Annotated in this window: 57 protein-coding genes and 1 pseudogene (1 of these 58 only partly in view); 31 read left to right on the top strand and 27 right to left on the bottom strand. The window is 59.8% G+C overall.

Annotation, left to right across the window (positions count from 1 at the left end; genetic code table 11):
* On the top strand, positions 1–322 hold the 3' end of the coding sequence (locus QDY28_RS14855) for a response regulator transcription factor (protein ID WP_331382450.1). The gene continues 326 nt to the left of window position 1, outside the view; only the last 322 of its 648 coding nucleotides appear in the window; its start codon lies off the left edge, out of view; it ends in the stop codon at positions 320–322.
* A gap of 15 nt (positions 323–337) precedes the next feature.
* Here the strand turns inward: QDY28_RS14855 and QDY28_RS14850 are convergent, their stop codons facing one another.
* A complete protein-coding gene (locus tag QDY28_RS14850) occupies positions 338–928 on the bottom strand; it encodes a hypothetical protein (RefSeq protein ID WP_331382449.1) in 591 nt (196 codons plus the stop codon).
* A 536-nt stretch (positions 929–1,464) separates the two neighbouring features.
* Here QDY28_RS14850 and QDY28_RS14845 point away from each other — a divergent pair.
* On the top strand, positions 1,465–1,854 hold the full coding sequence (locus QDY28_RS14845; protein WP_331382448.1) for a hypothetical protein: 390 nt from the start codon (positions 1,465–1,467) through the stop codon (positions 1,852–1,854).
* A 24-nt stretch (positions 1,855–1,878) separates the two neighbouring features.
* Here QDY28_RS14845 and QDY28_RS14840 read toward each other — a convergent pair whose 3' ends face one another.
* From QDY28_RS14840 to QDY28_RS14790, 11 genes are all read right to left on the bottom strand, one after another.
* Positions 1,879–2,334 (bottom strand): thiol-disulfide oxidoreductase DCC family protein, encoded by a 456-nt coding sequence (locus tag QDY28_RS14840; protein WP_331382447.1) that lies wholly within the window; start codon positions 2,332–2,334, stop codon positions 1,879–1,881.
* A gap of 101 nt (positions 2,335–2,435) precedes the next feature.
* The gene (locus QDY28_RS14835) at positions 2,436–2,990 is read right to left on the bottom strand and encodes a DoxX family protein (RefSeq protein WP_331382446.1); all 555 of its coding nucleotides are present in this window, start codon (positions 2,988–2,990) and stop codon (positions 2,436–2,438) included.
* Positions 2,974–3,789, bottom strand: coding sequence for an HvfC/BufC N-terminal domain-containing protein (locus tag QDY28_RS14830; protein ID WP_331382445.1), 816 nt, complete (start codon positions 3,787–3,789; stop codon positions 2,974–2,976). The genes QDY28_RS14835 and QDY28_RS14830 overlap by 17 nt, the downstream gene beginning before the upstream one ends.
* On the bottom strand, positions 3,776–4,702 hold the full coding sequence (gene bufB, locus QDY28_RS14825) for an MNIO family bufferin maturase (RefSeq protein WP_331382444.1): 927 nt from the start codon (positions 4,700–4,702) through the stop codon (positions 3,776–3,778). Before bufB ends, QDY28_RS14830 begins: the two co-directional genes overlap by 14 nt.
* Positions 4,703–4,735: 33 nt before the next feature.
* Positions 4,736–5,050, bottom strand: a complete 315-nt coding sequence (locus tag QDY28_RS14820; protein ID WP_028751990.1) for a BufA1 family periplasmic bufferin-type metallophore — start codon at positions 5,048–5,050, stop codon at positions 4,736–4,738.
* A gap of 349 nt (positions 5,051–5,399) precedes the next feature.
* Positions 5,400–5,924: a DUF992 domain-containing protein gene (locus QDY28_RS14815; protein WP_331382443.1), complete on the bottom strand. Its 525-nt coding sequence runs from the start codon at positions 5,922–5,924 to the stop codon at positions 5,400–5,402.
* Between the two features lie 69 nt (positions 5,925–5,993).
* Positions 5,994–6,842 carry a sugar phosphate isomerase/epimerase family protein gene (locus tag QDY28_RS14810; protein ID WP_331382548.1) on the bottom strand — a complete coding sequence of 283 codons (849 nt, stop codon included), beginning with the start codon at positions 6,840–6,842 and terminating at the stop codon, positions 5,994–5,996.
* A 5-nt stretch (positions 6,843–6,847) separates the two neighbouring features.
* Positions 6,848–7,843, bottom strand: coding sequence for an ABC transporter permease (locus QDY28_RS14805; RefSeq protein WP_331382442.1), 996 nt, complete (start codon positions 7,841–7,843; stop codon positions 6,848–6,850).
* The gene (locus tag QDY28_RS14800; protein ID WP_331382441.1) at positions 7,840–8,841 is read right to left on the bottom strand and encodes an ABC transporter permease; all 1,002 of its coding nucleotides are present in this window, start codon (positions 8,839–8,841) and stop codon (positions 7,840–7,842) included. Before QDY28_RS14800 ends, QDY28_RS14805 begins: the two co-directional genes overlap by 4 nt.
* Complete coding sequence (locus tag QDY28_RS14795; protein ID WP_331382440.1) at positions 8,834–10,348, bottom strand: sugar ABC transporter ATP-binding protein; 1,515 nt, start codon at positions 10,346–10,348, stop codon at positions 8,834–8,836. The genes QDY28_RS14800 and QDY28_RS14795 overlap by 8 nt, the downstream gene beginning before the upstream one ends.
* An 87-nt stretch (positions 10,349–10,435) precedes the next feature.
* The gene (locus QDY28_RS14790) at positions 10,436–11,425 is read right to left on the bottom strand and encodes an autoinducer 2 ABC transporter substrate-binding protein (RefSeq protein WP_331382439.1); all 990 of its coding nucleotides are present in this window, start codon (positions 11,423–11,425) and stop codon (positions 10,436–10,438) included.
* A 242-nt stretch (positions 11,426–11,667) separates the two neighbouring features.
* Here QDY28_RS14790 and QDY28_RS14785 point away from each other — a divergent pair, with 242 nt between their 5' ends.
* From QDY28_RS14785 to QDY28_RS14775, 3 genes are all read left to right on the top strand, one after another.
* Entirely contained in the window at positions 11,668–12,726 is a 1,059-nt protein-coding gene (locus QDY28_RS14785) for a LacI family DNA-binding transcriptional regulator (RefSeq protein WP_331382438.1), read from the top strand.
* Between the two features lie 121 nt (positions 12,727–12,847).
* The gene (locus QDY28_RS14780) at positions 12,848–13,036 is read left to right on the top strand and encodes a hypothetical protein (RefSeq protein WP_331382437.1); all 189 of its coding nucleotides are present in this window, start codon (positions 12,848–12,850) and stop codon (positions 13,034–13,036) included.
* Between the two features lie 136 nt (positions 13,037–13,172).
* Positions 13,173–13,829 (top strand): alpha/beta hydrolase family protein, encoded by a 657-nt coding sequence (locus QDY28_RS14775; RefSeq protein WP_331382547.1) that lies wholly within the window; start codon positions 13,173–13,175, stop codon positions 13,827–13,829.
* Positions 13,830–13,889: 60 nt separating this feature from the next.
* Here the strand turns inward: QDY28_RS14775 and QDY28_RS14770 are convergent, their stop codons facing one another.
* Together QDY28_RS14770 and QDY28_RS14765 are read right to left on the bottom strand one after the other, a co-directional pair.
* Positions 13,890–15,722, bottom strand: a complete 1,833-nt coding sequence (locus QDY28_RS14770; protein ID WP_331382436.1) for a methyl-accepting chemotaxis protein — start codon at positions 15,720–15,722, stop codon at positions 13,890–13,892.
* Positions 15,723–15,914: 192 nt separating this feature from the next.
* Positions 15,915–16,190, bottom strand: a complete 276-nt coding sequence (locus QDY28_RS14765; protein ID WP_331382435.1) for a hypothetical protein — start codon at positions 16,188–16,190, stop codon at positions 15,915–15,917.
* 112 nt (positions 16,191–16,302) lie between these two features.
* Between QDY28_RS14765 and cax the strand changes: the two genes are divergently transcribed.
* Positions 16,303–17,451, top strand: a complete 1,149-nt coding sequence (gene cax / locus QDY28_RS14760) for a calcium/proton exchanger (RefSeq protein WP_331382434.1) — start codon at positions 16,303–16,305, stop codon at positions 17,449–17,451.
* Positions 17,452–17,478: 27 nt separating this feature from the next.
* Here the strand turns inward: cax and QDY28_RS14755 are convergent, their stop codons facing one another.
* Positions 17,479–17,913 carry a potassium channel family protein gene (locus QDY28_RS14755; RefSeq protein WP_331382433.1) on the bottom strand — a complete coding sequence of 145 codons (435 nt, stop codon included), beginning with the start codon at positions 17,911–17,913 and terminating at the stop codon, positions 17,479–17,481.
* A 357-nt stretch (positions 17,914–18,270) separates the two neighbouring features.
* Here QDY28_RS14755 and QDY28_RS14750 point away from each other — a divergent pair, with 357 nt between their 5' ends.
* Complete coding sequence (locus tag QDY28_RS14750; RefSeq protein ID WP_331382432.1) at positions 18,271–19,293, top strand: LLM class flavin-dependent oxidoreductase; 1,023 nt, start codon at positions 18,271–18,273, stop codon at positions 19,291–19,293.
* A gap of 146 nt (positions 19,294–19,439) precedes the next feature.
* A complete protein-coding gene (locus tag QDY28_RS14745) occupies positions 19,440–19,727 on the top strand; it encodes a hypothetical protein (RefSeq protein WP_331382431.1) in 288 nt (95 codons plus the stop codon).
* 86 nt (positions 19,728–19,813) lie between these two features.
* Here QDY28_RS14745 and QDY28_RS14740 read toward each other — a convergent pair whose 3' ends face one another.
* From QDY28_RS14740 to QDY28_RS14730, 3 genes are all read right to left on the bottom strand, one after another.
* A complete protein-coding gene (locus QDY28_RS14740) occupies positions 19,814–20,149 on the bottom strand; it encodes a hypothetical protein (RefSeq protein WP_331382430.1) in 336 nt (111 codons plus the stop codon).
* 246 nt (positions 20,150–20,395) lie between these two features.
* Complete coding sequence (locus tag QDY28_RS14735) at positions 20,396–20,941, bottom strand: DUF4334 domain-containing protein (protein ID WP_331382429.1); 546 nt, start codon at positions 20,939–20,941, stop codon at positions 20,396–20,398.
* Positions 20,942–21,138: 197 nt separating this feature from the next.
* Entirely contained in the window at positions 21,139–22,038 is a 900-nt protein-coding gene (locus QDY28_RS14730; protein ID WP_331382428.1) for a GNAT family N-acetyltransferase, read from the bottom strand.
* A 276-nt stretch (positions 22,039–22,314) separates the two neighbouring features.
* Here QDY28_RS14730 and QDY28_RS14725 point away from each other — a divergent pair, with 276 nt between their 5' ends.
* From QDY28_RS14725 to QDY28_RS14675, 11 genes are all read left to right on the top strand, one after another.
* Positions 22,315–23,643 (top strand): NAD(P)/FAD-dependent oxidoreductase, encoded by a 1,329-nt coding sequence (locus tag QDY28_RS14725; protein ID WP_331382427.1) that lies wholly within the window; start codon positions 22,315–22,317, stop codon positions 23,641–23,643.
* A complete protein-coding gene (gene argE, locus QDY28_RS14720; RefSeq protein ID WP_331382426.1) occupies positions 23,643–24,776 on the top strand; it encodes an acetylornithine deacetylase in 1,134 nt (377 codons plus the stop codon). Before QDY28_RS14725 ends, argE begins: the two co-directional genes overlap by 1 nt.
* 126 nt (positions 24,777–24,902) lie before the next feature.
* Positions 24,903–25,826 (top strand): 2-hydroxyacid dehydrogenase, encoded by a 924-nt coding sequence (locus QDY28_RS14715; protein ID WP_331382425.1) that lies wholly within the window; start codon positions 24,903–24,905, stop codon positions 25,824–25,826.
* A gap of 21 nt (positions 25,827–25,847) precedes the next feature.
* On the top strand, positions 25,848–26,204 hold the full coding sequence (locus QDY28_RS14710) for a cupin domain-containing protein (protein ID WP_331382424.1): 357 nt from the start codon (positions 25,848–25,850) through the stop codon (positions 26,202–26,204).
* Complete coding sequence (locus QDY28_RS14705; protein ID WP_331382423.1) at positions 26,201–26,665, top strand: GNAT family N-acetyltransferase; 465 nt, start codon at positions 26,201–26,203, stop codon at positions 26,663–26,665. Before QDY28_RS14710 ends, QDY28_RS14705 begins: the two co-directional genes overlap by 4 nt.
* A gap of 90 nt (positions 26,666–26,755) precedes the next feature.
* Positions 26,756–28,801 carry a hydantoinase/oxoprolinase family protein gene (locus QDY28_RS14700; RefSeq protein ID WP_331382422.1) on the top strand — a complete coding sequence of 682 codons (2,046 nt, stop codon included), beginning with the start codon at positions 26,756–26,758 and terminating at the stop codon, positions 28,799–28,801.
* 1 nt (position 28,802) lies between these two features.
* On the top strand, positions 28,803–30,770 hold the full coding sequence (locus QDY28_RS14695; RefSeq protein WP_331382421.1) for a hydantoinase B/oxoprolinase family protein: 1,968 nt from the start codon (positions 28,803–28,805) through the stop codon (positions 30,768–30,770).
* Positions 30,771–30,818: 48 nt separating this feature from the next.
* On the top strand, positions 30,819–31,691 hold the full coding sequence (locus QDY28_RS14690) for a LysR family transcriptional regulator (protein ID WP_331382420.1): 873 nt from the start codon (positions 30,819–30,821) through the stop codon (positions 31,689–31,691).
* A gap of 126 nt (positions 31,692–31,817) precedes the next feature.
* Complete coding sequence (locus QDY28_RS14685; RefSeq protein ID WP_331382419.1) at positions 31,818–33,281, top strand: aldehyde dehydrogenase family protein; 1,464 nt, start codon at positions 31,818–31,820, stop codon at positions 33,279–33,281.
* A 9-nt stretch (positions 33,282–33,290) separates the two neighbouring features.
* Positions 33,291–34,334 carry a tartrate dehydrogenase gene (locus tag QDY28_RS14680; protein WP_331382418.1) on the top strand — a complete coding sequence of 348 codons (1,044 nt, stop codon included), beginning with the start codon at positions 33,291–33,293 and terminating at the stop codon, positions 34,332–34,334.
* A 20-nt stretch (positions 34,335–34,354) separates the two neighbouring features.
* Positions 34,355–35,812: an NAD-dependent succinate-semialdehyde dehydrogenase gene (locus tag QDY28_RS14675; RefSeq protein ID WP_331382417.1), complete on the top strand. Its 1,458-nt coding sequence runs from the start codon at positions 34,355–34,357 to the stop codon at positions 35,810–35,812.
* 92 nt (positions 35,813–35,904) lie between these two features.
* Here QDY28_RS14675 and QDY28_RS14670 read toward each other — a convergent pair whose 3' ends face one another.
* The gene (locus tag QDY28_RS14670; RefSeq protein WP_331382416.1) at positions 35,905–36,498 is read right to left on the bottom strand and encodes a TetR/AcrR family transcriptional regulator; all 594 of its coding nucleotides are present in this window, start codon (positions 36,496–36,498) and stop codon (positions 35,905–35,907) included.
* Between the two features lie 159 nt (positions 36,499–36,657).
* Between QDY28_RS14670 and QDY28_RS14665 the strand changes: the two genes are divergently transcribed.
* The gene (locus QDY28_RS14665) at positions 36,658–37,056 is read left to right on the top strand and encodes a RidA family protein (RefSeq protein WP_331382415.1); all 399 of its coding nucleotides are present in this window, start codon (positions 36,658–36,660) and stop codon (positions 37,054–37,056) included.
* A 15-nt stretch (positions 37,057–37,071) separates the two neighbouring features.
* Here QDY28_RS14665 and QDY28_RS14660 read toward each other — a convergent pair whose 3' ends face one another.
* Complete coding sequence (locus tag QDY28_RS14660) at positions 37,072–38,349, bottom strand: NAD(P)/FAD-dependent oxidoreductase (protein ID WP_331382414.1); 1,278 nt, start codon at positions 38,347–38,349, stop codon at positions 37,072–37,074.
* A gap of 12 nt (positions 38,350–38,361) precedes the next feature.
* Positions 38,362–39,030, bottom strand: a complete 669-nt coding sequence (locus QDY28_RS14655) for a haloacid dehalogenase type II (RefSeq protein ID WP_331382413.1) — start codon at positions 39,028–39,030, stop codon at positions 38,362–38,364.
* A 327-nt stretch (positions 39,031–39,357) separates the two neighbouring features.
* Here QDY28_RS14655 and QDY28_RS14650 point away from each other — a divergent pair, with 327 nt between their 5' ends.
* From QDY28_RS14650 to QDY28_RS14620, 7 genes are all read left to right on the top strand, one after another.
* Positions 39,358–40,200: a GNAT family N-acetyltransferase gene (locus QDY28_RS14650; protein ID WP_331382412.1), complete on the top strand. Its 843-nt coding sequence runs from the start codon at positions 39,358–39,360 to the stop codon at positions 40,198–40,200.
* Positions 40,201–40,211: 11 nt separating this feature from the next.
* Positions 40,212–41,585: an aspartate aminotransferase family protein gene (locus QDY28_RS14645; protein WP_331382411.1), complete on the top strand. Its 1,374-nt coding sequence runs from the start codon at positions 40,212–40,214 to the stop codon at positions 41,583–41,585.
* A gap of 272 nt (positions 41,586–41,857) precedes the next feature.
* A complete protein-coding gene (locus QDY28_RS14640; protein ID WP_331382410.1) occupies positions 41,858–42,574 on the top strand; it encodes an HAD-IA family hydrolase in 717 nt (238 codons plus the stop codon).
* Positions 42,575–42,648: 74 nt separating this feature from the next.
* Positions 42,649–44,259, top strand: coding sequence for an ABC transporter substrate-binding protein (locus tag QDY28_RS14635; RefSeq protein ID WP_331382409.1), 1,611 nt, complete (start codon positions 42,649–42,651; stop codon positions 44,257–44,259).
* Between the two features lie 96 nt (positions 44,260–44,355).
* Positions 44,356–45,306 (top strand): ABC transporter permease, encoded by a 951-nt coding sequence (locus QDY28_RS14630; protein WP_331382408.1) that lies wholly within the window; start codon positions 44,356–44,358, stop codon positions 45,304–45,306.
* Positions 45,307–45,308: 2 nt separating this feature from the next.
* Positions 45,309–46,151, top strand: coding sequence for an ABC transporter permease (locus QDY28_RS14625; protein WP_331382407.1), 843 nt, complete (start codon positions 45,309–45,311; stop codon positions 46,149–46,151).
* A complete protein-coding gene (locus QDY28_RS14620; protein ID WP_331382406.1) occupies positions 46,151–47,812 on the top strand; it encodes an ABC transporter ATP-binding protein in 1,662 nt (553 codons plus the stop codon). The genes QDY28_RS14625 and QDY28_RS14620 overlap by 1 nt, the downstream gene beginning before the upstream one ends.
* 36 nt (positions 47,813–47,848) lie before the next feature.
* Here QDY28_RS14620 and QDY28_RS14615 read toward each other — a convergent pair whose 3' ends face one another.
* Positions 47,849–48,325, bottom strand: coding sequence for an Lrp/AsnC family transcriptional regulator (locus QDY28_RS14615; RefSeq protein WP_028752029.1), 477 nt, complete (start codon positions 48,323–48,325; stop codon positions 47,849–47,851).
* Positions 48,326–48,577: 252 nt separating this feature from the next.
* Here QDY28_RS14615 and QDY28_RS14610 point away from each other — a divergent pair, with 252 nt between their 5' ends.
* The 3 genes from QDY28_RS14610 to QDY28_RS14600 all read left to right on the top strand — a co-directional run bounded on the left by QDY28_RS14610 (position 48,578) and on the right by QDY28_RS14600 (position 50,906).
* Positions 48,578–49,903: an NAD(P)/FAD-dependent oxidoreductase gene (locus QDY28_RS14610; RefSeq protein ID WP_331382405.1), complete on the top strand. Its 1,326-nt coding sequence runs from the start codon at positions 48,578–48,580 to the stop codon at positions 49,901–49,903.
* Positions 49,904–50,175: 272 nt separating this feature from the next.
* Positions 50,176–50,418, top strand: coding sequence for a DUF982 domain-containing protein (locus QDY28_RS14605; protein WP_331382404.1), 243 nt, complete (start codon positions 50,176–50,178; stop codon positions 50,416–50,418).
* Between the two features lie 233 nt (positions 50,419–50,651).
* Complete coding sequence (locus QDY28_RS14600) at positions 50,652–50,906, top strand: DUF982 domain-containing protein (RefSeq protein WP_331382403.1); 255 nt, start codon at positions 50,652–50,654, stop codon at positions 50,904–50,906.
* A gap of 321 nt (positions 50,907–51,227) precedes the next feature.
* Here QDY28_RS14600 and QDY28_RS14595 read toward each other — a convergent pair.
* The 4 genes and pseudogenes from QDY28_RS14595 to QDY28_RS14580 form a co-directional block, all read right to left on the bottom strand.
* Positions 51,228–51,356 (bottom strand): annotated as a pseudogene (locus QDY28_RS14595) (invasion associated locus B family protein); the annotation flags it as partial.
* Between the two features lie 241 nt (positions 51,357–51,597).
* Positions 51,598–52,665 (bottom strand): IS110 family transposase, encoded by a 1,068-nt coding sequence (locus tag QDY28_RS14590; RefSeq protein ID WP_331382402.1) that lies wholly within the window; start codon positions 52,663–52,665, stop codon positions 51,598–51,600.
* A gap of 126 nt (positions 52,666–52,791) precedes the next feature.
* Positions 52,792–53,163, bottom strand: a complete 372-nt coding sequence (locus QDY28_RS14585; protein WP_331382401.1) for a hypothetical protein — start codon at positions 53,161–53,163, stop codon at positions 52,792–52,794.
* A 189-nt stretch (positions 53,164–53,352) separates the two neighbouring features.
* Entirely contained in the window at positions 53,353–53,694 is a 342-nt protein-coding gene (locus tag QDY28_RS14580) for a hypothetical protein (RefSeq protein ID WP_331382400.1), read from the bottom strand.
* 296 nt (positions 53,695–53,990) lie between these two features.
* Here QDY28_RS14580 and QDY28_RS14575 point away from each other — a divergent pair, with 296 nt between their 5' ends.
* Positions 53,991–55,421, top strand: a complete 1,431-nt coding sequence (locus QDY28_RS14575; protein ID WP_331382399.1) for a family 16 glycosylhydrolase — start codon at positions 53,991–53,993, stop codon at positions 55,419–55,421.
* Positions 55,422–55,514: 93 nt separating this feature from the next.
* Here QDY28_RS14575 and QDY28_RS14570 read toward each other — a convergent pair.
* A partial coding sequence (locus tag QDY28_RS14570) for a transposase (protein WP_331382398.1) occupies positions 55,515–55,746 on the bottom strand: 232 nt, incomplete at its 5' end.

Raw genomic sequence — 55,746 nt, 5'->3', positions numbered from 1 at the left:
ATCGAGACCGCTGGCAGACATCCTCCGCACGGTAGCCTCCGGGGAAAGCTATGTGGCCCCTACTCTTTCCGCTCGCCTGATCTCCGGCGACGGCAGCGCTTCCTTGCGGAAAGCCGATCTTCTTCGTGACCTGACGGGTCGGGAAAGCGAGGTACTTCAGCTCGTTGCAGCCGGATTAAGCAACAAGCACATCGGTCTGAAGCTCGATCTCCACGAAAAGACGGTCAAGCATCATATGACCCAGATTTTCACGAAGCTAGGCGTTGCGAACCGAACCGAGGCTGCGATGGCTTTTCGCGATGCGCTTGAAAAGCGCGTTTAGAGTATTGTCCTTTATTTAGTGAAGGAAAGACCGCAGCCTTTGCCGATCGGTCACCGTCGCACTGCGATTGATGATGGTGCGACCCTTCGAATCCTTCATGACATAACGTCCGTTCTGTATTTCTTCGCTCATGCCATCATCGTGGTGCACTGCCATCGACGCATCATTTGCATCGGCTGAGTCATCCGAATCACTTTGCGTAGCGCTTTTTCCGCTGGCCGCTTTGCCACTGCTGTTTCCACCGGCATTGCCATTGCTGCCGCTATTGCCGCTGCTGTTTCCACCGGCATTGCCATTGCTGCCGCTATTGCCGCCGGCGTTACCGTTGCTCCCGCCATTGCCGTTGCCGTTGCCTCCGCCATTTCCGTTGCCATTACCTCCACCGTTGCCATTGCCGCCGCCATTACCGTTACCCCCACCGTTGCCATTACCTCCACCATTGCCATTTCCCCCGCCGTTTCCATTACCTCCACTCTTTGCAGCAGCTTTTTCGGCGACAAGGCTGATTGAGGATTTATGAAAATCGACGGTATAAGGCGTTGCGACGAGCGCCAGCGTAAACGAAACACCGAGAAGAGCGGTGATCGACTTTCCGCGTAACGACATGGCTGGCCTCCTGCACGCTCATAAATAGGTCATTGTGCGGAAAGACTGTTCAGACGCCGTACGCGAAACCGTTCAATTACGTATTCGAAACGGCCTCTCCGCAACGACATCAGATCGTTCCTGAGGCGCAGCCGTCAACCTTTGTCCAGGCAAAAACGCCCATCTTGGACTTTTGCAATTGCGGCTAAGACCTTGGTCCGGTTCTTCATTGGACAAAAGTCCGAAGGCCGGCTGGACTGAAGCCTCAATGACAAACAGTGCGATTGAAAGAGCGCCTCCCCTGCGCTTACTACTACCTCGTAGATAGTCGGCACACTGACGAAGGCATGGAGATGAATGCCTTTTGTCACGACCGACTGCAATGGGAATGGGGAATCTTTCGTAGACACGCTCTACACCTCACTTGTTTGACCTAAGTCGCTGAAGCGACGCCGAGTACGCGTGGCGCCAACATTCTGCCCGGATTGGCGCCGGCACAGAAATCCCGCCAGCTCTTGCTGTTCATTTCGAGCTGGTCCGGCGCGAAAGGCATAAAAATGAAAACACAATGGAAAAGGTATCTGGATCAGACGACACCACCCGGCGCCATTGTCGATTTCTCGGCCGCAGCTTTCCTCCTTCAAGTGGCGATCAATCTCCGATTTTCTCTGAACATTGTCGAAGCGACGCCCGAATGTCATTATCTCGCCGAGCGTGTCATGGCATCTGCCGAAATATATGGCGAAGCGAGGGAGGCGGGTTCGGCGCTCGCATTTACCGATGCGGAGAAGGCATTGGCGGCCGCCGTAACGCTTCTCGCCATCGAACTGCAACAATGCTCCTCGCCATCTGGCGTCGTCGACGCATCCTTGACCCCAAGGCATCCGATCGCAGCATCGCGGTCGAAGAGGGTCGAAAGCAACCCTTTCGGACACGCGTCCCTGTAATCTTCCTCGCGAGCAGCAAAATCATTATTCAATAACGCGCGCCCGCAATTCCTTGGATGGCACCAGGCAGGTCTCGTATCTGCCGAAAATGCGGTATCTGTTTTTAGCGATCAGATCATATGCCGCATTGGCAAGCCGCCGCGGCATCAGGTTCACCACCGCAAGCAAGCTCCAAGGAAAGCCGAGGCAACGCATGGCGGTGGCAAACGCATCCATTTTCGTGTGCAGGATGCCGTCAACGATCACCAGGTTGGTCGAAAAATCCGTCGGATCGAGGCCGTAGTGTCGATAAAGCGCCTGCCCAAGCGGAGACTGTGCGGCCGTGAACAGGAAACGGCCGGAAGGGTCGTGAGCGAAGACAAAACGAATGAATGAGGAGCAGAAAATGCACTCGTGGTCGAAAACGATAAGACCCTTGTCATGGTCGTGAGGCGGCACGTTCGGGTCATTTCTGAAACTGTATGAAGCAAGTTCGGTCATCGGCAGCGTATCTCCGAAGCGGAGTGAACGTCGCGATAGGCTTTGCGTCAAGCGAAAGTTGTAGCCGTCCAGCCCACGTCATTTCGGCAAGAGCCCGCACCTCAAGCCCTGGGGCCACTTTCTGCAGACGAGGTCGTCCGAAACGGCGCCTCCAGCCCGAAAACCCGTCGGATGAGATAGTCCAAGGACAGACGTCCCGGCCCCCAAGCCATAATGCCCAGCGCCATTGCCGCCCAGGTGATATGAACGGGCCATCCATCGGGAACCGTCAATTCCACGATGACCGTCATGGCGAGAAGACCGGTCGCGGCAAAGCGCGTGGCAAGGCCAAGCACCAGAAGGGTCGAAAATACGACCTCCCCGGACCCCGACAGGAATGCCATCACCGCCGGCGCCGGATAGGGATATGGCCCACCTGGAAGATGCAGCATGAACTCGTCCGTGAAGAGCTCGATGGCCGTATCGCTCAACTGCAGGAATCCATCCCATTTAAGGATGCCGGAACGCCAAAACGGCACGGCAAGCCCGATCCGCAGAACAAGTTGCACCAGGGATGGCTGAGCGATCATCTGTACCAGCCAGCTTGCTTTTTCGAGCAATGCAACGACAGGTGCGAACGGCTTACTCACTACCGACGTTTCAAGCGTTTTCGACATTGGAATTCCCCAGGTAAATCTCAGTAAAAGCGCCGGCTTCGATCATCTCGGCGACCATGCCTGCGAGATCGAAAGCAGGGTTGACATCCAGCGCTGCAGCCGCAGCCGCCGCGAAAGTACCGCCACCAGCAAGGCAGGTAAGGAATGCGGCCCCGCCAGGCTGCAGCAACCGAACCACGACCTCGAGTTCCGGCCGCGTGATCAAAGCGTCCTCGGGAACGATATGCTCGATGCGCCTCACCGGCTCGGCGCCCCGATTGGCGGCGAAGATCGTCACCGCCGGAAATTGGGATGACAGAATTCTCGTCGCCGGATGGACGTGAAATCGTAGTTCGGGCAGTTCGTCCGGTGCGACGCACGCGAGATCAGCCGCTGAGATAACCGGGCAATCAGCAGCATGATAGGCATCAAGCCAGGCCCGCTCCAATCGCGCGACGTCGCCTAGCCAAGGCATCGACTGCGCGTATTCATAGCCATTGATAAAGGCTGGAAAACCGCGGCCATATTCGAACAAAAGCGGTGAGGTCGGCGGCGTTTCACGAATGTGGAAGCGCGCCATCGCGCGAAAGAAATCCGGCCCCGTTATGCGCTGGGTCGCAGGAAAAATCGCGGCCAGCGTCTCGATCAGGCTCACCGTCACATTGTTGCGGTAGACGTTGTAGCGTTTATCCGCGCCTTTCCCATGCGGGCCGACCAGCGAAGCCGGCGTTTGCTGTTCGGGATTCAGCAGCGACTTGGAGAAGGTCGACGCGAATGACGGATCGCCGCACCCGATCGAGAGGATCTCAGCGGACTGCATGGGATTTGCCTGATATCTGGGATTGGCGATCGAGAATCGCTTGGGCTGCAACGGCCTCGGCGCGCAAGACCGGCCAATCGGGGATTTTGCTGTCCCACTCGACCAGCGAGGGAATTGGCCCGCATCGGTCGATGACGATCTTGTAAAGACGCCAGACTGCGTCCGCCACAGGTCCATCGTGACTGTCGATCAGCAGCAGATCGCCCTCATCGTCCGTCTGCTCCGCATGGCCTGCGAGATGGATTTCGCCGACCTTCGACAAGGGAAAACCGGCAAGATAATCCAGCGCCGAATAGCCGTGGTTGGTGGCCGAAACAAAGACGTTGTTGACGTCGAGCAAAAGCCCACAACCGGTCCGCTTCGCAATCTCGCCGATAAAATCCGTTTCGCTCATCGAAGATTCGGCGAAGAGCACGTAAGTCGAGGGATTTTCAAGCAGAATGGGGTGTCCGATCGCCATCTGCATCTCGTCGATGTGATTGCAGACATGCGTGAGCGTGGCGTTCGTATAAGGCAGCGGCAGCAGGTCGTTCAGATAGGTGTTCTCGTGGGTCGACCATGCCAGGTGCTCGGACACGAGTGCAGGCTCATACCTGATCACCAGCTCGCGAAAGCGCCGGAGGTGATTCTTGTTCAGCGGCTGCGGCCCACCGAGCGACATGCAAACGCCATGCAGCGAGATCGGATGATCCCGGCGCACGAGCTCGAGCGCGTGATGGGGAGGACCGCCGGCGCCCATGTAATTTTCGGCGTGAATTTCGAAGAAACCTTGCGGGCCTGTTTCGGCGAGTATGGCGGGCAGATGTTCCGGCTTGAAACTCGTGCCCGCCAGGCCGTGAACGGGATAGGAGGGAAAGCGGAGCGCTGCACCCGCTTCGACGACAGGAGCCACGGTTCGATTGTGGGCGTTCATCGTGTCTTCTCCGCTTTCCGATAGCTGTTTCGATTAGAGATCGCGCTTGAGCGGCATCAGCGAGCCATGGCGGCCGCCGGGAATGTCGAGCGACGCGCAGGTGCCGCCTTGAACAAACTTCCAGGAGTTGCCCTGGAAATCGACAGTCGATGTCCCTTGGCAAGTCGTTCCCGGGCCGGCGGCGCAATCGTTTTGGCCCTTCAGAGCAACTCCGTAGCACTTCTCCTTGTGAGCGGCGACGGCAGCACTGGCTTCAGCCTTCGTCAGCGGTGCGGCGGCGGCCATGGACGCAAGCGCCGTAGTCACCGCACCGGCGAGCAGGACAGAACTCACAGTAGCTTTCAACATGAACTATCTCCATTTGGGTTCGTTGACGCCCCTTTCTTCGGGGCACGCCAGGTACTCGTGCGAAAAGGGAGATTCGTTACAGCCAAGATTGTCACGAACGCGTGATTGCCGGCGTATGGGGTCCAGCCGGGCGTGGCATGCAATCGAGAAAATGCTGTTCGGAGAGTTTCTGCCTTTATATCGGCAGGCCGCGCGTCACCGCCCGTTCACCCAGAATTGCCGCGCCGCACAAGCTCAAACACAATGGCTATATAGAACCGCCGGGCGCAAACCCGGCGGTTTTTTCGTGTTTAACCATCAAGAAATTACGATATTCGCTCACAGGTCCACGTCTCGTCTGTGAGAGCTTTTATCTAGCGGAACGCAATTGCAGCCTCGACACGCCGGCGGCAACGTTAAGTCCTGTTCCCGTTTCGCCGCTCAGCGGCTGCAGGCCGAAATTTTTTGAATTGCCCCCGATCAGCGCATTTGCCCCGAGGCCAATGCCCACGGCAGCGCCTGCGGACGCGCCGACATAATTGCCGGCCAAAGCGCCTTCTCCGGCGCGGGTCGGATGGAGACTGTAGACGGCCCAGCTCAGATAGGACTTGCCTGTCACGCCGATGTCGACGCCGAGCTTGCCGATGGAGCCGATATAGCGCTCCGACGGACCAGAGCTCCGCTTGAACCTGCAATCGACGGCCTTGTTGGAGCCGATAATCATACCGACGCCTCCGGCGACCTGACAAGACAGGGTGCCAAGACGTTCCTTAGGCCCGGTCGTAACCTCTTCCTTGTGGGTGTGTTTTTGTGATCGATGCACCGTCGCTGCGTCGGCAGCAGGAACGGTGAACACGAGCGAGGCTGCGGTGACTATAAGAGCAAGCTTTTTCATAAGATTTCTCCTTGATCATTCGCATCTCCATCAACGCGCCGGACAGGAGTTCGTTCGAGCCGAGGATTCCTAGATCAGACCATACTGCTTCGCCTTGTTGCGCAGGAACGGCAGACCGTTGCCCATGACCTCTTCCTCATCCTTGGCGACGGGGCGCCAGACCGACAGTCCATAGGCGAGTTCCGGCGGCATGTTGATGAAGCTTTCCATCGCAAGGCCGCCCTTGAAGCCGATAGCGGCGAGCGTCGCGTAGATCTCGTCCCAATCGCAGGTGCCATAGCCGGGCGTGCCCCGGTCGCTTTCCGAGAGATGGATATATTTCAGGTAATCGCGAGCGGCCAAAATGCCGTTGCCGACGCCCTTTTCCTCGATGTTCATATGATAGGTATCGAGATGGACGAAGACGTTGTCGGCGCCGACGCGCTCGATCATCTCCACCGCTTGCCAGCCGGTGTTGATCAGATGGTTCTCATAGCGGTTGACGGCCTCGATGCCGAGTTCGATGCCGCGGCCCTTGGCGTGCTTGGCTGCGGCCGTCAAAACCCGGGCGACATTGTCATACTCTTTTTGCGTCGGGGGAACGCCGGTACGCTCGCCGATACCGCCATAGATCACCCCGGAAAGAGCCTCACCGCCAAGATCGGCGGTCTTATCGATCGCGATGGCGAGATGTTCGATCGCAGCATCCGGGCGCACGGACGCCCAGGCGTGTTCGGGAAGGCCGAGCGAGCACACGGCCCGAAGCCTATGTTTTTCCAGCAATGCCTTGGTATGGGCCGTATCGACGGCGGGCGGATTGAGCATCGGGATTTCGATGAAATCCACCTTGTATTTAACGGCGGCGGCGACCGCCCGCTCGGCCCCTGCCCGGTCCCAATTCATCGTCCACATGCTGGTGTGAACACCGAAGCCTTCCATAGCCTTCATCCTTTTCTCTTGTTGAAAAACTTGTAGTGGGAGGCGACCCAGCGCAGGAACATCACTCCGACCAGAAGCAGACCCCACACCGCGGTCGCCAGATGCTGATTGGCTCCCATCAGGTTCAGCCCCGAAGACAGGAGCTGCAGAACGACGAGCGCCACGAAGACGGGAATGACGCGGCCGAAGCCGCCGAACGGATTGACGCCGCCCAGGAAGCAGGCAAGCACCGTGATCAGCAGATAGGATTCGCCGTGGCCGACGCGGACGGAATTGAACCGCGCCAGCATGATGATGCCGGCCACGGCACACATGGCGCCGGAGAGCGTATAAACGAGGACGACAACCTTGCGCGTGTTGACGCCGGAGTAGCGGGCAGCTTCGATATTGGAGCCGATCATATAGGTGTTGAAACCGAGCTTCATGCGCGTCAGCAGCAGATGCCAGAGGGCAACGCAGACAATGAAGATGATCAAAGGGACGGGAATACCGAGTAGCGATCCGTGCCCCAGGGGCCGGATGAAGTCCGGAAAGCCCGATACATCACCGCCCCGGGTGAGAAACTCGCCAAGGCCGCGCAGGAAGATCATCATCGATAGCGATACGAGAATGGGGTGAGCGCGTGTATAGGCGATGACGAAACCCATGATCACGCCGCTCGCCGCCCCTGCCGCAAGTGCCAGCACGCATCCGAGGGCGAATGCCAAAGGTCCGGCATCCACGCCGCCGTTTGCCTGCAAGACCCAGGCAACCGTCAATCCGGCGATATTCGCCGTGAATGTTATGGCTAGGTTAAGGCCGCCCGTCAGAATGGGCAGCAGCATCGCCATTGTCAAAAGGCCAAGCTCGGGCAGTTGGAAGGCGACCGAACCGAAGGTCGCCTGGCTCAGAAATTGCGGCGAGGCAAGCCCGAAGAAGATCATCACGGCAATAAAGGCAAAGAAGGGCCCCGCCATTTCCGCACCGAAGCGCTTCTGGAATCTTTCGACGAGAGCGGTCATCGTGCCTGCCCCTCCCTGCGCAGAAGCGGCACAAGCTTGTCGATCCGCGTATTCGATAGCGTGATGGCGACCAGAATGATGGCGCCGATGATCATCTTGAACGCGAAGGGCGAGACGCCCATCAGATTGAGCCCGTTTTGCGTAATGGAGATCAGCAGCACGCCGAGGACGCAGCCGAGCACCGATCCCTTGCCGCCGCCGAGACGTGCACCGCCGAGAACGACCGCGGCAAGCACGTCGAGCTCGCGACCGTAAAGCGCATTCGGGACGACCTCTTGCGCATAATGCGCCTGCACCAGCCCACCAATACCGGCCATCAAACCCAACCAGCCGAATGCGATGAATTGCATCGCGGCGATATTGATGCCGAAACGGCGCGCGCCTTCGGGATTGTCGCCAAAGGCATAGAGCTGGCGGCCGATCGTGGTGCGGGTGATGAGCACCCAGGTGGCGACGACGCAGATCACCATGACCAGGACCGGAAGCGTGATCTCGATCCAAGTGCCGTCCGGCATCTCATGCTCGAACAGGACCACCTTGTCCGTCAGCCAGTCCGGCAGGTCGTAGATCGACACGCCCTTGGTGAAGAACATCAGAAGCCCGAAATAGATGTTGAAAGTGGAGATGGTCGCGACGATCGAGATGATCCGGAAGCGATGGATGAGGAAGGCGTTGATCGCTCCGAGCAAAATGCCGATCGATCCCGCGATGAGAAGGCCCGAGAGCCAGCTTCCCCCGCCGATCCAGCCGAGCGCGATCGCCGTCACATACTGAACGACGGACGCACCGACGGCGAAGGAGATATCGATCCCGCCGGCGATCAGAACCACCAGCAGGCCGACCGCGAAGATGATGTTGACGGCGCTGGTGTTCAGAAGATCGAAGCTATTGCCGAGGGAGAAGAAATTGTCCGTCGCGAAAGACAGGAAGGCGCAGATGACGATCATCACCGCCAGCAGGGAGCTTTCCGTCGCGTGGGTGCTGATGAATTTACGCATAGACGGCAGCCTCGATATCGTGAAGGGAACATTGCCGCGGATCGAACGAACCGACGATCCTGCCCAGCGCCATGTGCAGCACGCGGTCCGCGTTGAAATAGACCTCGGGCACCTCGTCGGAGATCAGGATGATCGCCAGGCCGCTTTCGGCCAACTTGGCGACGATGTCGAAGATGCCGGCCCGCGCGCCGACATCGACGCCGACCGTCGGCGCATCCAGGATCAGCAGCTTCGGATCGGTCGCCAGCCATTTGGCGATGGCGACGCGCTGCTGATTGCCGCCAGACAACGTCGAAATCGCATCCTCCTGCCGTCCGATCCTGATACCGAGCTCGCGAATCCAGCGCGAAACGAGGCTTTCCTTTCTTTCGTCGGAAAGGAAGCCGCCGGACAGGATCTTGAGCAAAGACGAGATCACGAGATTGTCGGCGATCGATTGCGGCTGGATGAGCCCAAGCGACAGCCGGTCCTCGGAAAGATAGGCGATGCCTGCCTGGACCGCATCGCGATTGGACGAGAAGCGTACTGGCCTGCCATCCAGCATGATCGTTCCGGAATCCGGTCTCGTCATGCCGAAGAGAGCAAGGGCAAGTTCCGTCCGCCCGGCCCCGAGCAGCCCGGTGATGCCAAGCGTTTCGCCGCGTCGCACCGTCAGCGTAATGTCCTCGAACTGACCGCGCCGGCTGAGCGAATTAACATCGAGCACAACGGGCTGCTGATCCTTCGGCCTCGCCCGAACCTGATTGTCGAAGGTCTTTCCCGTCATCAGCTCGGTGATGCGGGACTGCGTCATGCCTTCCGTCGGATAGACCCCGACAAGGGCACCATCCCTGAGCACGGTCAGCCTGCTCGATATGTCGAGCACTTCCGCTAGCCGATGGCTGACGAAGACGACCGCAACGCCGGAGGCGGAGAGATTACGGACGATATCGAGAAGATGGTTGGTCTCCGATTGCGTGAGCGAGGCCGTCGGCTCATCCATGAAGACGATCTTGGCTTCACCGACCAATGCGCGCGCAATGGCCACGATCTGCCGTTGGGCGATCGCAAATTCTTTGAGAGGCAGATCGACATCGAGTGCAACGCCAAGCCGTTTCAGCGCGTTCATCGCAAGCTGTCGCATCTGCGTGTAGTCAACGAGGCGGGGCCAGCGGCCGAGTACGGTCTGAAATGCGATATTCTCCGCGACGCTCATTTCCGGAAATAGCGCGAGGTCCTGCCAGATGACTTGGATACCTTTCGCCTGCGCGGTGACGGGCGACATATGCGAATAAGTCTGGCCGTCATATTCGATGACGGCGCCGGGCGCTGGGCGATAGACGCCGGTGATGATTTTGATCAACGTGCTCTTGCCCGAGCCGTTTTCGCCGGCAAGGCAGTGGACCTCGCCTGGACGGACTTCAAAGGCCACGTTCTTCAAGGCTTTGACGCCGCCGAACGTTATGTTGATGTCGCGAAGCGATAGCAGCGCTCCGCCGCTCGCATTCGCGCTTTCGATCTCAGACATGCGGATCCGCCCGTCATACCTTGGATGGGTGAGGACATGCCGGGCCAGCCGAAGCCAGCCCAGCCTGCCGGGAGAACCGGTCTTGTTTTAGAGGCCCATCGCCGCGAGATCGGCAACCGTCTTCTTGTTGATCGGCACGAGCTGGTCGACGATGATATTGTGCTTCTCGAAATCCGGATGGATGGTGCCCAAGCCTTCGATCTGCTCGCCGTCCTTGATTTGCTCACCCTTCATCAGTTTTTGCGAAAGCGTCACGAAGACTTCGCCAGCCTGCTTCGGATTCCACATGAAGCCGCCGGAAATCGCGTCCGACTTCAGAAGCTTTTGTCCTTGTCCGGGGGAGAAGGGGCCAAGCACGAAGATCTTGCCGACCTTGCGACGCTCTTCGATCGCGCGGCCCGCACCGATTGGACCCTGACTGCCGAAGGCGAGGAAGCCCTTGAGATCCGGATGCGCGGAGATGAGGTCGAGCGCCGTGCTGCGGCTCTTGTCGACATCTTCCGCCACGCCGTAACGATCGCCGACGAGCTTCATGTCAGGATAATTCTTCTTGAGATAGGCAATCGCGGCATCGGCCCAGGCATTGTGCAGCGGTACCGTCAGCGAACCGACGAAGACTGCATATTCGCCCTTGCCGCCCATTTTCTCGGCGAGAAGCTTGGCATGCGCTTCACCAAAGCCAACCGAGGAAGCAAGCTCGAAATCCCAATCCGCTCCCTTCTGACCCGGCGATTCATGCGTGATGACGATGATGCCCTTTTCCTTCGCCTTGCTGAGAACCGGCTCGAGCACCTTGGCATCGTTGGGAACGACGCCGATGACCTTGACGCCCTGGGCGATCAGATCCTCGATGGCGCGCACCTGAAGCGCCGGATCGGCGCTTGTCGGACCAATCATAAAGGCATCGACGTCGAGTTTCTTTCCCTGCTCCTTGATGCCGGCTTCCATGGCGTTGAACCACGGGATACCGCCGATCTTCACGACGATGCCGACCTTACCGGTGTCCTGTGCAAAGGCCATTGTGGCGGTCGCAAGCGACAGCGAAGCTGCTAACGCAGCCACGATAAATCTCTTCATGATCTTCTCCTCCACAGTTCCCCTCGGGGAACAAACAGGCGCGCCGCAGCGGCGGCCTTCCTCCCGGCTTGGGTGGCGAATCAATGCCCCGCCTCCCTTTGGCAGCCGCTTCCTCAAACGGCACCATTATTGTGCACAATCGATCTTTCTTTTTTTGCACAATCGATGGTGCAATCAATATCAATGAGATCTATCCTTTCGTCAAGAGGACTCGGACGCTAAGACAAACCGAGGAGACATTCATGAAAAAAGACAATCGGAAGAAGGCCACGATCTATGACCTATCGATGCTCTCCGGAATTTCCCCCTCGACCGTCAGCGCAGTCTTGAACGGCACCTGGCGCAAGCGCCGCATCAAGGAAAGTACGGCCGAACTCATTCGCGATCTCGCGGAAAAACATCAATATACCACGAACCGGCAGGCACAGGGGCTGCGCAGATCTCGCTCGGGTTTGGTAGGTCTGATGCTTCCGGTCTACGACAATCGCTATTTCTCCTCCATGGCTCAGACGTTCGAAGCGCATGTGCGGCAACGCGGGCAATGTCCGATCGTCGTCAGCTCCAGCCGCGACCCCCACGAAGAACGCGAAACCGCCGAGAACCTGATCTCCTACTCCATCGACGAATTGTTCATATGCGGCGCGACGGACCCCGACGGCGTGCATGAAGTCTGCGAAGCGGCCGGCCTGAAACACATCAACATCGACCTTCCGGGCACGAAGTCCCATTCGGTGATCAGCGATAACTATGAAGGCGGGCGCATGCTGACGGAAGCGATCATCGGCCGCTTTTCAACCGGCGATCCCCTTAGTCCCGATGAACTCTTCCTGTTCGGCGGGCGAAACGACCATGCGAGCCGCGAACGTATCCGCGGTTTCCGGGACGTCAAACGCGCACTGCTTGGCGCCGATCCCGAAGCGTCGATTCAGCCGACCGGCTATTCACCCAACACTGCCCGAATTGCTTTCGAGGCGTTTTTTGAGAAGGCAGGCCGCCTGCCCCGTGCGCTCTTCATCAACTCGTCGATCAACTTCGAGGGATTGCTGCGCTTCATGTCGGCCCATCCGCACGAAACCTTCGCGGATCTGGTCGTCGGCTGCTACGACTACGATCCGTTCGGATCCTTCCTTCCCTTCCCCGTGATCATGATGCGCCAGGACGTGGAGGGCATGATCACCAAGGCATTCGAGCTGATCGAGGAAACGCGGACGCCACCGAAAATCCATCTCATCCGCCCGGATCTCGTGCCGCCGCGCACAGCCCTGACCGGACCGTTGGATGGTCTCAAGGACATTGTTTAGGAGGCAAATGTCTGCGGGAGCGGCTTATGCCTATCTCACTGTCAGCCGCCCAACCCATGAAACCGGAACGAACTTGGAGCTTAGCCGTTGAGATTTATCAGCAAGTCTCGGAGGAAAGACTATGGGCATCGAGCAAGCTCCAACCGAAAAGGGTAAGCAGGCTGCGCGCGGACTGAGAAAAAGCGCTGCAAAGGAGGAAAAGAAGGTGGAAGCTCAAAAGGGTTCAGACCTTGCCAAAGGTTCAGAGCGCTTTGAGGAACGTTCAAAAAGCTCCGATGGCAAAAGTGCCGGAGCAAAGCAGCGCCGGTAAAGCAGCCTCATTGGCTTTCCCTACTCGCTGTAACGCACAGCGAGCAGATCCATTCTGATATCGATTGGATGAGATTTCGCAGCGCCCACGATTGTCAAATTCGCAACCGTGGGCGAAAACTAGCCGTATGACACTCATAAACGGCAAGTTCCTATTTCAAGGTCCGGAAGACGCTGACATCACCATTCTCCTGGCGCATGGCGCGGGTGCACCGATGGATTCGGCTTCCATGAACGCTGCCGCTCGCGCCCTCTCCGAGCGCAATTTTCGCGTTGCTCGTTTTGAATTCGGCTACATGGCGGGCCGGCGCGATTCCGGCTTGCGAAAACCGCCGCCGAAGGCGGAAACGCTAAAGGGCGAATATCTGGACGCGGTCGCGGAGCTGGGCGCTGACGGCCCGCTCGTTATCGGTGGCAAATCAATGGGCGGCCGCGTGGCAAGCATGATCGCCGATGACCTCTATGCGGCCGACAAGATCGACGGATTGCTCTGCCTCGGCTACCCCTTTCATCCACCGGGAAAACCGGAAAATCTGCGCACAGCCCACCTCGCCGAATTGAAGACCCCGACCTTGATCTGCCAGGGCACGCGAGATGAATTCGGCACCCGTGAGGAAGTGGTCCATTACGTGCTGTCGGACGCCATTAAAATGGTCTGGCTCGAAGACGGCGATCATGATCTGAAACCGCGCAAGGCAGTTTCAGGTCTGACGGCCGCCGACCACCTGAGAACGGTGGCCGAGACCGTACGGGCATGGAGCGACCGCCTTGGAGATCGAAGGACAGCCGGCTGAGCCTCTGCGGCTTTACAGCGCCGGCTGCGTCTTGGGTGTGCCGTCGTGTGAGGAAGCTGGCTAGGCTGCCATCTGTCCCCTTGTGCGACGTCCAGCAGCGGGCTGCATCGAAGTCGCTTGCAGCCTGAACTGCGCGACGAGATCGCGAAGCTTGGCCGCTTCCTGAGCCAGGCTGGCCGACGCTGCGGTAGACTGTTCGACCATTGCCGCGTTTTGCTGTGTTGTCTGATCCATCGAATTGACGGCGACGTTCACTTCGGCAAGCCCCGTCGACTGCTCCTTGGCGGAGGTCGCGATGGCGTTCATATGTTGGCTGATGCCGGCGATTTGTCCGCTGATGGTCTTCAGCGCCTGGCCGGTATCGAGCACCAGCTTCACGCCGCTTTCGACCTCGGCCGAGGACTTCTGAATATGTCCCTTGATTTCCTTCGCGGCTTGGGCGGATCTTTGTGCAAGCTCACGCACTTCCTGGGCGACGACGGCAAAACCCTTGCCGGCTTCGCCGGCGCGAGCGGCTTCGACGCCCGCATTCAGCGCCAGAAGATTGGTCTGGAAGGCGATTTCGTCGATGACACCGATAATGCTGGAAATCTGTTCGGCTGACGCTTCGATGCGGCGCATCGCTTCTTCGGCATGCGACACGACCTCCGCTGATTTTGCAGCGCTATCGTTTGCTTTGATCGCCTCCGCACGAGCGTCGTCGGTGCGCTTGCTCGAATTCGACACGTTGACCGTAATCTGATCGAGCGCCGCAGCCGTCTCTTCGAGCGAGGCCGCCTGTTGCTCGGTTCGTCTGGAAAGATCGTTCGCGCCCGATGCGATCTCGCGGGTACCGTCATCGATCGCCGTGATGGCCATCGAGATGGCGCTCAGCGTATCCCCAAGCTGCTTCACCGAGCTGTTGAAATCATGTCGAAGGCTCTCGAATTCGGGCGAGAAGGGAACATCGATCTGAAAGGCAAGGTCGCCAGCGGCGAGTCTCTTCAACCCGGCGCCAAGATCCGACGTCACGGCGCGCAGGCGCGCACCAGCATCTTCGTCGGCCTGCTTTCGCGCCGTGAGCCGATCGGCTTCCGCTTCCGCGCGAGCTGCCTCGGCCTGCTGTTCGAGCTGCTTGTTGGCAATCGCGGCCTGGCGGAAGACTTCGACCGCCGATGCCATGGTTCCGATTTCATCCGAACGACCGGCGCCCGCAGAAGTAATGTTGGTATCGCCGCTGGCAAGTTTCGCCATGTCGCTGGAGAGTGCAAGCATCGGCTTGGTAACCGTCCTGCGGGTCAGCAGGTAGAGGCTGACGGAGAATAGCGCGGTCAGCCCGAGGAGCACCTTCAAAAGCATATCGACAAGAGCTTGCGTATCGGCGCTGCGGTTTGTGATGTCTTCGGAAACCGAGTTGATCTGATCTCCGGCTTGTTCCATGACCGTTTCCAAAGCGGAAAACTGTTTCATGAAATCCGGCAGTGACTTCATTGCCGCCGGCGTGTCCTTGCCTGCGAGATCAACCATCTTCTTGGCGCTGTCGATATAGGCAAGAAGGGGTGGCTCGAGACCGGCAAGCACGCTCTGAGTGGCCGCATCGGTTGCGAGCGCTTTATTGGCCGCGATCATTTCCCGGAACGATGCTTCGTGTTCCGCCAGATCCGCCTTCACGGCGTCAGCGGTGACACCTGAAGCCGGGTTCTGCGCCAGCAGGGCTGCAAGCACGTCGGCGCGAAGTGCGTCATGCATCATGTCGGCCTGCATGTGGTTGCGAAGCACGTGCGCTGAACGGGTAACTTCCGCATTGTTTCCGGACAGGGTGGCGGCCGACCATATGCCAACACCCGTTGCGCCGCCTGCCAGTGCGAAAATTGCGACGCTTGCGATGATGATTTTTTGTTGAATTGACGCCATGACTGCCCCTCGCGGCTAAAGATCAGATGCGAGGATATACAAACATGTTTAATTATTTCTCATTCTTTGATTTGTTGTGTGTTCGACTTGCGGTAGAAAAACGAATGCTGTTAGTATCGCCGAACCATCTGAAATATTAGTGTTGACTCAAGTATAAAGCCCATCGACCAAGGAACTCGCAAGCATACGAACCTAGAACGGCTGCTCGATAATTCTCCGATCGACCAATCTCAGGCTGCGATCCGGCTGGATGATATAGGTTTCGAAGACGTCATCTCCCCATTGGTCGGTGAAATGGTGCGGGACCTGGCTTCCGATGGGAGATTTCGTAAGCTTCATCGTCGGCTGACCGCCATAGGTGATGCTTCCCGGAATTGGCTGCAATGAAAAGCTGCCTGTATGGGTGCTCGTCTGATCGCAGGAACAGGTGATCGAGCCGACGATTGCAAGAAGGAGGATGCGCCGCATAACCGGCTCCTGTATCTAAGGCCGCCATCCCATGGTAAGTTGTGGCAGACCTAGTCGCGCACTCGATGGAAAATATCAAATGTAGGGCGCTTCGCAAACCTTGGGGTTGGTCATGAGCGATTTTGAGGGAAGAGGCCCCATTGCTCCGGCACGCGTCACTATCGGCGGGATCATTAAAGCCGAAGTCAGCCAGAGGCCACTCCTGGCGCTTGTTGTTTTCGTCCCGGTCGCCGTGGTTTTGGAGCAGGTTGCGCCAGAAGCACACACGCTGCTGTTTCTCATATCGATCATAGCAATTGTGCCACTAGCGGCGCTGTTGAGCCGCGCGACGGAAGCTGTCGCCGCCAAGACTGGCGATGCGGTTGGTGGCTTGCTCAACGCCACCCTCGGAAATCTGACGGAACTCGTAATCTCGCTTGCCGCGCTGCAATCGGGTCAATATCTGCTGGTTAAGGCTTCACTCGCTGGCGCGATCGTCACCAATACGCTGTTTATGTTGGGTGGCGCGTTTCTGTTTGGTGGTCTCCGCCATCACGTCCAGGAATTCAACAGGGTCAATGCACGTTTTAAGGCTTGCCTTCTATTCCTTGCTACAATCGCTATTCTGGTGCCGTCCCTGGTGGGTGAGGTAGACCGTACACCGGAGGCCGCCACTGTCCAAAACCTAAGCCTGGGACTGGCACTCCTCCTTATCGCTGTATACGCATTGGGTATGTTTTTTTCTCTGAGGACGCACCGCGAGCTTTTCGCAAGCGCCAGCGAGGCCCATGAAGGCGAAAAGCTGTGGCCACTCTCGGTAAGCATCATTATTTTAGTCGTCGTTACCCTGCTGGTCGCGGTGATCAGTGAAATCTTCGTCGGCTCCGTCCAGATCGCCGCCACTCATCTCGGCATGACGCCCGCGTTCGTAGGTTTTATCGTCGTCGCCCTCGTCGGGGGAGCCGCAGAAATGACAACTGCATTTTCCGCGGCGCGCGCAAATAGATTGGACCTCAGCGTCAGCATCGCATTGGGAAGCGCTGCCCAGATCGCTCTTTTCGTCGCTCCGGTCCTCGTGCTCGTTAGCTATTTCCTCGGCCCGGCGCCGATGACTCTTCAGTTTTGGAGGGGTGCGGTCACGATGATGTTGGTCGCGACGCTCGCCGCCACCTTACTGTCAAATGGCGGGCGCGGCGCATGGTACGCGGGTGTCATGGCGCTGGCCGTCTATGCCATCTTCGGACTCACATTATTTCTTCTACCCCCAGGCGCGCCGTCGTAAGAAAGGAAAACGGTGCGTACACACGCCTCATTGCTGCGCTTGGCTATCGGGACGAAAATAAAGCCGTTGAATGACGGCCATCATGAGAGCCGTTGCCCATCCAAATATGATCCAGCCGTTGACCGCCTCGAAAGTGGCGATCTGCCGCCATTCTTTTCCAAGAACGATGTCACCGTAACCAACGGTGGTGAACGTTACGGTGGAAAAGTAGACAGCATCTTCGAGGTCGGGAAGAGCTGACGATAAGTAATAGAAAGCCGCCCAAATGCAAACGTCGAGTATAATTGGAACGATCAAATACACTACCCATACCACGGTGACGACGGTGGGTCGGCGATGCAGGTAAACATGGCGACTTACTTCCATCCGGCGAAAGACACTCAGTCCGGCCGACATAAACACGGCTTGAATCACAACTGTCGCTGCAATCAGCGCGCCAGTGAAAAGAATTGGAAAAAACACAAGCGCCTCCTGACATTCTGAACACGCTCCGGACAAATTCGATTGGAGTATACCAGAGTTCGATGAGGCCGTGCTCCGGGTGCGGGTCATAGGCGATGATGCCGCACTCACTGCCGGTGGAGATTGGATGAAATCGTCGAAAACAGATTCGATATTGCTTCGCTTCTCCCGAACAGCGTGATCGTGCCTGCGGAAATCCCTTGTCGGCGTGGCGGCCTTATAAGAGCAATGGCCGAAGGCCCATATTTAACTGACGGCACCCTTCATTCCGTGGCGCCGATAACCGACACTGTATGTCGGACCGGAATTGTGCCAAGAGGTAAGCTGCGCATGTCACAGTTTTGAGGCTACACGACGATGAAGAAAATCGGCTTTCTATCGTTCGGGCACTGGACGCCCTCATCCCAATCGCAGACGCGATCGGCATCCGACGCGCTTCTGCAGTCTATCGACCTCGCCGTCGCGGCCGAGGAACTGGGCGCAGACGGAGCATATTTTCGCGTGCATCATTTCGCCCGTCAGCTTGCCTCGCCCTTCCCGCTGCTGGCGGCCGTCGGCGCGAAGACCAGCCGTATCGAGATCGGCACGGCGGTCATCGACATGCGTTACGAAAATCCACTCTATATGGCCGAGGATGCCGGTGCTGCCGACATCATCGCCGGCGGGCGCCTGCAGCTCGGCATCAGCCGCGGTTCCCCCGAGCAGGTCATCGACGGATGGCGTCATTTTGGCTACGTGCCGGGCGAAGGCGAGACCGATTCTCAGATGGCTCGGCGCCACGCTGAGGTCCTGCTCGACGTTTTGCGCGGCGAAGGCTTCGCGCAGCCCAATCCGCGGCCGATGTTCCCAAATCCGCCTGGCCTCCTGCGTATCGAGCCGCATTCGGAAGGTCTGCGCGAGCGGATCTGGTGGGGCGCCAGCTCGAACGCCACCGCGGTTTGGGCTGCCAAGCTGGGGATGAACCTGCAGAGCTCCACGCTCAAGGATGACGAGACAGGGCTTCCGTTTCATATTCAGCAGGCCGACCAGATCAGAGTGTTTCGCGAGGCATGGAAAGCGGCCGGCCATCAGCGCGAGCCGCGGGTATCGGTCAGCCGCAGCATCTTTGCGCTGGTCGACGACCGCGACCGCGCCTACTTTGGATATGGGAACGAGAATGAGGACAAGATCGGCTTCATCGACGAGAAAACCCGGGCGATCTTCGGTCGCAGCTACGCCGCAGAGCCGGATAAACTCATCGAGCAACTGGCAAAGGATGAGGCTATTGCCGAGGCCGACACGCTGCTCCTAACTGTCCCCAACCAGCTCGGCGTGGACTATAACGCGCATGTCATCGAAGCGATTCTGACCCACATCGCGCCGGCACTTGGCTGGCGCTGACGCCGCTCGGGAGGGGATCAATTTTCGGCAATTGACCCTTGCGCGGCTTGCCAGCCTTTCCAGCCCGATGTTGGACTGAAGTCCTATATGGGAACCATGTCCCTCCTCAATCGTTGCTTAAATATGCAATTAAGGAGGATAAGAACATGCGAAATACAATCATTGGATGTGCAGTCGCCGTTCTCGTCATGGGATCCGCCGCTGTGCCTGCATTCGCCGACGACCTCGTAATAGGCGGTCCTTCATACGATGACGGCTATTATCACGGGCATCATCGTGATCGCGCCGGCGTGATCATCAGCGATCGCGGAATTTCAGTCGGCAGGATTCATCGCGATCGGTATTACGACCGCGACCGTTGCTACACCAAGACCATTACGCGCATGAATGAAGATGGCGATCGAATCACAAAAACGATCCGCCGTTGCGACTAACTCACAATTAAGGCCCGGCATTCCATGCCGGGCCTCATTTCTACGCTTCCGCTACATCGTCGCGCGATAAAATCGCGATTCGGCTGCTAGTTGAGAGCCGGGCAACCCGGCCGATTGGCGAAGATCATGCGGTCCGGGCCACCGTCATTCCAGCCGCGCACAACGATGCGCCGTCCGTTCATTTGGACGGAGTCGATGCGTCGGAAACCCTCTTCACGAGCAGCGCGCATGAGTTCGCGCCGGCCGCATCCACCACGGTCCCAATCCCCTCGCGAGCGACCCCAGTCGGGATCTTGACGATCCCAGCGCGGCGGCCCGTTATCGTCGTCGTAATACTGCGCCATCGCGGTCGACGGCAGCAATTGCACTGCGGCGAGTCCGATCAACGCAATGCAAGAAATTCCTGTGAAACGTCCAAACATCTTTCGCTTCCTCCTGTGTCGGCGATATGGGCGGGATCATACAGTACTTACCTGAATGCTACCCGAACGAGCTATTCATGTAACCACTGTGACTCACAAGGTCCGCTTAGCCGCTTCATCCGGTGCCAAGCTGGAGTGTGGGAAGCGACCTATCCTATGCTCGTTAATAAACTTAAATAGCGCAGGGATTTGTGGAGAACACCCATGTGTGGCCGCATACCGCCAAGTAGCGCGCCTGGCGGCGATCTAAGGCGCCCTCTTTGTACGCGTCAGAACGAAAAAATAATGGCGGTCAACTCCCTCGACCGCCATGACGCCGAGAAGCCGGTCTTCGTCGATTCTGCGGAAATGATCAGTAATCGGCTGCCTGTCATACACCATGGCCGTACTTGTCTTTCCCCTGAAGGACATTGATCTGAGAGAAGCGACCGGTGCTTTTGCTCGGCAGATTTTCTGCAGATACGAAAACAAGTTGCGCGCCACCTGGGTTCGTCCGAAACGATGAAAGCGGAATGCCAGTCGCAGAGGGATCATTGCCGGATCGATGGCGACCAGGCGATGAGGCCCTACGGCAAACAGCAGCGCATCGGCTCTCAGATCAGTCGTGAAGCGTTTGCCGTACCATCCAAGATTTTCCAAGACACCATCCAGCGGGTGTTCGGATGCCACACCATGACCCTGCCAAAGTCCGGCAAGTCCGGTGACCGGCGCGACGCTTAGGCTGTCGAAATAGGCAAGGCCGTCGGCCTGCGATCGAAAACTGCTCGGGATTTGCCTGGCGGTGTTTTCCACGTCGCTCAACTCGGAAACTTAGAGCAGTTCAGCGCTTCACGGAATCGCTGAACTGCTCTATCTCTTTGTTTTCACGCAATTCCGGACGGAAAACCGCTACGCACTTTTCCTGGAATTGCTCTAGTGGTCAAATCAAGGTCCGAATCATCCCATGCAAAGACGGCCGAATACTGTTCGTTGTATAAGTTCCGGGACCGCTATCCCAAGGCCTGACTCGCCAAACCGTAAATGAGCGGCCCTCCGCCACTCGGCTGAGCTCCGTCTCCCTGCAGCCATGCGCGTCTCATCGACATGCTCGTCACCGTATCGTAGACCGGCAGGCCCGATTGCGCGATGAATTGCGGAAATGCGCCGCTCTGCTGGCGGGTATCAATCCGCAGGAAGCTGCCGGCATGATCGGCGACATGCGGCCGGACGACAGCGATTGCCTCTTCGTCACTGGCTGCGACGACCGGACCAATCACGTGGCCACGCCCGAAGCGCCGGCAAAGCGAAAAGGCAACGATGCGGCCGTCGCGTATGAGCGCCAGACCCTTCGAGACATTCAACAGGCGCGCAAGCACAGGCATGCGATCCGCGCCATAGGCCGCGAGATCCAGCGCCGCGATTTCCGTATGATCGGCTTGGTCGAGCGCTCGCAGCCGGGTGCGTGGGGGCAGTGGCACCTCGGGAGGAGAGACCGCTTCTCCATTGCACTGATAGACGATCTTTTCCGCGCGAAAGCCCAGCGACTGGTAGAGCCGCTTGGCGGCCCGTGTGGCATTAAGGCCGAGCGCACGGGAGCCGGTCTGCGCAATCACATGCTCCATCATCCACCGACCAGTCCCCAGCATCTGCAATCTTGGAGAGGTGATGACCATGCCGAGGGTGGTGAAGTCCGGAGCAAAGTCGAACCACATTGCGGAGCCGAGCACGCGGCCTATCGCGTCACGCGCCACGACGCCGCGCCCCATCTCGCGAACGATCTGCCAGTCCTCGGCGCGATGCGGCCAGCCGACCGACAGCGAAAGCGTATGCAGAGCATCGAGATCGGCATTCTCTATCTCGCCGATGGTCAGCTCAAAGGAATCCAGTTGGATCGAACTCGATCTTGCCATGACTGTCTCCCCTTCTAATGCACGCGTTCCCGCGAACTGGCCCGAACCTTTGGCCCATAGCGCAGGATGGCCTTTCATGTTTTCGGCAACGGACCACCCCCGCATTGGTTGTAGCGGCGATCATGCAACAGAATACGCTTGAGGTCGCCGCAAATTCGAAAGATTCCACCAAACCAGCGGGGCTTTCGGCAGGCAGGGGCGAGGCCGCGGCCTATCCTGCTGGAAACCTTCCGCTTCCAAGAAGCCTTCGCTACATGCATTTTCAGAGGTCCCTCGATGTCCCCTCCCGTCGGCCGCGTCGCAAGCAACCAGGATGTTCCGAAATCTGCCGATGTCATTATCCTAGGCGGCGGCATGGCCGGTGTCGCGACGGCCTACGAACTCGCCCGGCGCGGAACCTCCGTCGTCCTCATCGAGAAGGGCGTGGTCGCCGGCGAGCAATCGAGCCGCAACTGGGGTTGGTGTCGCCAGCAGAATCGTGATCCGCGCGAGCTGCCGCTCGCACAGCTTGCCCTGCACAGATGGGACAGTCTCAATGCGGAGCTCGGCGAAGAAACCGGCTTTCGCCGCACCGGTCTCGTCTATGCCACAACCCGTAAAGCCGACCTGAGCGCCTGGGAGCGCTGGAGCCACGTCGGCAAAGAGTTCGGCGTCGACACACGCATGCTAACGGGAGCCGAATGTGCCACGATGCTTCCCGGCAATAATCGTTCTTGGAACGGCGGCGTCCATTCTCCGACCGATGGACGCGCGGAACCCGAGCTTGCCGTGCCGGCATTGGCGCGTGGCGCCCAGCGGCATGGTGCTGTGATCGTTCAAAACTGTGCCGCCCGCGAGCTTGAAACGGAAGCGGGGCGAATCAGCGGCGTCGTCACGGAAAAGGGCGCAATCCGCGCCTCCGCCGTTCTGGTTGCCGGCGGCGCTTGGAGCGGCATGTTCCTCAGACACCACGGAATCCGCTTCCTGCAGGCATGCGTCAAATCCACATCGTTCTATACCGTCGCCGCACCCGCCGTGACCGATGGCGGGGTCGCGATGGAGGACGTGACGATCCGCCGGCGGCTCGATGGCGGCTATACTGTGGGATTGAGCGGTCTTGGTCAGTTGCAGATCACCCCCTACGGACTGCTGCAAGCCCGCGATTTCTGGCGCACGTTTCAGACAAGGCGGAAGGGCCTGACTTTTGCCCTCAGCCGCCAATTTATCGAAGGTCCGGAAGCGATTGCCCGCTGGAAGGCGGACGGCATTTCCCCCTTCGAGCGCATCCGCACGCTCGATCCGCGGCCGGATGCCCATCTTGTCGAGCGCGGCATTGCCCGGCTCGTCGCGACCTACCCGAAGCTTGCCGGTATTCGTCCCGCCGAATCCTGGGGCGGCATGGTGGATTCCACTCCGGATGCCATACCCGTAATCTCCGCGATCGCTTCGCGGCCTGGCCTGTTCGTTTCGTCGGGCTTCAGCGGTCACGGCTTTGGGATCGGACCCGCCGCCGGCATGCTGGCCGCAGATCTCATTCGTGGTGAAAAGCCTTGCGTCGATCCTGCGCCCTATCGGTATGAGCGCCTGATCGACGGCACCGATCTTGGAAAGCCGGGGATGCTGTGATGATTGCGATGACAGCGGAACAGATCCTGGAAAAATTGGTTGGATTTCCCTCTGTAGTCGGTACGCCAAACCATGAGATCGTCGGCTGGACCGCCGATTATCTGGAACGGGCCGGCGCCAAGGTCGTCGTCCTTACCGGACCTGAAGGAGACCGATCCAACCTGTTTGCCACCGTCGGCCCGGCCGACCGGCCGGGATACCTGCTTTCGGGGCACATGGAAGTCGTCGCGGCAACCGAACCCGGATGGACAAGCAATCCCTTTCGCCTGCAGCGAAACGGCACACGACTCACAGGCCGCGGAACGAGCGACATGAAGGGCTTTCTCGCCTGCGCGCTTGCTGCGCTGCCGGCCATTGCCGCACGCCCGCTCGCCCGGCCGTTGCATCTTGCTTTTTCCTATGACGAGGAAGCCGGCTGCCGCGGCGTTCCGCATCTGATTGCAAAGCTTCCCGATCTCTGCGCGAAGCCGGAAGGATGCATCATCGGCGAGCCGAGCGGCATGCGCGCCATTCGCGCCCACAAGGGGAAAGCGGGGGCAAGGGTCGTGATCGGCGGTCGAGCCGGCCATTCGTCGCGGCCAGATCTCGGCCTCAATGCCATTCATGCCATGACGGACATTCTTAATGAAGCAGTCATGACCGCCGAGCGCCTCACCGGAGGGCCGTTCGACAACAATTTCGAGCCGCCCTATTCCTCGCTGCAGATCGGCACGATCCGTGGCGGACAGGCTGTCAATGTCATTCCCCAGGAGTGTACGGTCGAGCTGGAGGCACGGGCTATAGCGAGTGTCGAGCCAACAGAGCTGCTCGCGGGGATCGAGGGACGGCTGGATGCCTTGAAAGAGCGGGGCTTTGCGGCGCAGTGGGAGCTCATCAGCAGCTATCCGGCGCTTTCACTCGCCGCCGATGCGCCGCTGGCTCTGCTGATGGAGGACCTGACGGGGCAAACACCGCTCGCTGCCGTCAGCTACGGCACGGAGGCAGGCCTTTACCAGGCGGCCGGAATGGAGGCGATCATCTGCGGTCCGGGCGATATCGGGCGGGCTCACAAAGCCAATGAATTCATCGAGGACGACGAATTGTCCGCCTGCATCAGGATGATCGAAGCGCTCGGGGACCGTATTGCCCGATGATCGACGGCGACGACAAGCATGTCCAAACGCAAAAATCGGATCGATATGCGGTCGACAGGCCTCACTTCGATCCATCCTGCCGTGGAAATCTCAGCAGGATGATGTGACGTAAGCGCGAGGAGGCCCATGGCTTTTCTGTTCAACTCCGATGCCGAACGGGCAACAATCTTTGCGGCGGCTTTCGCGCGCGAATTGCCAGCCACCCCGTTCATCACAGACCCGGCAAGCGTCGATCCGGCGACAATCAAATATCTGCTGACCTGGACAGCGCCGGTCGATCTCGACCGCTATCGCAATCTCGAAATCCTGTTTTCGATCGGCGCAGGCGTCGACCAGTTCTCGCTGGCCGCGCTGCCGGGCAAGGTCAAACTGGTCCGCATGGTCGAGGACGGCATTATCAGGATGATGCAGGAATATGTGACGCTTGGCGTCCTTGCCCTGCATCGCGATCTGGCCGGCTATATCGAGCAGCAGAGGGCGGGCAAATGGGCCTCCCGCCCGGTTCGGCAGGCAGCCGACCGGCGTGTCGGCATACTCGGCCTCGGCAATCTCGGCCTTGCCGTCATCGAGCGGCTGCGTCCCTTCGGCTTTCCGCTTCGCGGGTGGAGTCGCTCGCCGCGCAGCATCGAGGGCATCGCCTGCCATAGCGGAGCGGATCAGTTGCCGGATTTTTTAGCGGACGTCGATATCCTCGTCTGCCTCTTGCCGCTGACGCCCGAGACACGGGGCATCCTGAATGCCGATCTCTTCAAGGCTCTGCCGCAAGCAGCCTGTCTCGTGCATGCCGGCCGCGGTCAGCAGCTCGATGCGGAGGCTCTTATCGAAGCGCTCGACAGCGGCCATATCGCCGGCGCTGTTCTCGACGTCACCGAACCCGAGCCCCTGCCGGCCGACCACGCGCTTTGGCGCCACCCAAAGATCATTCTCACGCCGCACATTGCCAGCGTCACCCAGCCGGAGACGGCCGCAAACACGGTTATCGCCAATATTCGCCGTCACGAAGCCGGGCTTGACCCGATCGGTCTTGTCGATCGCAGCCGCGGCTACTGATTATCATAAGGAAGGAACCCCATGTCTCTCTTGAAAACCATCGACCCGAAGCCGGCATTCGACCCGAAACACTCCAAGGCCATGCCGGATCGGCTGATTTCCGGAGATCCCTCCTTCAAGACCTGGGCGCAGGACAGCGCGCGCGACGGAATAATCAACACCGGCGTATGGGAAGCGACTCCCGGTGAAACTCGATCGATCAAGGGCGAGACGTTCGAATTCTGCCACATCCTTCAGGGCGTCATCGAACTGACCGAAGAGGATGGCACGGCCATTACCTATCGCGCCGGCGACAGCTTCGTCATGAAGCCGGGATTCAGGGGCGTATGGCGGACGATCGAGACCGTCCGCAAGATCTATGTGACCGTCAGCCCATGACAAGCCTCGTCGACTTGCCGGTCTTCGAGGCCCAACATGAGGGCTATACGCTGAGCACGGATCGCGGTCGGCTCGATGTCGATCGGATCCATCGCTATCTCTCGGAAGAATCCTATTGGGCGCGCGGCCTCGACCGCGCGTTGCTCGAACGGGCGCTCGCCGGTTCGCTGCCGGTCGCGATCTATGCGCCAAACGGCGATTTTGCCGCTTTTGCCCGCGTTGTCACGGATCTCGCCATCTTTGCCTATCTGCGCGATGTCTTCACCCTGCCGGACCATCGCGGCCGGGGCCTCGCGACATTTCTTGCGACCGCGGTTCGCAGACATCCCGAGCTGAAAACAGTTGGCAATTGGATGCTGGCGACGCGCGATGCTCATGCAGTCTACGCCAAAGCCGGCTTCACGCCCGTTCCACACCCGGAATATTACATGAGCATCCGAAAAATCACCCAAGGCCCATAACCACCGGTTATGGCGTGCGCTGCCCTTGTGACTGGCGACCGTGGCGCTTCCTCGCCATTCTGCCGCGCACCAGCACAAGGAAAACAGCACATGGGTTATCGCATCGGGGTCGACGTCGGCGGATCCTTCACCGATTTTGCGGTGTTTGACGAGGCCAGCGGGCGCATCTCTACCCTCAAGGTCTTCTCCCGGCCGGATGAGCCGGGAGCGGAAATCACGGCAGGTCTTTCGACGCTGAAGGCCCGCGACGGGCTCGATCCTGCTGAGGTCGATTACTTCACCCACGGCACGACCGTCGGCGTCAACACGGTCATTCAGCGCAACGGCCATGACCTCGCGCTGTTCACGACACGGAATTTCGAAGACGTGCTGCAGATCGCGCGCCTGAAGATCCCGCAGATCCACAATCTCTATTCTGTGCGCCCGGAGCCGCTGATTGCGCGCGACCGCGTGTTCGGCATCGACGAGCGAACTGCTGCAACGGGCGAGATACTCGAGCCTCCGCGTGAGGACGACGTGGAGAAGGCCGTACGTGCCGCCGAACGGTCCGGTTGCAAGGGTATCGTCATCGCCTTCCTCAATGCTTATCGCAATCCGGCCAACGAACTTGCCGTCAAGGCGATAATCGAAAGGTTTGCACCCGGTCTGCCGGTCTTCTCCTCCGCGCAGACCTGGCCGATCATCCGCGAATATGAGCGCACCATAACGGCCGTGATCAGCGGCTATGTGCAGCCGCGCGTCTCCCGCTATCTCGACCGTTTCGAAAGCGTGCTGAGACAGGAAGGGCTCGCCTGCCCGCTGCTGATCACCAAGAGCAATGGCGGCGTCATGGGCATCGACCAGGCGCGAAATGATTGCGTGCAGATGATCCTTTCCGGCACGGCTTCCGGGGTGATCGGGGCGGGCTATCTCGCCAAGGCCAGCGGTTTCGAGCGCATTTTAAGCCTCGATATCGGCGGCACCAGCGCCGATGTCGCGGTCATTGTCGACGGTCTGCCGCAATATGGTGTCGGCGAACTGATCGGGGATTTCCAGATCCACATCCCCTCCGTATCGGTGAGTTCCGTCGGACAGGGCGGCGGCTCCATTGCCTGGGTGGATGCCTTCGGCATGCTGCAGGTCGGACCTGACAGTGCCGGGTCGACGCCGGGTCCTGCCTGCTACGGGCGCGGCGGCGCAAGGCCGACGGTCACCGATGCGGTCGCAGCCTGCAATCTGATCGGCCATATGCCGCTTGGCTACGGTGCGGTCGAGGTCGACCGCGCCGCTGCGCGCGCGGCAATTGCTCCGCTGGCATCCGCGCTCGGCGGGACGATCGAAGCGACGGCAAACGACATCCTCAATATATCCGTCTCGGGCATGTATGCCGAGGTCAGCGGCCTGATCTCCCGTTTCGGCATAGACCCACGGGAATTCCATCTCTTCGCTTTCGGCGGTGCCGGCGCCATGCTGGCCTGCTTCCTGGCTCGTGAACTCGATATGAAGGGCGTCGTGGTTCCGCCCACCCCAGGCGTCGTCTCGGCGCTCGGAGGCTTGATCGCCGATCTGAAGAACGACTTCATCCGTACTGTCTATTGCGACGTGACACCGGAGGCCATGGCAAATGTTGCCGCGCCGTACCGGGAATTGAAGGCGGAAGCCGAGCACTGGCTGCGGCAAAAGCAGGGCTTTGCGGGGCCTGCCGTCATCCAGGCCTTTGCCGACATGCGCTATCTCGGTCAATCCTACGAAGTCGAGGTTGCGCTTCAGGGCGATTGGCTCGAAGAAATCGATGCCGATGCCATCGTCACTGCCTTCCATGCCGAACATGCGCGGCTCTTCGGCCATGCGGCACCGGCTTCGCCGGCGCAGATGATCAATCTCCGCCTGACCATATCGGGCGCGACGCCGAAACCATATCTCGCCGAACTCAGCCCGGCATACGAACCTGCCCAGCCCCGTTTTTCGGTCGAAGCCTGGTTCGACGGTCGCCTCGCCACGACTGCGGTCTATCACCGCAGCGATTTACGAGCGGCACATCGCCTGACTGGACCGGCAATTATCGCACAGGACGATACGACGACGGTCGTCCCGCCGGATTTCGCCGTCGATGTCGATAGGTTCGGCAATCTCGTCATCACCCGCGTGGAGGCCTGACATGGCGATCGATCGCAGAAATCTGAAAGTGCTCGCCAACTTCTGTGCCGCCGCCGCCGATGCGATGGCCTTCACGCTGATGCGTACGGCGCACTCCGCCTTCGTCAAGGAAACGGAGGACTTCTCCTGCCAGGTGGTGACGCGCGAGGGGCTTGCCTTCGCAAGCCCGCGACAATTCGGGGCCCCCTGGTATAGCGGCATCGATTACCGGCCGCTCCTCGACATGTTCGACGACTATGCCGAGGGCGACATCTGCATCACTAATGATCCCTATAGCGGCTTTGTCGCGACCCATTCCCCCGATATCCACATTTGGAAACCGGTATTTCACGGCGGCGAGATCGCCTGCTTCGTCGTCGGCCACATCCACAACACCGATGTCGGAGGCGCCGTGCCTGCTTCCCTGTCGCGATCGCTCAGCGAAATTGAGCAGGAGGGGCTGCGTATTCCGCCAATCAAGCTCGTTGAGAACGGCGAAATCAACGACTTCGTGCTGCGCACCATCCGCGCCAATGTCCGTCTGCCGGACCAGAACATCGGCGATCTCAATGCCCAGATTGCCTCGGTCAATATCGGCGAGCGCAAGCTGAAGGAGATCATTGCGCGCTTCGGCTTTGACGATTTCATCGACGGGGTCGGCCAGATTTTCGACTATGCCGAAGAACAGACGCGCGCCATTCTCAAGCGCATACCGGACGGCGACTATTTCTTCGCGGACTATGCCGATGAGGATTCGGTCGGCGGCAAGCCTTGCCGCGTCGCTCTGACGCTTCGCATTCGCGGCGATGAGATCGAACTCGACTATACCGGCAGTGATCCGCAATTGGGGTCCTCGCTCAACATGCCGACCGGCGGACGCGAGCGCCATCCCCTGGTAATGGTGGGTCTGACCTATGTCCTTTACACGCTCGACAATTCCCTGCTGCTGAATGCCGGAACGCTCCGGCCGGCGCGTGCGGTGCTCCCCGAAGGAAGCATCGTCAACTGTCAGCGTCCCGCTGCTGTCGGCATGCGCTCGCTGACCTGCGCCATGACCCAGATCGTAACTGTCGGCGCCTTTGCGAAGGCGCTTCCCGAGCTGATACCGGCCGCGTCTCCCGGCGGTAATGCGATTATGAATATCAAGACCAGCGCCAGAAACGGCCGGCCGGTCATGGCCTCGATCGGCCCGGTCGGGGGCGGCGGCGGCGGAACACCCATCGGCGACGGAAGCGATGGCGCCGGCGGCGCCACGGGTTTCCTGCGCAATACCCCGATTGAGATCAGCGAGGCGGAAGTGCCGATCCGTTTTCTGCGCTACGGACTGGAAGCCGATACCGGCGCACCGGGCCGCTATCGCGGCGGCTTGTCGGCGGTGATGGAATTCCAGGTCTCGGCGCCGGAAACCGTCGTGACGGCGCGCAATCGCAATCGCTCGGTCATGCCCTCCTGGGGCCTTGCACGCGGCCATGCCGGCACGATCTCGCGCTTTATCCGCAATCCCGGCAGAGATGATGAGATGTCGCTTGGGAATACCGATTTCGTCCGTTGCAATCCCGGCGACGTGATCCGCGTTATTGGTCCTGGTGCCGGCGGCTATGGTGATCCGTTCGCGCGGCCGGTTGAAACCGTCGTCCGCGATGTGCGGTGCGGCGCCGTCTCCATGGAAAGCGCGCGACGCGACTATGGTGTGGCGATATCGGAGGGCGTGGTGGACGGCGAAGTGACGGCGGCCTTGCGCGCCCGGCGCTCACTGACAACCGATCCGATCACCTATGCGGTTGAGCGGATCTCATTTGAATCGGTGTGGACGGAGCAACGCTATGATCTGCTGACGACCTTCCTTGCCGGCGTCCCGGTCGGCTGGCGCTTCTTTTTGAAGCACAGGATCTTCGATGCGGTCGCTTCCGGCTCAAAGGGGTCCGGCGATAGCGTCGCCGAACAGATGCACGCGATTTTCGCCGATATGCGCGACCGCTACGGCGTTTGACAGTCTGCGACGATTGGTTATGACTTCCATAACCCAACGGCGGACCACATGAACGCACGCCAGCTAGAAATCTTCCGGGCGATCATGCGCGACGGCACGCTGACTGCGGCTGCGAATTCGCTCGGGATTTCACAGCCGGCAGCCAGCAAGTTTCTCCATCACCTGGAAAGTCAACTCGGCTATCGGCTGTTTGATCGCATCGGGGGGCGGCTCGTGCCGACCATGGAAGCAAATCTGCTGTTTGCGGATGCCGACCGGGTCTTTCGCGAGATCGAAGCTCTGAAATCGCTGGCGCGGGATCTCGGTGCGCAAAAGATCGGCCTGTTGCGGCTCGGCATCAGCCTGGCGGTGACCTATTCGGTGCTTCCCAAGGCACTCCTGCGCTTTCGCGCGAAGCATCCGGAAGTAAAAGTTCACCTCCATGCCCTGCCGAAACGAGAGATCGCCGAGGCGCTGCTTCTCGGCGACATCGACCTTGCCGTGACCCTGTCGGTGATCGAAGCCCCGACGGTTCGCAGCGAAATCCTCAGCGATGTTCCGATCGTGGCTGTGATGCGCGCCGACGATCCTTTGACATCGAAGGCGGCGATCGGCCCTTCCGATCTCGACGGTTTGCCGCTGATCTCCTACGGTGCCCATGCGGAAATCGGCGCAGGGATGGACGCGGCCTTTGCAAGTTGCGGCCGGCAGCGCGAGGTTGCCATTCAGATTGCTTCCTCAGTCGGCGCGGTGCCGCTCGTGCGCGAGGGTCTCGGCATCGCCTTGGTAGACGGGCTCGTTGCCTGGCACGGCTTCGAAGGCCTGGTTGCCCGCCCCTTCGAACCGCAGCTTGCCATGCAGATGGTCGCGGCCACCAATGACGCCCGGCCCGCCTCGCGCTTTGTGCGGCCCTTCCTCGCCACACTGCGTGACGTTCTCTGAAGCGCCGAATCTTGCGCTGAAACACCGATGGCAAACGGGATATTCCGTCGCGACAGCGAAAGCACTCAATCGAAACTGCCAGAGGCCAGCCGATAGACTTGCCTGATCCGACGGTAAGGAACAGCCATGACCCTTAGTTTCGATCCAGATTCGCTCGACCTCCCAAGCGGACATTTCATCGATGGTCGTTACGTCGCAGCTAGCGGCGGCATGACCATGCGCCGGCCGTCTGACGGCGTTGCTTTCGCGGAGTGTCCGGTTGCCGGAAAGGATCTGGTCGATCGGGCCGTCGAGGCCGCAAATCAGGCTCTAAAGACGAGCGGCTGGTCGTCCCTACGGCCGCGCGAGCGAACGAAGGCATTGGTTCGCTGGGCCGATCTCATGGAAGACGAGGCCGTGACGCTTGCGCGTCTGGAAGCCGTATCCTCGACCCGTCCGATCGGGCAGCTCATCGCCGGCGATATCGCCATCACCGCCGAACAGATCCGCTTCTTCGCTGAATTCGCCGACAAGCAAGGCAGTGATCTGGTGCCGACCGATGACCACAGCCTCGGCATGATCATGACCGAACCCTATGGTGTCGTCGGCGCGATCACGCCCTGGAATTTCCCGATTTCCATGGCCGGCTGGAAGCTTGGCCCCGCATTGGCAGCAGGCAATGCGGTGGTACTTAAGCCCTCCGAGATGACGCCATTTTCGACGCTCTACATGGCGGAGCTTTCGGTGCGGGCTGGCATTCCCGCCGGCCTGATCAACATCGTTCTCGGCGACGGCCCGACCACGGGCGCGGCGATCACCGGCCATCCCGGCATCGGCAAGATCAGCTTCACCGGCTCGACATCAGCCGGTTCGGCGATCATGGAGAATATCGCCCGCAGCGGCGTCAAGCCGATGACGCTGGAGCTCGGCGGCAAAAGCCCGCAAGTCGTTTTTGCCGATGCCGATCTCGATCTCGCCGCCGAGGCGATTGCGCGCAATATTCTCGCCAATGCCGGCCAGGCCTGCGTAGCCGGGTCCCGGCTGATTGCGGAGCGCGCGATTGCCGAGCCTCTCAGCGAGGCGATCCTCAGGCATATGCATCAGATCACACCAGGGCCTACCTGGGATGAAACCAGCCAATATTCGCCAGTCATCTCGGAGCGCCAGATCGGGCGGATCGGCAGCATCGTTCAAGCCGCGATCGACGCCGGCGCGGAATGCCTGACGGGCGGTTCGCGGCTGGATCGATCAGGCTATTTTTATGCCCCGACTCTGCTTGCCGGGGTCGATCAGACCTCGCCGGCGGTCACCGAAGAAATTTTCGGGCCGGTGTTGACGCTGCAAACCTTCGAGACGGAGGAGGAAGCGCTCTTGCTTGCCGATCATCCGGCCTACGGGCTTGCCGCCGGGCTTTTCACGCGCGATCTTTCCCGGGCTGTTCGCGTGACGCGCCGTCTCCAGGCCGGGACTGTCTGGGTCAATCGCTATGGGCGTTCCCGCGACCATATTCTGCCGACGGGCGGTTATAAAAGTTCCGGCATCGGCAAGGATCTCGGTCGGGATGCCTATCTTGCCAATCGCCGCAGCAAATCCGTGCTGATCAACATCTGAGGAGCCGACATGAAAACCTATAGGATCGCTCTCATACCGGGCGACGGCATCGGCAAGGACGTCACCGCCGCGGCATGGCAAGTATTGGAAAAAGTGGTTGGAAAGGCGGGCTTCAAGCTGGAGCCGACCAGCTTTCCCTGGTCCTGCGCCTACTACAAGGAAACGGGCGCAATGATGCCCGCCGAAGGCATTGCGACCTTGCGCGGCTTCGACGCCATCCTGCTCGGTGCGGTGGGCTGGCCGGCTGAAGTACCCGATTCCGTTTCGCTGCACGGCCTGCTTCTGCCGATCCGCAAGGCCTTCGAGCAATATGCCAATATTCGGCCGCACCGGCTGCTGCCGGGCGTCGAAGGGCCGCTGAAGGCACAGGAATTTGATATTCTCTGCATTCGCGAAAACACCGAGGGCGAATATTCAGGAGCCGGCGGGCGGGTGCACCAGGGCACGGCAAATGAAGTTGCCGTAGAGACCTCGATCTTCACCAGAGCAGGCGTGGAACGCATCCTGCGCTTCGGCTTCGAACAGGCCCGTGCGCGCCGCGGCAAGCTTGCCTCCGTCACCAAGTCGAATGCGCAGAAATATTCCATGGTGTTCTGGGATGAGATCACCGCGCGCCTCGCCGCCGATTATCCCGATGTCACTGTCACGAGCTATCATATCGACGCGATGGCGGCACGCATGGTCATGGCGCCGGAAAGCCTTGACGTCGTCGTCGCCTCTAACCTTTTCGGCGATATCCTGACCGACCTCGGGGCCGCCATTCAGGGCGGACTCGGCTTTGCGGCCTCCGCCAATCTCAACCCGAACCGCACCGCGCCGTCGATGTTCGAACCGGTGCATGGCTCCGCGCCCGATATTGCCCATCTCGGCATTGCCAATCCGATCGCCGCAATCTGGTCGGCCGCCATGATGCTGGATCATCTCGGCGAAAAGGCCGCTGCGGATGCAATCATGCACGCCATCGCCGCAGCAACCGAAGCCGGCGTCGGCACCGTCCCCGGCAAGGACAAAACCGACACCATCACCCATGCCGTGCTGAACGCACTCGCCTGAACGACAAGGAAATGACAACAATGATTGACCTCAAGGACCAGAGCCTGTTTCGCCAGCAGGGCCTGATTGACGGCCTCTGGCGCACTGCCGCCTCCGGCAAGACCGTCGACGTCATCGATCCGGCGACGCAGGCGGTGATGGGCACGGTTCCGGATATGGATGGGACAGAAACGCGCGCCGCGATCGAAGCCGCCCGTGCAGCCTTCCCGGCCTGGCGGGCGAAGACTCATGCCGAGCGGGCGCAATTGCTGGAGGCCTGGCATGATCTGATGATCGAACATTGCGACGATCTCGGCCTGATCCTGACCACCGAGCAGGGAAAGCCGCTGGCCGAGGCGCGCGGAGAAATCCGCTATGGCGCCTCCTTCGTCAAATGGTTTGCCGAGGAAGCGCGACGCATCGGCGGTACGACGATCCCCTCACCGACGCGCGACCGCCGCATCGTCGTCCTCAAGGAACCGGTCGGCGTCTGCGGCATCATCACACCCTGGAACTTCCCCAACGCGATGATCACCCGCAAGGTGGCGCCCGCACTCGCAGCCGGCTGCACAGTCGTCATCAAGCCATCCGACTTTACCCCCTATTCGGCGCTGGCGCTCGGCGTCCTGGCCGAACGCGCCGGCATTCCCGCCGGCGTCATCAATATCGTCACCGGCCTGCCGACCGAGATTGGCAACGAGCTGATGCGCAACGAAACGGTCCGCAAGATCTCTTTCACCGGCTCGACCCGGGTCGGCGCGCTCCTGATGCGCGGCGCGGCCGACAGCATTAAGCGGCTCAGCCTCGAACTCGGCGGCAACGCGCCCTTCATCGTCTTCGACGATGCCGATCTCGATCTCGCCGTCGAAGGCGCCATCGCCTCCAAATTCCGCAATGGCGGCCAGACCTGCGTCTGCTCCAACCGCATCCTCGCGCAGGACAAGGTCTACGATGCCTTTGCCGAAAAACTCGCGGCCCGCGTTTCCGTCATGAAGGTTGGCCCGGGAACGCAGGCCGGCGTCGACATCGGCCCGATGATCAATGCCGCGGCCATCGAAAAGATCGAACGCCACGTCACTGACGCCGTCGAAAAAGGCGCGACGATCGTTGCGAAGGCTTCGAACCTGCCGGAAGGCCGGCAATATGCCGCTCCCATCGTCCTTTCGGGCGCAACCACGGACATGCTTCTTGCCAGCGAAGAGACCTTCGGGCCTGTCGCACCGCTCTTCCGCTTCAAGACCGACGAGGAAGCGATCGCCATCGCCAACGGCACACCCTTCGGGCTAGCAGCTTATTTTTATACCGGAAGCCTCAAGCGTTCCTGGACCGTCGGCGAAGCACTGGAATTCGGCATGGTGGGGCTGAACACCGGGGCGATCTCGACGGAAGTTGCCCCCTTCGGCGGCGTCAAGCAATCCGGGCTCGGGCGTGAAGGATCCCAACATGGCATCGAGGAATATCTCGAACTGAAGACCTTCCATATCGGCGGGCTTGCCTGAGTACTGCCACAGAAATAATAGGGCGCGCCGAAAGGGGGCGCCCTACCGACATGCAGCACGGACATCGCGATGCTTTCTTGCCCGACTGGAATTCAGGCGGGCTTCATGAGAAGGCCGGCAGCCAGGGCATGGAAGGTCTCGATAGCCTTTGGCAGCACATGCTTCGGATCGTCGCTGGCTGCGACCCAAAGAGCAGCGTTGAGGGCGGCGCCGCTAAGAAGCCGAGCGGCCGCCTCTGCGTCGAGAGGCTTGAAAATCTCTTTGGCGATAAGCCGCTCTACCGTCCGCTTGGTTGCCTGGAAGCAACTGCTCTGGCTGGGCCATTTTGATGGATCACCCAACACGGCAGGCCCGTCGAGCAGAACGATGCGTTGAACTTCCGGAACCAGTGCCATCTCGATATAGGCGGCGCCTTCGGCAAGTAGCCCCTTCCAATCGTCACCTGCCCTTGCACCGATCTCTTGGGCCTGCGATGCCATTTCCGAGTCGATCTGATCGACAACTGCCGCAAGAAGCCCGCGCTTGTCGCCGAAATTATGGTAGAGCGCCCCACGCGTTAGGCCAACTTCGGCTGTCAGCTCGTCCATCGAGGCGGCCGAATACCCTTTTTCGGCAAAAGCCTTTCGCGCCGCCGCGATCAGTTTGGCACGGTTCTCCTCCATCGTCTCGACACGCCGTTTCGCCATCCCGCCCTCAATTTCATATACGTTGCGTATGTAGACTTGACATACGGTGCGTATGCCGGCTATTTCACATACGCACCGTATATCAGATATGGGAGCATGTGAAGCGGATTGCATCGTGCTCATCCGCTGTCGGCAACGACAATGAAGAAAGGATCGAGAATGACCAAACGCGAGGCAGTTTTCCCCGCCAACAGGCATGCCCTCTACGACGAACACGGCTATTCCGCCGCCATTCGCTCCGGCGACCTCCTGTTCGTCTCAGGGCAAGTCGGTAGCCGTCCCGACGGAACACCGGAACCCGATTTCGGACACCAAGTCCGTTTGGCGTTCGAAAATCTCAAGGCAACGTTGGACGCGGCGGGGTGTACGTTCGATCATATCGTCGACATAACGACATTCCACACAGACCCGGAAAACCAGTTCGCAACAATCATGGCCGTCAAGCAGGAGATTTTCAGCGGTCCGCCGTACCCGAACTGGACGGCCGTCGGCGTGAATTGGCTCGCCGGCTTCGACTTCGAGATCAAGGTCATTGCCCGCATCCCTTCGAAGGCATGAATCTCGAAAGCTCGACTATTGGAACCGGTCGAGCGTCTTGTAATACATGCCGACCAGCGGCAGGAACCAGGGCTTGCCGAAATGCCCCGGCACCGCCGGCCATTCGAGGTCTTTGACGGGGTTGCGATCGGCCTTGCCCAAGATGGCATCGGCGATCATCATGCCCATATGCGTCGCCATCTGCGCGCCATGGCCGGAATAGCCCATCGCATACCAAAGACCATCGACATAGCCGGCCCGAGGGAAACGATCCTTCGTCATGTCGACGAGTCCGCCCCAGCAATAGTCGATCTCGATTTTGGCGAGATGCGGGAAGATTTCCGCCAGGCTGGCGCGCAGGATCTCGCCGCTCTTGGCGTCGGATTGCTGATCCGACGTCGCGGAAAACCGCGCCCGGCCGCCGAAGATCAGGCGATTGTCCGGCGAGAGCCGGAAATAATTGCCGATGTTGAGCGAGGTGACGCAGGTGCGATTGCCGGGCATGGTCGCGGCGATCTCCGCCTTGGTCAGCGGCCGCGTTGCGATGATAAAGCTGCCGACGGGCACGATGCGGCGCCGGAAATAGCTGAAGATGCCGGGAGTATAGGCGCCGGTTGCCACAAAGATGTTGTCTGCCGAGAGCTTGCCGCGGGCAGTCGTCAATTCATGCCGGCTGCCATTAACCTTCCTGTCGGTCACGGCGGCATTCTCGAAGATCACCGCGCCGCTGCGCACGGCGGCATCAGCAAGACCGACGGCATAGCGTCCCATATGCATCATGGCGCTTTTCTTGGAGAGCATGGCGCCATGAAAGGATGTCGATCCGATTTCTGACTTGAGATCGTCAGCGCTCAACAATGCCGTGTCCGGATCGATCTCGCGATGGACCGCCTCGAAATTGCGGGCAATGCTGTCAAAATGTGCCGGCTTGGATGCAAGCTTCAGCTTACCCGACCGGCGGAAATTGCAATCTATCCCCTCTTCCGTGACGATCCGCTCGACAGTGTCGACGGCATCGTCGAAGGCGCGATAAAGCGCCTTCGCCGGCTCGACGCCGAGCTCTTCCTTCGCCGAAATGAAACTATGGGCGATGCCGTTGTTGAGATGACCGCCATTGCGACCGGACGCGCCGGAACCGACCGTGCCCGCCTCCAGCACGACCACCTTGGCGCCGGCCTTGGCGAGCTGGCGCGCCGCCCCCAATCCGGTAAAACCGCCGCCGATCACCGCGACATCATAGTGACCTTCGAGGGGCGCGGTGCTCTGCTTTGCAAAGCGCGGGGCTGTGTCGTGCCAGTAGGATTTGAACTGCATGGCGGCCTCCCGTCAGAGCCCGACGACGCCGGGCAGACCGGAAATATCCTTGATCTCGGTATATTCATAATAAGGATTGGCGGGTTCATGACCCCGGTTGACCCAAACCTTGTGCTTGATGCCGAGATCATAGGCCGACATCAGATCATAGCGGAAGGACGAGGAGCAATGCAGCACGTCTTCCGGACTGCAGCCGAGCATGTCGAACATATATTCGAACGCCTTGAAGCGCGGCTTGTAGGCATTGGCCTGCTGCGCCGTGAAGACGGCATGGAAGGGTGCACCGAGCTTTTCGACGTTGTGCATGATCTGCTCGTTCATCGCATTCGACAGGATGACCAGCGGGATTTCCTTGGCGACCTTGGCAAGCCCAGCCGGCACGTCCGGGTGCGGCCCCCAGCTCGGCACCGTCTCGTAGATCGAACGGGCATCCTCAGCGCGGAAAGTGACACCGTTCCTGCGGCAGGTCCGCTCGACGGCATTATGGATCACTTCATTATAGGGTTTCCAGTCTCCCAGGATCTCGTCCAGCCGATAGGCGGCGAAATTCTTGACGAACTGCGCCATGCGCGGCTGATCGAGCTCGCCGCCATAGATCTTCTGGGCTGCCTCGGCCATCTGGAAATTCGTCAGAGTGCCGTAGCAGTCGAAGGTGATGTATTTCGGCCGGAACTTCGTCATGTCTTTAGATCCTTGCAGAATGCCGCGCAGGCGCTGATGAATGAGAACATCATAGGCAGCCTTCTTCCATCGGTTCACCGCATTTAAGCCGTCATGAAGCAGAAAGTTTTGTATCGCCGCTCCGCTTTGGCAGAGAGTTGCGTGTCGTCACAAATATGTTGCCGCCGAAAATCCGCAATTGCAGCCGGCGACGCCAACGGTCCGGCATAAGATGCGGCGCACATGCCGACGGACGGTGGAAGATACCGCTGCCGCCCTTTCGTCGGGACGATCTTCTTCCGCTGCGGGTCTATCACAAAGAAAAGCAACGGACGGGAGAAAAAGCCTGTGCAGGCAACCGGGATCGATCTTCGCCCCCTCGACCAGTCTCACCTTCAATCCGCCCTGGCGCTGTCACGTCAGGCAGGCTGGCCGCACCGGCTGGAAGAGTGGCAGATGCTGCTGGAGCTCAGCCTCGGCCTTGTGGTTATCGAGAGCGAGAAGGTTGTGGCGACAATCTTCGTGACCCCTTATGGCGATGACGTTGCCACCATCAACATGGTGATCGTCGACGAATCGATGCGTGGGCGCGGCATCGGCCGTCAGATCATGCAGGCTGCCATCGAGATCGTCGGTGACCGTGAGTGCCGGCTCGTGGCAACCGCCGACGGTCTACCTCTTTATGAAAGTCTCGGCTTTGAAAGGACCGGCGCGATCGTTCAGCACCAGGGTCCCTTGCGAGCATGCATCGCGCCGCCTTCGGTGGAATGGGCGGCAGCCGACGATCTCGATCAGATCATCGCCCTTGACCGCGTTGCGTTCGGCGCAGATCGCAGGGCACTCGTCCAAGCCCTGTTCCAGGCTGGGCGTCTGGCGGTTCTCCGCGAAGCCGACATGCTCCGCGGTTACGCGGCCTTGCGGTCCTTCGGCCGCGGCGAACTCTGCGGCCCGGTCGTTGCGGAAAGCGCCGGCGATGCAGAAGACCTTTTGAGCTTTCTGTTCGCTGCAGCCCGACCAGGTGCATTCATGCGTGTCGATACCGGTAGCGAGACCGGCCTTGCCTCCTTCCTTCTCGAACACGGCCTTGCCCATGTCGGCGGCGGCATCACCATGCGCCGCGCAGCTTCATCTGCCCTTTCATCCGTTCCCAGCGTTCACACATTTGCCCTGGCCAGTCAGGCTCTGGGCTGAAGAGAGACATCATGCTGAGCAATTCCCTTATCGAACTCGATCGCGCCCACCTGGTTCACCCCGTCGCCTCTTATCGCGGTCACGAGCAGGCCGGCGTCCGCGTGTTGAAATCCGCCAAGGGCGCGACTGTTACCGATGCATCGGGTCATCAGATGATCGATGGCTTTGCCGGTCTTTGGTGCGTCAATGCCGGCTATGGCCATGACAGCATCGTCGAGGCGGCCGCCCGCCAGATGCGCGAATTGCCCTATGCCACCGGCTATTTCAGCCTCGGGTCCGAACCGGCCATCCGGCTTGCCGCCGAACTGGCCGATCGCGCGCCCGGCGACCTCAACCATGTCTATTTCACGCTCGGCGGCTCGGATGCCGTTGACAGCACGGTCCGCTTTATCCGCTATTACTATCATGCGCTCGGCAAGCCCACGAAGGATCAGTTCATCTCCCTCGAACAGGGCTATCACGGCTCTTCCACGGTCGGCGCTGGACTGACGGCGCTTCCGGTCTTTCATGCCGGTTTCGGCATGCCGCTCGACTGGCAGCACAAAATTCCCTCGCATTATGCCTATCGTAACGCCGTCGGTACCGATCCGCAGGCGATCATCGCCGCCTCGGTGGCCGCACTGCGCGCCAAGGTCGAAGAGCTCGGTGCCGAGCGCGTCGCTGCCTTCTACGCCGAGCCGATCCAGGGTTCGGGCGGCGTGCTGGTGCCGCCGGCCGGCTGGATGAAGGCAATGCGCGACCTTTGCAGCGAACTCGACATTCTCTTCGTCGCGGACGAGGTGATCACTGGTTTCGGACGCACAGGCCCGCTGTTTGCCTGTTCGGATGACGGCATCGTCCCCGACTTGATGACCACCGCCAAGGGGCTTACCTCCGGCTACGTGCCGATGGGAGCTGTCTTCCTGTCAGAGCGGGTCTATAGCACCATTGCCGACGGCGCGGGCGCCTCCGCGGTTGGCCATGGCTATACCTATTCCGCGCATCCCGTCAGCGCCGCAGTTGGTCTCGAAGTGCTGCGCCTTTACGAGAGCGGACTATTGGAAAACGGCGTCAGGGCCGGAGCCCGGTTGATGGCTGGCCTTCGCGATCTCTCTTCGCATCCGCTCGTTGGCGACGTGCGCGGGCGCGGCATGCTCGCCGCCATCGAACTGGTGGTCGACAAGGCGCGCAAGACGCCCTTGCCCGCGGCCGCCGAGCCGGCGCGGCGGATCTTCGATCGCGCCTGGAACAACGGCCTCGTCATTCGCGCCTTCGGCAATGGTGTTCTCGGCTATGCGCCGCCGCTCTGCTGCACCGAGAGCGAGATCGATGCGATCATAGAACGCACGCGCAGGACGCTGGACCAGACCCTGGAAGATCCGGATGTGCGCGCCGTGCTCGCATGAGCGCAAAACGGGGCCTTCGCAGGATCGGCAAAATACCGCTTTAGGCTCATATTCGCAATTTTGTGCCGCCGCGGCTCTGCCATTCAGAGAATCCGGCGAGCCTTTACTGCGAAACTGATCTCACTGCAGATGCTCAAAGGCCGAAAAACCGGGATTTTCGGAAGATACGCGAAAATCTCAACTGGAATGAAGACAGCATTTTCTTCTGCATTCAGCCGGTAATCGGAACTGAGTGCACTCGATCAAAGACAGACATTGGCGAGGGCAGACACTTGGCAAAGAGCCTAGCGGATTTCAAATATTTCACCTTTGACGTCGTCGGAACGCTGATCGACTTCGAAGGCGGCATCAAGGATTGCCTGTCGGCAATCGCCGGCGAAACCGGTGTTTCCGTCGATGGCGAGGAAGCGCTCGCCCTTTATCGGGCTGAACGCTATTCGCACAATGCCGGCCTGTTTCCCGACGATTTGGTCCGCGTCTACCTGGCTATCGCCCCGAAGCTCGGGCTGCCGGCTGAACAGAGATACGGCGAACGCCTGCGTGATTCCGCCAAGACCTGGAAAGGCTTTCCGGACAGCGCCGAAGCTTTAAAGCGCCTTTCGCAGCGTTATCGCCTGATCGCCATGACGAATGCACGCCGCTGGGCGTTCGAGCACTTTGCTCGGGAGCTTGGCAATCTGTTTTATGCCGCATTTACCGCCGACGATACCGGCACGGAAAAGCCCGATCCGGCCTTCTTCGAACAGGTCTTCGCCTTCGTCGCGAAGGAAGGCGGCTCGAAGGACGATATTCTGCATGTCGCGCAGAGCCAGTATCACGACATCGGCATCTCGCGGCAGCTCGGCATGACCAATTGCTGGATCGAGCGACGCCACGCCCAGAAGGGCTATGGCGGCACGATCGAGCCTAAGGAGTTCACCAGGCCCGACTTCCATTTCACCTCCATGGCGGGGCTTGCCGACGCGGTGGAGGCAGTCAGGGCTGCTTAGCGACTATCCGGGTATCGACCTCGCGTCAAAAGACGAGGCGCACCAATCAAACCTTAACAACAAGGGGAACGCAAATGAACGACAAGATCACGAACTGGACCAGCGCAGACGATGCCATGGTCGAAAATGCCATTCGCCGCGGTGCCACCCGCCGCGATCTCCTGCAGATGCTGCTTGCCGGCGGCATCGCTGCCGCAGCCGGCGGTGCGATCTTCGGCCGTGCTTCGGCGGCTTTCGCCGCAACCCCGGTCTCCGGAGGCTCGCTCAAGGCAGCCGGCTGGTCGTCTTCGACAGCCGACACGCTCGATCCGGCCAAGGCATCGCTCTCGACAGACTATGTGCGCTGCTGCGCCTTCTACAACCGCCTGTCCTTCCTCGACAAGGACGGCGTCACACAGATGGAACTCGCCGAAAGCATCGAAAGCGCCGACGCGAAGGTGTGGACCGTCAAGCTTCGCAAAGGCGTGACATTCCACAACGGCAAGACGCTTTCTTCCGCCGACGTTGTCTATTCGCTGAACCGCCATCTTGATCCGGCTGTCGGCTCGAAGGTCAATGCGATCGCCAAACAGATGACCGGCATTAAGGCTGTCGATCCGCAGACCGTCGAAATCACCCTTGCCAATCCGAACGCCGATCTTCCGACCATCCTTGCTATCCACCACTTCATGATCATTGCCGATGGCACGACGGATTTCAGCAAGGCCAACGGCACCGGCCCATTCGTCTGCGAAAGCTTCGAACCCGGTGTCCGGTCCGTCGCCGTCAAGAACAAGAACTATTGGAAGCAAGGTGGTCCGCACCTCGACTCCTTCGAGTTCTTCGCGATCGCGGACGACTCCGCACGCGTCAATGCGCTGCTTTCGGGCGATATCCAGCTTGCCGCATCCATCAACCCACGCTCCATGCGGCTTTTGGACAGCCAGCAGGGCGTGACGTTGTCGAAGACCACCTCCGGCAACTATACCGACCTCAACATGCGTCTGGATATGAGCCCGGGCAACAGCAAGGACTTCGTGACGGGCGTCAAATATCTCCTGAACCGGGAAGTCATCCAGAAGTCGGCATTGCGCGGACTTGCCGAGATCGGCAACGACCAGCCGGTGCCGCCCTCCAACATCTATCATAATGCCGATCTGAAGCCGAAAGCCTTCGATCCGGAAAAAGCCAAGTTTCATTTCCAGAAGTCGGGTCTGCTCGGCCAGTCCATTCCAGTCGTTGCTTCCGACGCTGCGACCTCATCCGTCGACATGGCGATGGTGCTGCAGCAGGCCGGCGCCGAGATCGGCATGAAGTTCGACATCCAGCGCGTGCCCTCGGACGGCTACTGGTCGAACTACTGGCTGAAGGCGCCGATGCATTTCGGCAATATCAATCCGCGGCCGACGCCGGATATCCTCTTCTCGCTGCTATATGCCTCCCAGGCTCCCTGGAACGAAAGCCAGTACAAGTCGGAGAAGTTCGATAGCATGCTGGTCGAGGCGCGCGGCTTGCTCGACCAGGCCAAGCGCAAGGCGATCTATGGCGACATGCAGGCGATGATCGCGGAAGAGGCCGGCACTGCCATTCCCGCCTATATCTCCAACGTCGACGCGATTTCTTCGAAGCTGCACGGCCTGGAGGCCAATCCGCTCGGCGGCATGATGGGTTATGCCTTCGCGGAATATGTCTGGCTCGACGCCTGATCCCAACCTTCGTGCCCGACAAGTGGTGCCTCGGCATCACTTGTCGGGTACAGTGCCGTATAGCCGGCGCATCCGTTCTCGCGATAGGGATCTGTCATGAACCGCCACGTTCTTTCTCTCGTGCTCGGCCGTGTGATCGTAGCCTTGATCACGCTGCTCATCGTGTCGTTCACGGTGTTTGCGGCAACCGAAATGCTGCCCGGCGACGTGGCCCAGATCCTCCTCGGTCAAGCGGCGACGCCCGAAGCGGTCGCGGGTCTTCGCGCCGCAATGCATCTCAACGACCCGGCAATCCTGCGTTTCGTTCGCTGGCTTGCCGGCCTTGCAACCGGCAATCTCGGCATTTCCTACGCCAACAACATGCCAATTGCCGAGCTGATCGGCGCCCGGCTCGAAAACTCGCTGAAGCTTGCGGCGGCCACAACCTTGTTTTCCGTTCCGATCGCTCTCACGCTCGGCATTACTGCGGCCATGCTGCGCGGCTCTCTCTATGACCGCATCGTTACGGTGATCTCGATCGGCGTGATTTCGGTGCCTGAATTCATGGTCGCGACATCAGCGGTGCTGATCTTTGCCGTCTATCTCAAATGGCTGCCCGCGCTCGCCTTCGCCAATGAGATACACTCTTTTTCGCAGATGCTGCGTGTCTTCGCGATGCCGGTCATCACGCTGAGCTTCGTGATATCGGCGCAGATGATCCGCATGACCCGCGCAGCCGTCATCGAGACGCTGAACACGCCCTATGTGGAAATGGCGCTCCTGAAAGGCGCCTCGCGCCCGCGCATGGTCCTGAAGCATGCATTGCCGAACGCGCTCGGCCCGATCGTCAATGCCGTGGCGCTTTCGCTCTCCTATCTGCTCGGCGGCGTCATCATCGTCGAAACCATCTTCAATTATCCCGGCATCGCCAAGCTGATGGTCGACGCGGTCGCAACGCGAGATCTGCCGCTCATTCAGACCTGCGCCATGATTTTCTGCCTGGTCTATCTGCTGCTGATCACCATTGCCGACATCATCGCCATCATGTCCAATCCGAGGCTGCGCTGACCATGGCTCTTACCGCACTCACCCCTCGCCGCCTCGGCTTCCGATTCAATGTCGTCGGCATGCTCGGTCTTGCCGTCATCCTCGCCTGGGCACTGGTCGCCATCTTTGCGCCGCTGCTGACGCCCTACCCCATCGGCGACATCGTGGATTTCGATTATTTCGGTCCGATGTCGGCCAAGTTCTGGCTCGGTACCGATTATCTCGGCCGGGATATCTTCTCGCGCATTCTCATGGGCGCGCGCTACACTGTCGGCATCTCGCTTGCCGCCGTCTGCATTGCCTGTTTCGTCGGCGTCGCACTCGGCATGATCGCAGCGGTGATCGGCGGCTGGTTCGACAGTGTGCTCAGCCGCTTTCTCGATGCGCTGAACTCCATCCCGAGCAAGCTGTTCGGCCTTGTTGTCGTTGCCGGCGTCGGCTCGTCGATCCCGGTGCTGATCATGACGCTCGCCGTCATCTATACGCCGGGCGCTTATCGCTTCTCGCGGGCGCTCTCGGTCAACATCAACACCATGGATTTCATCACGGTTGCCCGCGCCCGCGGTGAAGGGGCGCTCTATCTCATCCGCTCGGAAATCCTGCCCAACATCCTTGGGCCTGTGATGGCCGATCTCGGCCTGCGCTTCGTCTTTATCGTGCTGCTTCTGTCGGGCCTCTCCTTCCTCGGCCTCGGCGTGCAGCCGCCGAATGCGGACTGGGGTGCGCTGGTGCGCGAAAACATCGGCGGCTTGCCCTTCGGCGCGCCGGCGGTGATGTTCCCGAGCATTGCGATCGCCAGCCTGACGATCAGCGTCAACCTGCTGATCGACAACCTCCCCCAGAAAATTCGAGACCGGAGCAATTGATGGCCAAACTCGTCGACATTCGCGACCTGAAGGTCGAGGCCAAGACGGATGCGGGCCGCCAGGTCGACATCATCCGCGGTGTCAGCTTCGATATACAGGAAGGGGAAATCGTCGCTCTGATCGGCGAAAGCGGCTCAGGCAAGACGACGATCGCGTTGACCCTGATGGGCTACACCCGGCAAGGCTGTCGCATCAGCGGCGGCCAGGTCCTGCTCGCCGGCAAGGACATGGCAAGCCTACCCGAAAAGGCCAGAGCGCGCATTCGCGGAACCGAGGTCGCCTATGTCCCGCAAAGTGCTGCGGCAGCTTTCAATCCCGCGCAGACGATCATGGAGCAGGTGATCGAAATCACCCGCATCCACGGCCTGATGCCGGCCGAGGAGGCAAAGACCCGCGCCATCGAGCTCTTCAAGGCGCTGAGCCTGCCGAACCCGGATACGATCGGTTCGCGCTATCCGCATCAGGTGTCCGGAGGCCAGTTGCAGCGGCTTTCAGCCGCGATGGCACTGATCGGCAATCCGAAACTCATGATTTTCGACGAGCCGACGACGGCGCTCGACGTCACCACGCAGATCGAGGTTCTCAGGGCGTTCAAATCGGTGATGAAAAAGGGCGGCATCGCCGGCGTCTATGTGTCTCACGACCTCGCCGTCGTGGCGCAGGTCGCCGACCGCATCGTTGTCCTGAAGGGCGGGGAAGTCCAGGAAATCGGCAGGACCGAACAGATCCTCTCTGCGCCCTCGCATCCCTATACGCGCCAGTTGCTGGGTGCTTTCGAACCCAAGCTCTATGCCTCTCCGGCGTCGACAGAGCCGGAAAAGATACCGGCTCTGCTGGAGGTTACCAACGTGGTGGCGGGCTATGGCCCTATCCAGCCGGACGGTCTGCCGGCAGCGACCGCACTCAGATCCGTGAGCCTCCGGCTCGAAGCCGGCCGCAATCTCGGCGTCATCGGCGAATCCGGCTGCGGAAAGTCGACGCTCGCCCGCGTCATAGCCGGCATCCTGCCGCCGGTCTCCGGAAATATCGTTTTCAATGGAAAACAGCTTGCCGCCGATGCCCGCAACCGCCAGCGTGACGAACTGCAAAAGCTGCAGATCGTCTTTCAATTTGCCGATACGGCGCTCAACCCCGCCAAGTCGATCGGCGAAATACTTGGGCGCCCGCTTGCCTTCTATCACAATCTCGGCCGCAGGGAGCGCGAGGCGCGCATCGAACAGCTCCTCGACATGGTCCACCTGCCCAAAGCCCTCAAGCATCGCCGCCCGCCGGAACTGTCAGGGGGCCAAAAGCAGCGCATCAATCTTGCGCGGGCACTTGCGGCCGAACCGAAGCTCATCCTCTGCGACGAGATCACATCGGCCCTCGACACGGTCGTTGCCGCCGCCATCCTCGACCTTCTCAAGGAACTGCAACGCGAACTCGGTCTTTCCTACGTCTTCATCAGTCACGATTTGTCGACCGTGCAGGCGATCTGCGACGAGATTGCGGTGATGTATGCAGGCGAGAAGATCGAGCAGCTCGCATCCGCCGACCTCGCCCGCGGCGCCAAGCATCCCTATTCCAAACTGCTCTTCTCTTCCGTGCCGAAGCTTAGTACCGGCTGGCTGGATAGCCTGGAACAAAATGCCGAGCTGGTAGGCGCCTTTGCGAAACGCTGAGGCGCCGCTTGGCGAATAGACAGCAGCGAAGGTGGCTCAGACTGGAAACAGGCTCGTCAGCGGCATATGGGCTTTGACGATCGGCGATTTCAGCACGACGAAGCTAAAATATTTGTCGATGCCGATTTCCATGTCGATCAGCCGCTCCATGGTTGTCTGGTATTCGGCAATGCCGGCCGTCACGAACTTCACCAGATAGTCATAGCCGCCGGAAACGAGATGGCACTCCACCACCGAGTCCACCTTCTCGACCGCCGCTAGGAACCGGGCGAAATCGATCTGGCGATGGTTCTTGAGGGTGACCTCGGTGAACACCGTGAGCGTCTGCCCGAGCTTGGCAATGTTGATCTGCGCCGAATAGCCGACGATGTATCCTTCCGCCTGCAATTTCTTGACCCGCATCAGGCAGGGACTGGGCGAGAGATTGACGAGTTCGGCGAGCTCTACGTTGGTGATGCGGCCGTTCTTCTGCAATTCGTAGAGGATCTTGATATCGATCCGGTCGAGTTTCATCGGCGCGCTCCAATTCTCAGGGCAGCAGGCCGCCGCCCGACGGAATAATCTTTTGCCATTCTATGCGGAAAGCCTTGCTTAGCAAGAGGAATTGAGCTCAGAGGCATCAATATAATCTCGTAAAATCCGCGCCTTAGCACAAGTATTCGCCATAGCCACATGTGACCGAAGGAAATGCTGTCTGACAGCGATCTGCAGCATTTGCGCCGGGAAACCTCGACTAAAATGCTCGTCTGTAAACCGGAGAGTGCCATGCCTGCCCCGCTTCTTCACATCGAAACCACCCCCGCGCTGCCCAAAGAGGCTGATGTCGTGGTGATCGGCGGCGGCATCGTCGGGACCTTTGCCGCCTACTATCTCGCGCGGCGCGGCTTGAAGGTCGCGCTTCTCGAAAAGGGGCGGATCGGCGCCGAGCAATCCAGCCGAAACTGGGGATGGTGCCGGCAGCAGAACCGGGATGCCCGCGAACTGCCGATGGCGACCAAGAGCCTGGCTCTCTGGGAGGATTTCGGCAGGGACAGCGGCGAGGATACGGGCTTCAGCCGCTGCGGGCTGCTTTATCTCAGCAATGACGACATGGAACTGGCCGGCTGGGCGCGTTGGGGTGAGTTTGCCCGCGGCGTCGGCGTCACCACCCATATGCTTGACCAGAAGCAGGCAAGCGAATTCGGATCGGCGACCGGCCGGCCCTGGAAAGGCGGCGTCTTTTCACCGACCGACGGCACTGCCGATCCATCTCGCGCCGCCCCCGCAGTCGCCCGTGCCATCATGGCGCTCGGCGGCAGCGTCCATCAGATGTGCGCCGCGCGCGGTCTCGAGACCAAAGGCGGCCATGTCAGCGCCGTCGTGACCGAGGGCGGCACGATCCGGACGCAGACCGTGGTGATGGCCGGGGGCGCCTGGGCGTCGTCCTTTTGCCGGCAGCTCGGCATTCGTTTTCCGCAGGCGTCGACCCGCGCCTCGATTCTGTCTGTCGCACCCGGTGCCAAAGGCCTGCCGGCGGCGCTGCATACCGCCACCGTCTCGGCCACACGCAGGGGCGACGGCGGCTACACGCTTGCGATCAGCGGCCGCGCCCGCATCGATCCGACATTGCAACAATTTCGCTTCGCCCGCCATTTTGTGCCGATGTTCGCCAAGCGCTGGCGCAGCCTCGCTCCCGGCGGTCTCGAAGGTATAAAGAGCGGGCACGAAACTCTGTCGCGCTGGCGTCTTGACCGGCCGACACCGATGGAGCGCAATCGCATTCTCGATCCTCGTCCGGATCACAAGCAGATCGAGTTGACACTTGAGCGGGCGCGGGCGTTGCTTCCGGCGCTTGCCCAAACGCCCGTCTCCGCCGCATGGGCCGGCTATATCGACAGCACACCCGACGGCGTGCCGGCGATCGGCGAAATTTCGGCGCTTCCGGGACTGATCCTCGCGGCAGGCTTCAGCGGTCACGGCTTCGGGATCGGCCCGGGCGCCGGTCATCTCGTCGCCGACCTCGTCACCGGCGCAAAACCGATCGTCGACCCGAAGCCCTATCATCCGCATCGGCTGAATGGCTCGGCCTGGGGCGAGGTCGCGGAGTTTTGACAGCTTCACAGGTGGGCTGACGGCGCGTAATATAGCCATAGCCGCCAGCACCGAAATTGTGCTCGCAAGTATCATCGCAGAAAATGTGAACGTTAGCAGCCATAAGTCCGCCGTCTGATGATGCATGCTCTTTGACAGGCATCGTTGGAAAATAACCCTGCTGACTTGCGCTTCTTTTCGTGCGGAGATGGAACTTTTTGATCTCACTCTTGGAACCGAGCGGCAGAACCATCGTTTGCCTAACTTCACCTGATAGACAAAGGAGGATCAGAATGAGCGCTCTCGCATGGGAGGCACCCGTCTCCGTCACTGTCAGCAGTGGGAAACAAAAGGCCGTCAAAGGACCAGCCGAAGCCGTCGGGTGCCTGGAAAGGGAATGGCCGATCGCCGACGGCGTCTTTCTAAGGGAAGCAAAGAAGGTCTGCAGCGCCGCGCTCGAGCACGAATGTACCGCGAGCGAAGCGCGTGATGCCTTTGAAATGGCCTCCCTCGAGGCGCTTCTGGCGCGCCGCTGAGGTTATTTGCCGATCGCTCTCGCGCCGCCAACGACGCGGAGCACGGCAATCTGTTTCAAGCTTCATCTACATCTCTCCCTTATAGCGCGAACTTTGCCGCATCAGGCCGCGACAGCCGCTGTCGCAGCCACCCTTGATTTCAGCCGTTATCCGAAGACCAACTGACCGCGCTGCTTCTGCGGAACGCTTTTTGCAAGGTTACCGAAGTCTTTATGTTTCGGAGGTAATGCGTTTTGAAACGAAACACCTTGCGGCCCTTTTCAGCCGTGACACTCGTAATGGGAGGTACGGAGGGATATCGGCGGGTCAATTCGGTACAGGATGCGGCTGAGACGCTGCTGGAACATTGGCCGATTGCAGACGGCGAAGAATATGTGACCGCGGTCCGAATATGCCTCGATGCGATGATGGGGGTGGTCTGTGCAGAAGCCGCGCGAGAAGCGTTCATCAAGGCGGCGGAAGAAGCCGGAGTGTCTCTGCTGCAGTGATGTCGTAAGCCACTCTCATTTCGCAGAGAGCGCTGCCGCTCGGTTGGCCTGACATATTCTGAAGCGGCCTGCTCTGTCGAATCGCGCGGCCATCCGTCCGGTTGCGCGAATTTGTCGCAAGAGACGACAAGTCACGGAACCTAAGCGCTTCTTCTTGGTTTCATGCCAAGCGGATGTTTCGTCCGCAGCTCACGGTGCACCACGCCGGCCACTGGAGCGTGAGCCCGCCGCGACTACCGACTCCCGGTCTGCGGCGGGCTTTTGACTATGCCGCCCATTCCTAACGCAAGCCGCCGCTGAACTTAACGACAGTCCGCCATCTCATTCGCAGATCTTTATTCGCTTCAGGGCTGCCGTGATGTCCGAAAGCGAATAGGAATAACTCGTCGCCGTCCCGCGCCGCGATGTGGCTTGCAAGCTAAGCTCGCTGCCCGACTTCATGGCATCCACTCAAGGGGCAAAACACCTCCATTTGGCGGCTTTCCTTGGGTTCGGTTATGTTTTGACCGGCGTTTGCGCCGATCGGCTAAATCTCTTCCGTCCGCAGGACGGAGTTGTCCTTCGGTTCTTGAACCAATCTCCAATGCGTGACCTGATGCGTTGGCTTCGGCCACAGAGTGACGTTCGGCTCCCGGTTTCCCATTCTCCTTGAGGAGCGCAGCCCGGACCTGCCGGGCTCGCTAACAGACCATCAGGACAACCGGGATATCGTCGACGCGCCTTCCGTGGTGCTGGTGTCGCGCGGCTCGTAAGCGCGCTGATCACGCAGGATCTGGAAAGTGATCGTCAAAAGCTTGCGCGCGATCGCGACGCGCGCCTTGTTTACTCCTCTGAACTTCAGATGCTCGTACTGGGCACGAAGTTGCGCATCGCTGGCGATGGCCGGGGCGACGGCTTCTACAAAAGCCCAACGCAGCCATTTGTTGCCCTGCTTGATGATCTTGCCGTGGAAGGTCTTGCCGCCGGAGGAATAGGTGGACGGCACTAGTCCGGCATAGGCGGCGAGCTTCTTGGCGTTGCGGAAGCGGCTGATGTCGTCGATCTCGGCATCGATCAGTCGGGCGAAGAACTCGCCGATGCCAGGGATCGTCTTCAACAGCTTCACGTTGGCATTGGCCTTGGTCATCGCTCGGATCGTCGCTTCCGACTGCTTGATGCGCACGTCGATGTCGGCGATGAAGGCGAGGCCGCGGTCGATCTGGATGCGGTCGATCTCCGAGACCTTCACGTGAGCCAACTGGAGGCGGCCAGCCTTGCCGAACAGATCGCCGAGCTTTTTCAACTGCGCCGTCTGCTCCGGATAGCGATCAAACACCGTGACAATCCGGTTCTTCGTCATCGTCCGCAGCCGCACGTAAAACATCCGCTCGCGCAGCGCGACGCGAAGCTCCCGCGATTTCTCGCTGGGCGCCCAGGCCTCCGGCACCAGGTCGGCTCTGAGCAGATGCGCCAGCACCGTCGCATCGATCTTGTCGGTTTTGATCTTGGCGTCGGCGATCGCCTTCACCTTCAACGGATGGGCGAGAACGACATCATCGCAAATGTCGTCGAGCCAATCGTACATCACCATCCAGTTGCGCGTCGCCTCGACAACCGCATGCGAGTTCTCGCGGTAGCGTTCCAGGAACCCGCCGAGCGACTGGCGGTCGTTCTTCACCCGACCGGAGCGTAGCGTCTTGCCGGCCGAATCCTGCACCACCAGGTGGCTATAGGATTTGTGGTAGTCGACGCCGATATGGTATTGATAAGAGGCAGTCATGCTTCCAACTCCCTTGTTGAGATCTTCAAAACCCCAATAAGGTAAGCCGAAAGGCTGGAAGTGTGACTGTCCCTCGATCATCACCTGCATCTCAGTGATCCGTTCTGTCGGTGGAGGTAGCCTCTTTCATGTCACCTCCTTTGATTGATCTTCGACCCAGCCATGCCTGTCCTTCGTGAACATCGTCAAAGTGGCATCACCGATTGTGGCTTGCATCGGCTCTCCCTGCTTCAGGTCGTATCCCATGGCGGCTTCGGGCATATATGCCTTGCCGTCGGGACCTCGCGCGACGATGAAGTAGTTGTTGCCGTGGTCAACCGTCGACGGTGCCTGGCCGGTCGGCGTCGATAGGACATAGCAGCTCACCTCTCCGCCCGATCGGTAGGAATAGGCGCCCCAGGCGTCAAATTGCCCGATGCGGGCGGGCGGCTCGGCATATGCCGTGGAAATACCGAACAATACGAGCGCAAACGCGGTGGGGAGTCTTCTAGCGAACATGATTTCCTGCCTCTTCATATGACGTGCCGAAGCCAAGAGCGCGAGCAGCTCTTTGGCTCTTTGGCTTCGGCAGTCTGGCCGCATGTTCGTTATCTGTTTCTTAAGGCATTCATTAAAATATCTTAATGTTTGCCGTCGCCGCTGCCGGCTATGCCGGAGGGAAAACCGCGTAGCTGGAGCGGATCACCGTTACCGTTGAACCCCATCTCTGCTGGGCTGCGAAGGGGTGCTGGTAATGCCCCGCTGATTATTTTCGCTGCGATCTGCGGGGGCCGGCTGCATCTGTTCGTTCGGCTGCGTATTGTTTACCATGCCTGCACCCGGTCCTGAGCCCGGGAGCGTGGTGGACGAGGTCGTTTGCGGATCGGTGGTCGCCGGGTTGCCTCGCCAATAGCTCGATGAGACAGCCGCTATGACGACGAGAATTACAATCGCCGCGACGATCGCCAGGCCTGTCATGCGCGAACGCCGGCTCGGCGGGGTTTCCGGCTGTGGGCCGGTCGGTGTCGGTTGATGATCGAAGTCGCTCATGAATCAATCCTCCTGTCGACCAAACCTCTGTGGCCCTTTCAGGTTCCGAAGAAGCCGCGCGATGCCTGCTTCGACCTTCCTCGCAACGCCGCTGTTTTTCGTCAAAATGAGGCCCATGGCAGGACAGCTTCAGATTGAGCATAGAGATAATTAGCCGGAAAAACATTACATAAAGCTGAAATTAAACGCATTTAGGGGCTATGCTGCGACGCGGAAAATGTTATTCTGCTAACGTAAGCATGGAGGAATGTTGGCTCTGTGGTGGGGACAGCCAAGCACAACGGAAGAGGTTTCCGATGCCCAATACGGTTCTCAATGCACTAGGCCAAACGCTCTACTACAGCGGAACTTCGACAAGCTGGTTTTCTGCCACCGGCTCCGGTCCGACGCTTTACGGCACGGCTGGAAATGATTCGATATGGGGTGACGGGTCCGTCAACGTGACGATGGCCGGCGGCACCGGAGACGATATCTATTATCTTTATTCGAGCATCAATCACGCATCCGAAGCGCCGGGTGCGGGCGTGGATACCATCAATACGTGGATGGACTATACGCTGCCCGACAATTTCGAGAATCTCACGGTGACTGGCGACGGCCGCCATGCCTTCGGCAACAGCGCCGACAACATCATCACCGGTGGCACAGGCAGCCAGACGATCGACGGCGGGGCGGGCAATGACGTCCTGATCGGCGGAGGCGGCGCCGACACCTTCATCTTAACCAAAGGCAACGGCAGCGACCTGATCACTGATTTCAGCAGCGATGACAAGGTGCGCCTGAACCAATATGGGCTGACGTCCTTCGACCAGGTCGTCAGTCATTTGACCCAGGAAGGCGCCAATCTGCGGCTCGATCTCGGCGGCGGGGAGAGCCTCGTTTTCGCCAACAAAACGGCTGCCGACCTGCATTCGGATCAATTCCAGCTCGGGCTTGACCGTTCCGACCTCACGCAAACCTTTTCCGACGATTTCAATACGCTTTCCCTGCATCAGGGAACGCAAGGCACATGGGATGCGAAATACTGGTGGGCGCCGGACAAGGGCAGCAGCATGACCGGCGAGTTGCAGTGGTATGTGAACCCGTCCTATGCGCCGACCGCATCGGTCAATCCATTCTCCGTTTCGAACGGCGTGTTGACGATCTCAGCTCAACCGACGCCCGATTCGCTGAAATCACTTCTGGACGGGCATAATTATACGTCCGGCATCTTGACCACCCATTCCACATTCGCCCAAACTTATGGGTATTTTGAAATGCGGGCTGAGATGCCGCACGATCAGGGCACATGGCCGGCTTTCTGGCTTTTGCCGGAAGACGGTTCCTGGCCGCCCGAGCTCGATGTGGTGGAAATGCGCGGACAAGAGCCGAGCACGGTAAACGTCACGGTTCATTCGAACGCAACGGGTCAGCACACGATGCAATCCATTCCCGTGCAAGTCGCCAGCACTGATGGCTTTCACAACTACGGTGTGCTGTGGGATCAGGATCAAATCGTCTGGTATTTCGACGATGTGGCTGTCGCGCACGCCGATACGCCAGCCGATATGCACAGCCCGATGTATATGGTGGTGGATCAGGCCGTCGGCGGTACAGCAGGCACTCCGACGGATAGTCTGAAGGACTCGGAGATGAAAATCGACTATATCAAGGCCTATCAGTTGAACGACCATCTCACCGAGACGGCCGCGGCTGCGACCGCCCATACTGCGGACTGGCATATCTGATAAGGCTCTAAGCATTCTGCGCAGCCGTTCATGGCGGCTGCGCTTCTCCCTCAGCACAACATTTTGGACGAACGCACTAGGAAGTGTGGACAGTTATCTGATCCATAGGACGATTGCTGCGATAGTGACGACCGCGAGGTAGTTTTCGGCGGTTTTCTCGAAGCGTGTAGCGACCCTTCGGAACTGCTTGAGTCTCGAGAAGCAGCATTCGATCAGGTGGCGCTGGGCATAGAGGTGCTTGTCCAGCGGGTATTTTTGCGCGCGGGAAGGATTGTTGGGGATCACCGCCACAGCGCCTTTATCAGCGATGGCATGGCGCAGGCGA

This window comes from Rhizobium sp. BR 362 (assembly GCF_036528765.1).
Taxonomy (GTDB): Bacteria; Pseudomonadota; Alphaproteobacteria; order Rhizobiales; family Rhizobiaceae; genus Rhizobium.
Note: the sequence above shows the minus strand (reverse complement) of the source record. Positions and strands in the feature narration are given on the sequence as shown.

What these genes read in the sequence shown, in the direction of transcription:
- QDY28_RS14795 (WP_331382440.1), bottom strand. Translation starts at nt 10,348, where the DNA reads ATGTCTGAGATCGAAAGCGCGAATGCGAGCGGCGGAGCGCTGCTATCG.
- QDY28_RS14830 (WP_331382445.1), bottom strand. Translation starts at nt 3,789, where the DNA reads ATGCAGTCCGCTGAGATCCTCTCGATCGGGTGCGGCGATCCGTCATTC.
- QDY28_RS14675 (WP_331382417.1), top strand. Translation starts at nt 34,355, where the DNA reads ATGATTGACCTCAAGGACCAGAGCCTGTTTCGCCAGCAGGGCCTGATT.
- QDY28_RS14850 (WP_331382449.1), bottom strand. Translation starts at nt 928, where the DNA reads ATGTCGTTACGCGGAAAGTCGATCACCGCTCTTCTCGGTGTTTCGTTT.
- QDY28_RS14615 (WP_028752029.1), bottom strand. Translation starts at nt 48,325, where the DNA reads ATGAAACTCGACCGGATCGATATCAAGATCCTCTACGAATTGCAGAAG.
- QDY28_RS14665 (WP_331382415.1), top strand. Translation starts at nt 36,658, where the DNA reads ATGACCAAACGCGAGGCAGTTTTCCCCGCCAACAGGCATGCCCTCTAC.
- QDY28_RS14630 (WP_331382408.1), top strand. Translation starts at nt 44,356, where the DNA reads ATGAACCGCCACGTTCTTTCTCTCGTGCTCGGCCGTGTGATCGTAGCC.
- QDY28_RS14590 (WP_331382402.1), bottom strand. Translation starts at nt 52,665, where the DNA reads ATGACTGCCTCTTATCAATACCATATCGGCGTCGACTACCACAAATCC.
- QDY28_RS14805 (WP_331382442.1), bottom strand. Translation starts at nt 7,843, where the DNA reads ATGACCGCTCTCGTCGAAAGATTCCAGAAGCGCTTCGGTGCGGAAATG.
- QDY28_RS14645 (WP_331382411.1), top strand. Translation starts at nt 40,212, where the DNA reads ATGCTGAGCAATTCCCTTATCGAACTCGATCGCGCCCACCTGGTTCAC.
- QDY28_RS14780 (WP_331382437.1), top strand. Translation starts at nt 12,848, where the DNA reads ATGGGCATCGAGCAAGCTCCAACCGAAAAGGGTAAGCAGGCTGCGCGC.
- QDY28_RS14845 (WP_331382448.1), top strand. Translation starts at nt 1,465, where the DNA reads ATGAAAACACAATGGAAAAGGTATCTGGATCAGACGACACCACCCGGC.
- QDY28_RS14695 (WP_331382421.1), top strand. Translation starts at nt 28,803, where the DNA reads ATGGCGATCGATCGCAGAAATCTGAAAGTGCTCGCCAACTTCTGTGCC.
- QDY28_RS14745 (WP_331382431.1), top strand. Translation starts at nt 19,440, where the DNA reads ATGCGAAATACAATCATTGGATGTGCAGTCGCCGTTCTCGTCATGGGA.
- QDY28_RS14585 (WP_331382401.1), bottom strand. Translation starts at nt 53,163, where the DNA reads ATGTTCGCTAGAAGACTCCCCACCGCGTTTGCGCTCGTATTGTTCGGT.
- QDY28_RS14750 (WP_331382432.1), top strand. Translation starts at nt 18,271, where the DNA reads ATGAAGAAAATCGGCTTTCTATCGTTCGGGCACTGGACGCCCTCATCC.
- QDY28_RS14575 (WP_331382399.1), top strand. Translation starts at nt 53,991, where the DNA reads ATGCCCAATACGGTTCTCAATGCACTAGGCCAAACGCTCTACTACAGC.
- QDY28_RS14655 (WP_331382413.1), bottom strand. Translation starts at nt 39,030, where the DNA reads ATGACGAAGTTCCGGCCGAAATACATCACCTTCGACTGCTACGGCACT.
- QDY28_RS14840 (WP_331382447.1), bottom strand. Translation starts at nt 2,334, where the DNA reads ATGACCGAACTTGCTTCATACAGTTTCAGAAATGACCCGAACGTGCCG.
- QDY28_RS14740 (WP_331382430.1), bottom strand. Translation starts at nt 20,149, where the DNA reads ATGTTTGGACGTTTCACAGGAATTTCTTGCATTGCGTTGATCGGACTC.
- QDY28_RS14770 (WP_331382436.1), bottom strand. Translation starts at nt 15,722, where the DNA reads ATGGCGTCAATTCAACAAAAAATCATCATCGCAAGCGTCGCAATTTTC.
- QDY28_RS14700 (WP_331382422.1), top strand. Translation starts at nt 26,756, where the DNA reads ATGGGTTATCGCATCGGGGTCGACGTCGGCGGATCCTTCACCGATTTT.
- bufB (WP_331382444.1), bottom strand. Translation starts at nt 4,702, where the DNA reads ATGAACGCCCACAATCGAACCGTGGCTCCTGTCGTCGAAGCGGGTGCA.
- QDY28_RS14690 (WP_331382420.1), top strand. Translation starts at nt 30,819, where the DNA reads ATGAACGCACGCCAGCTAGAAATCTTCCGGGCGATCATGCGCGACGGC.
- QDY28_RS14820 (WP_028751990.1), bottom strand. Translation starts at nt 5,050, where the DNA reads ATGTTGAAAGCTACTGTGAGTTCTGTCCTGCTCGCCGGTGCGGTGACT.
- QDY28_RS14765 (WP_331382435.1), bottom strand. Translation starts at nt 16,190, where the DNA reads ATGCGGCGCATCCTCCTTCTTGCAATCGTCGGCTCGATCACCTGTTCC.
- QDY28_RS14605 (WP_331382404.1), top strand. Translation starts at nt 50,176, where the DNA reads ATGAGCGCTCTCGCATGGGAGGCACCCGTCTCCGTCACTGTCAGCAGT.
- QDY28_RS14800 (WP_331382441.1), bottom strand. Translation starts at nt 8,841, where the DNA reads ATGCGTAAATTCATCAGCACCCACGCGACGGAAAGCTCCCTGCTGGCG.
- QDY28_RS14710 (WP_331382424.1), top strand. Translation starts at nt 25,848, where the DNA reads ATGTCTCTCTTGAAAACCATCGACCCGAAGCCGGCATTCGACCCGAAA.
- QDY28_RS14790 (WP_331382439.1), bottom strand. Translation starts at nt 11,425, where the DNA reads ATGAAGAGATTTATCGTGGCTGCGTTAGCAGCTTCGCTGTCGCTTGCG.
- QDY28_RS14670 (WP_331382416.1), bottom strand. Translation starts at nt 36,498, where the DNA reads ATGGCGAAACGGCGTGTCGAGACGATGGAGGAGAACCGTGCCAAACTG.
- QDY28_RS14635 (WP_331382409.1), top strand. Translation starts at nt 42,649, where the DNA reads ATGAACGACAAGATCACGAACTGGACCAGCGCAGACGATGCCATGGTC.
- QDY28_RS14660 (WP_331382414.1), bottom strand. Translation starts at nt 38,349, where the DNA reads ATGCAGTTCAAATCCTACTGGCACGACACAGCCCCGCGCTTTGCAAAG.
- QDY28_RS14680 (WP_331382418.1), top strand. Translation starts at nt 33,291, where the DNA reads ATGAAAACCTATAGGATCGCTCTCATACCGGGCGACGGCATCGGCAAG.
- QDY28_RS14815 (WP_331382443.1), bottom strand. Translation starts at nt 5,924, where the DNA reads ATGAAAAAGCTTGCTCTTATAGTCACCGCAGCCTCGCTCGTGTTCACC.
- QDY28_RS14580 (WP_331382400.1), bottom strand. Translation starts at nt 53,694, where the DNA reads ATGAGCGACTTCGATCATCAACCGACACCGACCGGCCCACAGCCGGAA.
- QDY28_RS14785 (WP_331382438.1), top strand. Translation starts at nt 11,668, where the DNA reads ATGAAAAAAGACAATCGGAAGAAGGCCACGATCTATGACCTATCGATG.
- QDY28_RS14685 (WP_331382419.1), top strand. Translation starts at nt 31,818, where the DNA reads ATGACCCTTAGTTTCGATCCAGATTCGCTCGACCTCCCAAGCGGACAT.
- cax (WP_331382434.1), top strand. Translation starts at nt 16,303, where the DNA reads ATGAGCGATTTTGAGGGAAGAGGCCCCATTGCTCCGGCACGCGTCACT.
- QDY28_RS14725 (WP_331382427.1), top strand. Translation starts at nt 22,315, where the DNA reads ATGTCCCCTCCCGTCGGCCGCGTCGCAAGCAACCAGGATGTTCCGAAA.
- QDY28_RS14730 (WP_331382428.1), bottom strand. Translation starts at nt 22,038, where the DNA reads ATGGCAAGATCGAGTTCGATCCAACTGGATTCCTTTGAGCTGACCATC.
- QDY28_RS14620 (WP_331382406.1), top strand. Translation starts at nt 46,151, where the DNA reads ATGGCCAAACTCGTCGACATTCGCGACCTGAAGGTCGAGGCCAAGACG.
- QDY28_RS14810 (WP_331382548.1), bottom strand. Translation starts at nt 6,842, where the DNA reads ATGGAAGGCTTCGGTGTTCACACCAGCATGTGGACGATGAATTGGGAC.
- argE (WP_331382426.1), top strand. Translation starts at nt 23,643, where the DNA reads ATGATTGCGATGACAGCGGAACAGATCCTGGAAAAATTGGTTGGATTT.
- QDY28_RS14610 (WP_331382405.1), top strand. Translation starts at nt 48,578, where the DNA reads ATGCCTGCCCCGCTTCTTCACATCGAAACCACCCCCGCGCTGCCCAAA.
- QDY28_RS14715 (WP_331382425.1), top strand. Translation starts at nt 24,903, where the DNA reads ATGGCTTTTCTGTTCAACTCCGATGCCGAACGGGCAACAATCTTTGCG.
- QDY28_RS14835 (WP_331382446.1), bottom strand. Translation starts at nt 2,990, where the DNA reads ATGTCGAAAACGCTTGAAACGTCGGTAGTGAGTAAGCCGTTCGCACCT.
- QDY28_RS14625 (WP_331382407.1), top strand. Translation starts at nt 45,309, where the DNA reads ATGGCTCTTACCGCACTCACCCCTCGCCGCCTCGGCTTCCGATTCAAT.
- QDY28_RS14705 (WP_331382423.1), top strand. Translation starts at nt 26,201, where the DNA reads ATGACAAGCCTCGTCGACTTGCCGGTCTTCGAGGCCCAACATGAGGGC.